The following is a 57494-nucleotide window of genomic DNA, read 5'->3' on the forward strand; positions in this document are numbered from 1 at the left end:
GTGGTGACCGACTATGTGTTTCGCGGCATCAGCCAGACCGATGACAGCGCGGCCGTCCAGGGCGGCATCTCGATGGCCTCCGGAGGCTTCTATGCCGGGGCCTGGGCCTCGACCGTGGACTTCGGTGACGACACCGATGCCGAGGTCGACTTCTATGGCGGCTACACCACCCAGATCGCCGGCTTCGACGTCGATGTCGGTGCAGTGGTCTATCTGTATGTGGGCAAGCCGGCGGGCGCCGACTATGACTTCATCGAGCTGAAGGCCGCCGCTTCCCGCTCCATCGGGCCGGTCAGCCTGGGGGTGGCGACCTTCTATTCGCCCAACTTCTTCGGCGTGGACGACGAGGCGTTCTACTACGAGGCCAACTCGGCCTATGCCTTCAGTCCGTCGCTGACGGCGTCGGGGGCCGTGGGGCACCAGAGCCTGGACGTCAGCGATGACTACACGACCTGGAATGCCGGCCTGACCTACGCCCTCACAAGCCTGGTCTCGATCGATGTGCGGTATCACGACACCGATACGGCGGGTCCGCTGTCCGAGGAGAGAGTTGTCGGCATGCTCTCGCTCGCCTTCTGACGGGACGGGCTATGGCGGAATAATTCTCCGCGAAAGTGACGAATACCGGCAGGAACGCCTGTCATCAAAAGATTGTCAGGCGGCCGCGCGGGAAAAATTCCCCGCGCGGCCTTGCCGTGAGCGCCCCGGCACCGGATGGTAGGCCCATGCTGCATCGCAACCAGAAATTCCCGGACGTCGTCCGGCGTACACCGCCGAAGGTGTCGCCGGCTGAGCGCATCCAGTCCTTTCAGGAGATCTACGCCGACTTCGCAAATGCGACAGGCGTGGATCAGTCGAGCCGTTGTGCCCAGTGCGGCGTGCCCTTCTGTCAGAGCGGCTGTCCGCTGGAGAATGCCATCCCCGACTGGCTGAGGCTGGCGGCCGAGGGGCGGCTGGAAGAGGCCTGGCGCGCCTCGGAGGCAACCAGCGCCCTGCCGGAGATCTGTGGCCGCATCTGTCCGCAGGACCGGTTGTGCGAGGGGGCCTGCACGCTGGAGCGCGCGGGCTGGGAGACCGTCACCATCGGCTCGGTCGAGCGCTGGCTGGGCGATATGGCGTTCGAGCAGGGCTGGATTTCCGAAATCACACCCGTGCGCGAGCGCGCGGAGTCCATCGGCATTGTCGGATCGGGGCCAGCGGGTCTGGCTGCCGCCGACCGGCTGCGCGGGCTGGGCTATGCCGTCACCCTTTACGAGCGGCAGGATCGCGCCGGCGGGCTGCTGATGTACGGCATCCCGGGCTTCAAGCTGGAGAAGCCGGTGGTCCAGCGGCGGATCGACCGGCTGGTGGCCTCCGGTGTCAGGATCGAACTGGGGGTCGAGATTGGGCGCGATGTCTCGTTTGACGACCTGCGCAGCCGGCATCAGGCGGTGCTGCTGGCGACCGGGGTCTATGCTGCGCGTCGCCTGACCCTGCCGGGTTGCGGAGCGGAAGGTGTGGTGCCGGCCCTCGACTATCTGACCGCGTCCAATCGCAAGGGGATGGGGGATAGCGTTCCGGAATTCGAGGGCGGGGCGCTGGATGCGCGCGGCCGCCGGGTGGTGGTGATCGGCGGGGGCGACACGGCCATGGACTGTGTGCGGACCGCCGTGCGTCAGGGCGCGGCGTCGGTGACCTGCCTCTATCGCCGGGACCGGGCCAATATGCCGGGCAGCGCCCGCGAGGTGGCCAATGCCGAGGAGGAGGGCGTCGTCTTCGACTGGCTGGCCTCTCCACGGGCCGTGCGGGACGCGGCCGGCCGGGTCTGCTCTGTGCGGGCCATGCGGACAGCCCTGTCCGAACCGGGACCGGACGGGCGGCGCTCTATCCGCGAACTGGCCGACAGTGCCTATGACTGCGAGACCGACATGGTCATCGAGGCGCTGGGCTTCGAGCCCGAGGATTTGCGCGGTCAGTTCCGCGCGTCCGATCTGGCGGTGCGCGATGACGGCACGGTCTGGTCGGCCGCGGGGACGCGCGCCACCACGCTGGAGGGCGTCTTCGCCGCCGGTGACATCTCGCGGGGGGCCTCGCTGGTCGTCTGGGCGGTGCGCGAGGGGCAGGACGCCGCCGCCGAAATCCACGGCTGGCTGTCGGCCCGCCAGCAGGTGGCAGCATGAGCGTCGATCCCCGCAAATGGCTGACGGATCGGCAGACTCTGATCGAGGCCGGGGCCTATGATCCCGAAAGCGAACGCGACGCGTGCGGGGTCGGGCTGGTGGCGGCCATGGACGGCCAGCCGCGCCGCGATGTCGTCGATCTGGCGATCGCCGCGCTGAAAGCCGTCTGGCATCGGGGCGCGGTCGATGCCGATGGTCGGTCCGGCGACGGGGCAGGCCTGCTGATCGGCCTGCCGCGCGACTTCTTCCTGCGCCAGGTGCGCGAGCAGGGGCGCGAGCCGCGGTCCGGCCCACTGGCGGTCGGCATGGTCTTCCTGCCGCGCCACGATCTGGGCGCGCAGGAGCAGGCGCGGGTGGTGATCGAGCGCGAGTTGCAGGCCGCGGGCTTCTATCTGTACGGCTGGCGCCAGGTGCCGCACCGGCCCGGCATCCTGGGCGAGCGGGCAGCGGCGACCCGGCCGGAGATCGAACAGATCATGCTGGCGGCCCCGGAGGGTCTGGCAGGCGAGGATCTGGAGCGCGCCCTCTACCTCTTGCGGCGCCGGATCGAGGCCCGGGCCCGGGCACGCGGCATCGACGTCTATATCTGTTCCCTGTCGGCGCAGGTGGTCATCTACAAGGGGATGATGCTGGCCCAGGCGCTGGCGGAATTCTATCCGGACCTGACCGATCCGGACGTCATCGCGTCGGTGGCCGTGTTCCACCAGCGCTATTCGACCAATACCTTCCCCGAATGGCGCCTCGCCCAGCCATTCCGGATGCTGGCCCACAACGGCGAGATCAACACCCTGCGCGGCAACGCCAACTGGATGCGCAGCCACGAGATCCGCATGACGGCCACCGCGTTCGGCGCGGACGACGACATCGTCAAGCCGGTCATCCAGCACCGCGGCTCGGACTCCGCGGCGCTGGACAATGTGTTCGAGGTTCTGGTCCGGGCCGGGCGGTCGGCGCCGATGGCCAAGGCGCTGCTGATCCCCGAGGCCTCCATTCCCGGCACGCTCAGCCCGGCCCATCAGGCCTTCTATGCCTATTGCAACGCCGTGATGGAGCCGTGGGATGGGCCGACAGCCCTGTGTGCGACCGACGGCCGATGGGTGGTGGCCGGCAAGGACCGGAACGGCCTGCGCCCCCTGCGGGTGACCGAGACCACGGATGGCCTGCTGATCTGTGGCTCCGAGGTCGGGATGACGGGCATCGCCCCCGAGCGTATCGCCCGCAATCTGCACATCGGGCCGGGTCGCATGATCGCCCTCGATCTGGACGAAGGCCGCCTCTACGACGAGACCGCCATCCTCGACCGCCTCGCCGCCGAGCACCCCTATGACCGGTGGCTGGCCAACATCGTCGATCTGGAGCCCAGGGTCGGCCCGGGGCCCGAGCCGAGGCGGCTGGAGGGCGAAGCCCTGACACGGATGCAGGCTGCGGTGGGCTGGACCCGCGAGGACATCGAGACCCTGCTCGATCCCATGGTCGTCGACGGCAAGGAAGCGGTCGGGTCGATGGGGGACGATGCCGTCCCTCGCGTCCTGTCCGGCCTCGACCGGCCCTTCAGCCACTATTTCCGGCAGGCCTTTGCCCAGGTCACCAACCCGCCGATCGACTCCCTGCGCGAGGGCGCGGCCATGTCGCTACGCACACGGTTCAAGAACCTCGGCAATATCCTCGCCCAGGAAGAGGGCCAGACCCGGGTCCATGTGCTGGACAGCCCTGTCCTGACCACCGGCATGTTCGACCGCATGCTGGATGTGGTGGGCGAGGGCGCGGTGGCCCGGCTGGACACCAGCTTCGACGGAGCGACCGTCGGTGGGCCCGCTGGCACGGCCCTGCGCGATGCCATTGAGCGTCTGCGCTCCGAAGCGGTAGCGCAGGTCCGGGCCGGTTCCGGAATTCTGGTCCTGACCGACGAAGACATGGGGCCGGGCCGACCGGTCATCCCCATGATCATGGCCACCGCCGCCGTGCACACCCGCCTTGTGGAAGAGGGCCTCCGCTCCTTCGTTTCGATCGTGGTGCGCACCGCCGAGGCGCTGGATGCGCATGCCTTTGCCGTCTTGGTCGGGTCGGGTGCGACCGCCGTCAACGCCTGGCTGGCGCAGGAAACCTTCCTGCAGCGGCAGGACGAGGGACGCTACGGGCAGGGCTCTCTCCGGCAGGCCTGCCTGAACTACAAGGCGGCGATCGAGGCGGGCCTGCTCAAGATTCTCGCCAAGAAGGGCATATCCGTCATCTCGGCCTATCGCGGGGCGTTCGAGTTCGAAGCCCTTGGCCTGTCCCGGGCGCTGGTCGCGGACATCTTCCCCGGCATGACGTCGCGGGTCTCGGGGATCGGCCTGCCGGGACTGGAGGCGCGGGCCCTTCGCCTGATCGAGGCCGGCTTTGGCCATGATCGCCCGGACCTGCGGCTAGGCGGGTCGCACCGCATTCGCGCGGGTGAGGAACACCACGGCTGGGACGCCGAGGCCATCCACCGCCTGCAGGACGCGACTACGCGCAACGACTACGGGCGCTACAGGGCCTACAGCCGCCGGGTCCGCGAACAGCCGGCCGGGGCCCTGCGCGACCTGCTGGATTTCCGCGACGCCCGGGCGATCCCGCTCGAGTCGGTCGAGAGCGTGAATGAGATCCGCAAGCGCTTCGTCACGCCCGGCATGTCGCTGGGGGCCCTGAGCCCCGAAGCGCATGAGACGCTCAACATCGCCATGAACCGGATCGGGGCCCGCTCGGTCTCGGGCGAGGGCGGCGAGGATCCCGAGCGCTACAGCACCCGCCCGAACGGCGACAATCCGAACAGCGCGGTCAAGCAGATCGCCTCCGGCCGGTTCGGGGTGACGGCCGAATATCTGACCCGCTGTCGCGAGATCGAGATCAAGGTCGCCCAGGGGGCCAAGCCGGGCGAGGGCGGCCAGCTGCCGGGCTTCAAGGTCACCGAGTTCATCGCCCGCATGCGTCACGCGACGCCCGGCGTGGGCCTGATCAGTCCGCCGCCCCACCATGACATCTATTCGATCGAGGATCTGGCCCAGCTGATCTACGACCTGAAGCAGATCAATCCGGAGGCGCGGGTCACGGTCAAACTGGTCGCCCAGTCCGGCATCGGCGCGGTCGCGGCGGGGGTGGCCAAGGCCAAGGCCGACACCGTCCTGGTGTCAGGGCACAACGGCGGGACGGGGGCCGCTGCCATCAGCTCGATCAAACAGGTCGGCATGCCGTGGGAAATGGGCCTGAGCGAAGCCCATCAGGTGCTGAGCATGAACGGCCTGCGGGGGCGCGTGCGCCTGCGGACGGACGGCGGCATCCGCACGGGGCGGGATGTCGTCATCGCTGCCATGCTGGGCGCCGAGGAGTTCGGCATCGGCACAGCCAGTCTGGTCGCCGTCGGATGCCTGATGGTGCGCCAGTGCCATTCCAACACCTGTCCGGTCGGGGTGTGCGTGCAGGACGAGCGGCTACGAGCCCTTTTCACCGGCACGCCCGACAAGGTCATCAACCTGTTCACCTTCATCGCCGAGGAGACGCGGGAAGTCCTGGCCTCGCTGGGACTGGCGCGGCTCGATGATGCGGTCGGGCGTACCGATCTGCTCTATCAGGTCTCCCGCGGGGGCGACGATCTGGACGATCTGGACCTCAATCCGCTTCTGGTGCGGGTGGGCGACGCGGACCTGCGGGACGGCTCGGTCCTGCCGCGCAATCCGGTCCCCGACAGTCTGGATGCGCAGATTCTGGTGGACGCCGAACCCTGTCTGCAGCGGCGCGAGAAGATGCAGCTCAGCTATGCGGTTCGGAACACACAGCGGGCCATCGGCACCCGCACGTCATCCGAGATCGTGCGTCGCCACGGGCAGGACCTGCCGGATGGTCACCTGACGCTCAAGCTGAAGGGCGCCGCGGGTCAGTCGCTGGCGGCCTGGGGCATGAAGGGCCTGCGGATCGAGCTGGACGGCGAGGCCAATGACTACGTCGGCAAGGGCCTGTCGGGCGCGCATCTGGTGATCCGGCCGGTCCGCTGGCAAGCGGGTCAGGCACTGATCGGCAACACCTGCCTGTACGGGGCCACCTCGGGGCGTTTGTTTGCGGCGGGGATGGCGGGGGAGCGGTTCGCTGTCCGCAACTCCGGCGCCGTGGCGGTGGTCGAGGGCTGCGGGGCGCACGGCGGGGAATATATGACCGGCGGCGTTCTGGTGGTCCTGGGGCCGACGGGCTGGAATTTCGGTGCCGGGATGTCGGGAGGCGAGGCTTTTGTCTGGGACGAGAGCGGCCGGGCAACAGAGACCCTGAATGCCGAGTCGGTCATGGCGGGACCGGTGGTCGGCGCGGCGGCGGAGAGGCTCAGGGGCCTGATCGCGGACCATGCCGCCGAGACCGGTTCGCCGCTGGCCTCGCGTCTCCTCGAAAACTGGGACGCGTCGCGGGGCGCCTTCCTGCATATCCTGTCGAGGGAGGCGGAACAGGTGGCCCAGGCCCGCCGGGCCTGAGCCACCAGGTGTGTCCTAGCCGGCGGCCATGATCCCGCAGGCGACGCGGGCGCCGGCACCGCCGATCGGCTGGGCCATATGATCGTCCGCATTCTCGTGGATCACGAGCGCCGAGCCGTCGGCGTCCCACAGCCACTGGCCGGGACCTTCCGGCGCGATGCGGGCGCGGGTGGTGAAGATTTCGGCGCGCACGCGGCCCTGGGCGTCGGCATAGATGTTGGGCAGGTCGCCGTCGTCCGGGCCTTCGGCGTTCAGAAGGCCGTGGGGACGCTTGTCATCCTCATGATTGATGTGGCTGCCGGCCGAGGTGAAGGGGGCGGAGCATTCCCCGACCGCATGGATGTGAATGCCGTGCCAGCCCGGGGTCAGACCGTCGGCCTCGACGCGGATCAGCAGGCCTGAGGGGCCTTGAGTAAGGGTCGCGCGGCCGATGCGCTGGCCCGATCCGTTGATCAGGGTAGCCTCGCCGAAGTCACCGATGCGGGCCACCGACTGATCGTCGCGGCCATAGTGGTTTTCGGTGATCGCCACGCAGCCCGACATCAGCGCTCCCACGCCGGCGGTGGCAGCCAGTAGCAGGGGCAAACGGTTCAGGGTCATGGTCTCTCTCCTCAGGGCGATTCAGGGCCGGGGATATGTCCGGGGCAAACTTTGCCAGTGCCGGACGCCGATGCTAGTAATCCCCAAGCCCGGAAGTTGTTCTGATTCCGGCCAGATGAAGCCGAAATTCCTTGACCGACGACACAACCGATCACGCCGACCCGTCCGCAATTCCCGGTGGGGCAGGCGGCGAGCACATCGACAACATCACCATCGAGGACGAGCTTCGCCGTTCCTACCTCGACTATGCGATGAGCGTCATCGTCAGCCGTGCGCTGCCGGACGTGCGCGACGGCCTGAAGCCCGTCCATCGCCGCATCATCTACGCGATGCACGAGGAAGGCCGCACGTCTGACCGCAAGTATGTGAAATCGGCCAACATCGTCGGTGACGTGATGGGTCGCTATCACCCGCATGGCGACGGCGCGATCTATGATGCCATGGTGCGGATGGCGCAGCCGTTCTCGATGCGGCTGATGCTGGTGGACGGTCAGGGCAACTTCGGCTCGGTGGACGGCGATCCGCCGGCGGCCATGCGCTACACCGAAAGCCGCATGACCAAGGCCGCCGAGGCCCTGATCGAGGATATCGAGAAGGGGACCGTCGACTTCCAGGACAACTATGACGGCGCCCGCCAGGAACCCGTCGTCCTGCCCAGCCGCATCCCGAACCTGCTGGTCAATGGCGCAGGCGGCATTGCCGTCGGCATGGCGACCAACATCCCGCCCCACAATCTGGGCGAGGTGATCGACGCCTGCGTGGCGCTGGTGGACGATCCCGAGGTCTCGGACGACGCCCTGCTGGATATCGTGCCCGGGCCCGACTTTCCGACCGGTGGCGAGATCATGGGGCGAACCGCGCCCCGCAATGCCCTGCGCGAAGGCCGGGGCTCGGTCATCGTGCGCGGCAAGGCGGTCATCGAGACGATCCGCAAGGATCGCGAGGCCATTGTGGTCACCGAGCTGCCCTTCCAGGTCAACAAGCAGACCTTGATCCAGCGCATCGCCGAAATGGTCCGCGAAAAGCGGATCGAGGGCATTTCCGACGTCCGCGACGAGTCGGATCGTCACGGCATGCGGATCGTCATCGAGCTGAAGCGGGATGCGTCGGGCGACGTCATCCTTAACCAGCTGTGGCGCTTCTCGGCCCTGCAGAGCTCGTTCGGCGTCAACATGCTGGCCCTGAACCACGGCCGCCCCGAGCAGATGGGCCTGCGGCGCATGCTGGAGGCCTTCCTCGAGTTCCGCGAGGAGGTGGTGGTCCGGCGGATCAAGTTCGAACTGGCCAAGGCGCGCGACCGCGGCCACGTGCTGGTCGGTCTGGCCGTCGCGGTCGCCAACATCGACGAGGTGATCCACATCATCCGGTCCTCGGCCGACCCCAGCGAGGCGCGCGAGCGTCTGGTGGGGCGTGTCTGGCCGGTGGGCGACATGATGCCGCTCGTCGAGTTGATTGCTGACCCCCGCACCGTGCTGGTGGAGGGCAATTCGATCCGGCTGACGGACGAACAGGCGCGCGCCATTCTCGCCCTGACCCTGTCCCGCCTGACCGGTCTGGGCCGCGACGACATCTTCGGCGAGGCGCGCAGCCTGGCCGATACGATTCAGGGCCACCTGACCCTGCTCAGCGACCGGGCCAACATCCTGGCCGTGATCCGCGAGGATCTGCTGCTCATCAAGGATCAGTTCGCGACCCCGCGCCTGACGGTGATCGGTGAGGGCGATGCCGAGATGGAGGACGAGGACCTGATCCCGCGCGAGGACATGGTCGTCACCGTCACCCACGGCGGCTATGTGAAGCGCGTGGCGCTGAACGCCTACCGGACCCAGCATCGCGGCGGCAAGGGCCGGTCGGGCGTGGCCATGAAGGACGATGACGCCGTAGTCGGCGTCTTCTCCGCCTCCACCCACACGCCGGTGCTGTTCTTTGCCTCGAACGGCAAGGCCTACAAGCTCAAGACCTGGCGTCTGCCGCTGGGCGGACCGACCTCGCGCGGCAAGGCCTTCGTCAACCTGCTTCCGATCGAGCCGGGCGACAGCATCATGAACGTGCTGCCCCTGCCGGAGGACGAGCGTGAGTGGGAGAACTACGACATCATGTTCGCCACCCGCTCGGGCGACGTGCGTCGGAACAAGCTGTCGGACTTCGCCACCGTCAACCGCGCCGGCAAGATCGCCATGGAGCTGGAAGAGGGCGACCACATGGTCGGCGTCGCCCTGTGCAAGGCCGACGACGACATCATGCTGACGACCGCCATGGGCCGCGCGATCCGCTTCAAGGCGGACGATGTGCGCGTCTTCAAGGGCCGCAAGTCGACCGGGGTGCGGGGTGTGCGCCTGCAGCCGACGGATATCGTGATCTCGATGGCCGTTCTGGGCCGGGTGGATGCGACACCGGAAGAACGCGCCGCCTACGTCAAACATGCCAATGCCATGCGACGGGCCGCGGGTGAGGGCGAGGACGACACGCCGGTCGATGCGGACGAGGAAGCCGTCGCCGAAGCTCCGATCTCGCCCGAGCGGATCGCCGAGCTGGGCGCCGCCGAGCAGTTCATCCTGACCATCACCGAGACCGGCTTCGGCAAGCGCTCGTCCGCCTATGAGTACCGGCGGACCGGCCGGGGCGGGCAGGGGCTGACGGCCCACGGTCTGGGGGGCCGCGCGGGCGACCGTCTGGCCGCCTCCTTCCCGGTCGAGGACACGGACGAGCTGCTGATGGTGACCTCGGGCGGGCAGATGATCCGCACACCGGTCAGCCAGATCCGCGTGGTCGGACGGTCCAGCCAGGGCGTCACGGTGTTCCGTACCGCCGACGGCGAAAAGGTTGTCTCGGTCGAACGTCTGGCCGAGACCTCCGAGGGTGAAGATCCGGCCGACGGCATTCCTCCGGCGGACGAGTCCAGCGAAGGCTGACGGCTGTGGCGGCCGCCGACCTCTGGATCGACGGCGCTCCGGCAACGGCCGAGGGGCTGGCGCGCCAGGCGCTGGTCAACTACGGCGCCTACACATCGTTTGCGGTCGACAACGGGGCGGTGCGGGGGCTTGACCGCCACATGGCCCGGCTGGTCCGCTCGGCGGAGGCGTTGTTCGGGGAAGCCGTGCCGGAAGGCGAAATCCGGCGCCAGCTGCGGCTGGCTCTCGGCGACCGGCCACGCGGCTTTGCGCGCATCAGCCTGTTCTCGCCCGATATCAGCCCGCGCACGCCCGACGTCGAGGGACGGCCCAGTGTGATGGTCGGTGTCTTTCCGCCTGTCGCGCCTCTGTCGGGACAGCCGCTGCGACTTCAGGTGCAGGCCTATGCCCGGGAAGCCGCCGATCTGAAGCATGTGGCGACCTTTGGCCTGATCCGGGCGCGGCGGCTGGCCCGCAGGGACGGATTCGACGATGCCCTGCTCGCGGACGCGGACGGCCGCGTATCGGAAGGCACCTTGTGGAACATCGGCTTTCTGCAAGGCGATACGGTCGTATGGCCGGACGCGCCCATGCTGGCCGGCGTGTCGCAGGCGTTGATCCGGGATCATCTGTCGGAGGTTGGGGTGGGGCAGACGACCCGGGTCATCCGGGTCGAGGACCTGCCCCGCTTTGACGGCGCCTTCATCACCAACAGCGCCACCCCGGCCTGTGCCGTGGGCGCCATCGACGGGCACGCCTATGGCGATGCCGGTGACCGGGTTGCGCGGGTGGCGGCGGCCTGGGCGCTGGCTGCGCCGCAGCCGGTCTAGGAGCCGCGCGCGACCGATGCTAAGCCACTGAGACTGAGGGAGGCCGAGACATGCGCATCGGGCTGTATCCGGGAACCTTCGATCCCGTCACCAATGGCCATATGGACATCATCGGTCGCGCCGTGAAGCTGGTCGACCGGCTGGTCATCGGCGTGGCGCAGAATGACGAGAAGGGGCCACTGTTCACCACGGCCGAGCGGGTCGAGATGCTGAAGGCCGAGGTCCTGACCTTTCAGGCCGACATCGTCGTCCAGCCGTTCGATACCCTGCTGATGCATTTCGCCGAATCGCTGGACGCCAGCGTCATCATCCGGGGTTTGCGCGCCGTGGCCGACTTTGAGTACGAGTTCCAGATGACGGCCATGAACCAGCGTCTGAACAGCGAGATCGAGACGGTGTTCCTCATGGCCGACCCGCGGCATCAGGCGATCGCCTCGCGGCTGGTGAAGGAAATAGCACGGCTGGACGGCAAGATCGAAAGCTTCGTCAGCCCTGCCATCGCGGCGCGCGTCCGGGAGCGGGTCAAGGCCGCACGATAATCAAGGTATGTCCATGCAGATGAAGTTCTCCTCCGCCCTTGTCCTTTCGGCCCTGTTGCTGGGAGCCGGCCTGTCGGCAGCGCCCGCACCGGCTCTGGCCCAGGCGGCATCCAGCTGGCGCACGGTGCCGGCGGACCGGCTGCTGGTGATCGACACCAGCAAGGGACGGGTGCTGGTCGAACTGCTGCCCGACGTGGCGCCGGCTCATGTACAGCGGGTCACCACCCTCGCCAGCGAGGGCTTCTACGACGGGCACGTCTTTCACCGGGTGATCGAGGACTTCATGGCCCAGACCGGGGACCCGACCGGAACGGGCAGCGGCGGCAGTGCGCTGCCGGATGTCGAGGCCGAGCTCAGCTTCCGCCGGGGTCGCGACAGCAGCTTCCTTCTGGTCGAGAACAGCGGGCCCGGCATGCGGGGCCTGATCCACGGCCTGCCCGTAGTCACCCAGCCGGACAGCCAGATGATGGTCACGGCCGACTTCAAGGTGGGCGCCCAGACGCTGTTCTGCCCCGGCGTGGTGGGCATGGCCCGCGCTGGCAACCTGAACAGCGCCAACAGCCAGTTCTTCCTGATGTCGGGCCGCGAGGACAATCTGAACGCCATGTACACGGCCTTTGGTCGCGTGGTCGGCGGCATGGATGTCGTCCGCGCGATCAAGACGGGGCCGGAGGCCGAGGACGGCCGGGTCGGCGAGAATCCCGACTCCATGGTGCGGGTCAGGCTGGCCTCGGCGATACCCGAGGGCGAGCGACCGGTGGTGGAGGTGCTGCGCGACACCAGCCCCGAGGCGGCGCAGGTCGTGGCCGAGGCACGGGCGGCGAAGGGCGCCGACTTCAATATCTGCGATGTGCAGTTGCCGTCGCGGGTGACGGGGGGAGTGACCCAATGACGGCGGGCAAGATGAGTGCGCTTGTGGCGGCCATGGTTCTGGCCGGAGCCCTTCCGGCCCAGGCGCAGGAGCCCGCGCCGGCCCCTGCCGCCACGACACTCGCACCTGCGCCCTCGACTGACTGGCGGCTGGTCGCGCCCGAGAACCTTCTGATCATCGATACCAGCAAGGGCCGCATTCTGGTGGAGCTGGCGCCGGAGGTGGCGCCTCTGCACGTCGAACGTATCCGCCTGCTGTCGGGTCTGGGCTTCTACGACGGCCTGCCCTGGCACCGGGTGATCGACTGGTTCATGGCCCAGACGGGCGATCCGCTGGGGACCGGCGATGGCCAGAGCCCCTATCCCGACCTGCCCGGCGAATTCACCTTCCGCCGCGGCCCCGACATGGATTTCACACCGGTCGCGGCGCCGATGGGGGCCCTGCTGGGCTTTGTCGGATCTTTGCCGGTCCAGACCCAGCCGGCCGAGCTGATGCCGCTGACCAGCGACGGCAAGGTTCATGGCTGGGGCGTCTACTGCCCCGGCGTGGCGGGTATGGCGCGCGACGAGGATCCGGACACGGCCAACAGCCAGTTCTTCCTGATGCGGCAGGCCTATCCCTCGCTCGACAAGCGCTACACGGTCTGGGGACGCGTGATTTCGGGTCTGGACGTTGTGCGGACCCTGAAGACCGGCGACGAACCCAGTGGCATCGTGCCCGGCGAGCCGGACCGCATGCTGCGGGTGCGCGTGGCCTCGGACCTGCCGGTCGAGACCCGGCCGACGGTGCGCGTTCTGAATGCCGGTTCGCCCGTGTTTGCGACCACGCTCGAGACCGTGCGGCTGCAGAGGGGGGCAGATTTTTCGATCTGTGACCTCGACTTGCCGGTGCAGGTCGTCGACCCGACCATCGGCTGATCAGTCGCGCGGCCGGCGGCGGCCTCGTCTGCGGCGACGGCGGCTCGAGCGCATACGCTCCAGCAGCAGACCCTCGCGCAGACCCCGGTCGGCGACCCGTACACGGGCGCAGGGCCAGGACCGCTGGACGGCTTCGAGGATGGCCGCCCCCGCCATGACCAGATCCGCGCGATCCGGACCGATACAGGCGTTCTTCGCCCGTCCGTCGGGGCCGAGGTCGAGAAGCAGGCGGGCCGCATCCTCGCAGTCGGTGCGGGACATCCAGAGGCCGTCGACCCGGTCACGCTGGTAGCGCGGCAGCTTCAGGTGGATACCGGCCAGACTGGTGATGGCGCCGGAGGTGCCGACCAGATGGGCATGGCCTTCGTCGAACAGCGCCTTGACCTCGCCATTGACCGGGGCGGACTGGATGGCGGTCGCCATGGCGCCGATCATGGCCTCGTACCATGAGGCGGGGTCATCCAGGGATTCCGGGTGTCCTTCCGCCAGCGTCACGACCCCGACGGGCGCCGACATCCAGCCGACGGTCTCGAAGCCGCGGTCCTTGCGCACCAGCCAGGACAGCTCTGTCGATCCACCGCCCACATCCACCACCAGCACCGCCCGGGCGCGCTGATCCAGAAGGTTGCGGCAGCCCTCCACCGACAGGCGGGCCTCCTCGTCCGGAGTGATGATGCGCAGCTTCAGACCCGTGCCGCGCCGGACCCGCTCGATGAATTCCTCGCCGTTTTCGGCCGCCCGGCAGGCCTGGGTGGCGACGGCGGCGATCCGTTCGGAGGGGAGGTTCTTCTTGGCGACCCGCTCGGCGCAGATGGCGAGCGCATCATAGGCCCGGTCCATCGCATCGTCGGTCAATCGGCCGGTGCGGCTGACTCCCTCGCCGAGACGCACGATCCGGCTGAACGAATCGACGACCCGAAAGCCGTCGCGCGCAGGTCGCGCGATCAGCAGGCGACAATTGTTGGTCCCCAGATCCAGGGCGCCGTACAGCAACGACCCGGATGGCGCCTCGCCAAGGCTGGGGGACCGGGCGTCGCGCCCCGCAGGCGCGCCGTCGATCTCCGGCATGGCCGAACTTTCTGTTTGGGAGCCCGTCTGGCCCCCGTCGCGCACAGACTAGTCCGATGAGATCGTCCGCGCCAAGCCAGTCTGTCGCGAAAATGAACAGATCGGTCGGAGAGGGCTCAGGGGCGGTCCGCTAGGGTCGGCCCATGACCAAGACAAAGGCTGCCAAATTCGGGCTGGGCCAGAGCGTGCGCCAGCTGGACGATGCATTCAGTGGAATCATTCTGGATGTCGATGCCCGCTATGACGGGCCCGACGGGGACATGGGCGCCATCCCGACCGACCAGCCCTTTTACAAGGTTCTGGTGCTGGAGGAGGAGTCGGGCGTGCTGGTCTATGCCGCCGAACAGAGCCTTGAGGCCGACCGCATGCCGGGCAGTGCAGCGCTTCCGCACCTGAAGCGTTGGTTCCGCCATGACGATCAGGGGCGCCTGCAGCCGCGATTTGTCCACCTGCACTGAGGCGGCGCGAGCGGCGGGTGTATGGCCCTTGATCCTGCGAACGCCTAGGGTGGGCGCAGCCGAACAACCCGCAAGAAGAGGGCCTCATGTCCGATTTCGAGCACGTCTTTGAAGCCCCGCCCGAAGGGGCGGCCGAGGACTGGACCATTCCGCAGGACTGGTCCGCCTACACCCGGGTCGAACACGATACCTGGAATACGCTGTACGCCCGCCAGATGAAGATCCTGCCCGGCCGGGCCAGCGAGGTCTTCCTCAAGGGACTGGAGGCGCTGGACCTCAACACCGGGGGCATCCCCGACTTCGAGGTCATGAACCCCAAGCTGCAGGCCCTGACCGGCTGGACCGTCGTGTGTGTGCCGGGCCTAGTGCCGGATGAGGTGTTTTTCGACCATCTGGCCAACCGGCGCTTCCCGTCCGGCCAGTTCATCCGCAAGCCCGATCAGCTGGACTATCTGCAGGAGCCGGACATCTTCCACGATGTGTTCGGCCACGTGCCCATGCTGACCGACCCGGATTTCGCCGCCTATATGGAAGCCTATGGCAAGGGCGGGCAGCGGGCCGCACGGCGCGGCATGCTGGCCAATCTGGCGCGGCTGTACTGGTACACGGTCGAGTTCGGCCTGATGAAGGAGGCCGACGGCCTGCGGATCTATGGCGCCGGCATTGTGTCGTCGGCCACAGAGAGCGTGTTCGCCGTCGAGGATCCGTCGCCCAACCGGATCGGCTTCGACCTCGAACGGGTGATGCGGACCCTGTACCGGATCGACGATTTCCAGCAGGTCTACTTCGTGATCGACAGTCTCGAGGGGCTGAAGGACGAGACCCTGCGCGACTTCGGACCGATCTACGATCGCCTGGAGGGCAAGGACGACATCGCCATCGACGCGATCCTGCCGTCCGACACCGTCTTCACCCGCGGCACCCAGGCCTATGCGACCAAGGGCGGGCGCTTCGCCGCCTAGGTGCGCTGGAACGGGTAGAAGTCGCTGCCCAGGCCCAGGAGCACGGTGAGCGCATCGAGGGCGGTCCGGCTCTCGACCAGCAGGTCGGGATCGGACAGGTCGCGTGGCGTCAGCTCGTCCCTGTAGTGGCGACCGGCCCACTCATTGAGCTTCGCATGCAGCGCGGGGGTGAACCGCATGGCGTCGCTGGTGGCGGCCAGTTCCGCCTCGTTCAGCACCACCCGGAGGCGCAGGCAGGCGGGACCCCCGCCGTTCCGCATCGACTGGCGCACGTCCACATAGCGGACCTGACCAATGGGGCCGTTCGAGCCTGCGATCCGTTCGGCGACGGCCCGACTGCGCGGATTCTCCTCGGTCTCGGTCGGGCAGATCAGGGTCAGGCGATCCTCACCGGGGATCCGGATCAGCATGGAGTTGAACAGATAGCTGCTGATCGCATCCGCCAGGGGCAGGTCGGTCGCGGAGACTTCGACGAACCTGGGCTCGAAACCGTCGGCCGCGCGTCGGATCGCCTCCAGAGTGGCGGCCGCGTCCTCAAACGCCAGCTCGTGGAAGAACAGGGTGTCCAGGGCGCCCACGCAGACCACATCGTTGTGGAAGGTGCCTCCGGCAATCGCGGCCTTGCCCTGGCGGGCCAGCACAACGCCTGAGGCGCCGTGCCGACGGGCGAGCGCCTCTGACGCCTCGCGCGTCTGGCGTGCCGGGTAGGGGCCGTCCCAGCCCTCCCAGGCTTCGCGTCCCCAGACCAGCAGGTTGACGCCGGCCGATCCATGGTCGGCGCACAGGCGGACGTGATTGGCCGCGCCTTCATCCGCCAGATGACCCACCGACGGCAGGGCGTTGTGGACCGCGAAGCGCGCCGGGTCGGGGAAGAGGGCGTCGAGGGCCCGCTTCGTCTGGGCGTGCTCCAGCGAGCGATGCAGATTGGTGACCAGATTGGCGGGCGTGAAATGAACGCGCCCATCCGCGCTGTCGGCCGAGGGGGTCACGGTCGCGGCGTTGGCGGCCCACATCGGCGAGGCCGAACAGGCCGCGGCGGCGAGGGAGGGCGCCTGTTTCCAGGCGGTCTCCAGCACCTGGCTATCCGATCCCGCAAAGCCGAGGCTTTTAAGGAAGCCGATGTCCGGGCGTTCGTGAGGAGGCAGGACAAATTGCGGCAGGCCGAGGTCCGCCAGCAGCTTCATCTTTTCCAGCCCCTGAAGGACAGCGGCCCGGGGATTGGAGGCCTCACCCTTGTTCAGACTGGAGGCCAGATTACCCGGCGACAGTCCCGCATAGGAGTGCGTCGGCCCGATCAGTCCGTCGGCATTGGCTTCGACAGCAGATGAGTTCACGCCTTCAGGCCCTTGATCTCGCTCTCGATATTCTTGACGCCGTCGGCCTCGAAACTGGCCACCGGATAGGCGCAGTAGTCGGCCGCATAATAGGCGCTGGGCCGGTGGTTGCCGCTGGCGCCCAGACCGCCGAACGGCATGTCACCGGCGGCGCCGGTGGTCGGCCGGTTGAAGTTCACGACGCCCGCCCGGATGCGATGGATGAAGTGGTTCCAGTTGGCAGGATTGTCCGAGACAAGCCCGGCCGACAGGCCATAGCGGGTCTCATTGGCCATCTCTATCGCGTCATCGAAGGTCGCCACGCGGGTCACCTGCAGGAAGGGCGCGAAAATCTCCTCATCCGGTACGTCGACGCCGGTGATGTCGATCAGCGCTGGCTTCACGAAGGCGCCGGACAGGCCGTCGATCGGTCCGCTGTCCCGGATCACCCTTGCGCCCATATCGATCCGGGCACGCAGGGCCTCGCGGGCCTGGCTGGCGGCATGGGCCGAGATGAGGGGGCCGCCGAACGGCTCGGGGCTGCTGTTCCAGGGCGCATAGATCAGCCGGTCCATGAAGGCGACCACGGCCTCGATCACCGCATTGCCGCGCGGACCTTCCTCAATGATCAGGCGCCCGGCGCAGGAGCATCGCTGGCCGGTGGTGACAAAGGCGCTCATGGCCACAATGCCGGCAACAGCCTCGGCATCGGCCGCGTCCCAGACGACCAGCGGATTGTTGCCGCCCAGTTCCAGAGCCAGGATCACATGCGGATTGTCGGCGAACAGCTTTTTGAAATGGGCCCCGGCCGCACCCGAGCCGGTGAACATCAGGGCGTCGATGTCGCGCTCCAGCAGTGCGGCGCCGGTCTGGGCGCCGCCCTGAACCAGATTGACCACGCCTTCGGGCAGGTCCGCCGCCTTGAAGCACTCGACCATTTCCTGACCGATCAGGGGAGTGTGCTCGGAGGGCTTGAAGACCACGGTGTCGCCGGCCAGCAGGGCCGGGATGATGTGACCGTTTGGAAGGTGGCCGGGGAAGTTGAACGGCCCCAGCACCGCCGCCACTCCGTGCGGACGGTGGCGCAGGGTGGCGCGGCCGAAGCCGGTCTCCTTGCTGCGCTCGCCGGTGCGCTCCTCATAGGCGCGGATCGAGATGTCGACCTTGCCCTGCATGGCCCCCAGTTCGGCACGGGTTTCCCAGAGTGCCTTGCCGGTCTCCATGGAGATGATCTGCGCCAGTTCGTCGGCGCGTGACGCCAGTACGGCCTGATAGCGCTTTGCGGCATCGATGCGCGCCTGCCGGGGCCGGGCGGCCCAGTCAGGGAAGGCCTCGCGGGCGCGGGTGACGGCCTCGGCGACATCCCGTTGGCTGGAGGACGGGCCGCCCCAGACCTCTTCGCCCGTGGTGGGGTCGATCGAGGCAAAGCGGGGGCCGGAAAGCGGGGCTGCAGTCATGATTTCACTCGTATGGTTTCGCCGTCGCGCACCTTGAGGGCGGCGGCCGTCTCGCGATCGATATAGGCTTGGTCGCCGTCGATCGCCGCCTTCTGACGCACCGCCCGGAAGCCCGAGACGCTGGTGGTCGAGATCAGGGCGGGAAGCTCGGCGTCGGGCTGGTCGACAATGCGGACGGTCAGAACCCGCGCGTCACGCACGGTGCGGATGTCGTCGCGTCGGCAGGTGACGGTCGGGCCTGCGTCGAAAATGTCGATAAGGCCGTTGGGCCGGAAGCCCTCGGATTCCAGCAGGGCCATGGCGGGGATGCCCTGGGGATGGACCTTGCCGATCACCGCCCGGGCCGGTTCGGGCAAAAGCTCGACATAGACCGGATGCCGGGGCGCCAGATCGAGGATGAACTGCTTGTCGGTCGAGCCGGTCATCCGGTCGGCTTCCTCGAAATCCATCGGGAAGAATTTGTGCGCCACATGATCCCAGAAGGGGCAGGCCCCATCTGGAGTAAACACGCCGCGCAGTTCGGCCAGCACGGTATCGGCGAACAGGTCCGGCTCGGCCCCGATCAGCATGTAGCGCGACTGGCTGAGCAGGCGTCCGGCACCGCCCTTGCGACGGTCGGCCTTCAGGAAAAGCGAGCCGACCTCGGACCAGCCCGTGCATTCATTCACCAGCACCAGCGTCTTCTGGTCCAGCCGGATTCCAAGGGAGGGCGAGGACTGGGTGTTGTTCACCACCCGGAAGCTGAAGAAGGGCCGGTTGAGGCCCACGGCCGCCTTGACTGATCCCACGCCGTCCACATCGCCCGTGTCGCTCTCCTCGAGCATCAGGGTGTACCAGCGCTCCTGGGGCTCATTCCGGCCGCCGAAGCTGTCGCGGCTGAGGTCCAGCCGCTCGCTGAGCTGATCAGGGTCTTCCGGCAGGCTGGTGAAACCGGGGCCGGACAAAATGGCCAGCTCCAGCAGGGAATCCAGATCGCCGGGACCGGCGGGGCGAACAACCAGCATGAAACCTACCTGGACTGAAGACGGAGCTGTTTGAGGTGCGGGGCGTCGATTTCGCCCGAGGCGACCTTGCACAGGATAAGGGCGGACAGCTGGGCGCGCTCGACGAAGCTGTCGGGCCAGGCGAACTCCTGATCCGAATGGATCGCGCCGCCGATGACGCCCAGGGTATCGATATTGGGCAGGCCCGCGGCATGCAGATTATTGCCTTCGCAGACCCCGCCCGAGGACTGCCAGCGCATGGTCTGGTTCAGCAAGGCCCCGGTCTGGCGCACCGCCTCGAACAGGGCGGTCTGGGCAGCGTCCATCGGTTTGGGCGGGCGCGTGAACCCCCCGTGCAGTTCAACGGTCGCGCCCTCGATCGGCGGGCGCGAAGCGAGGTCGCGGATGCGGCCCTCAATCCAGTCGGCATCCTCCGGGGCCGGTACCCGCACATTGAAGCGGACCACGGCCGTGTCGGCCACGACGTTCAGCGCGCCTCCGCCCGAGATCCTGGCCACATTGACGGTCACGCCCTCGCGCTGGCCGTTCAGGTCGTCGAGCGCGGTCGCCAGGCGAGCGGCGCCCGCCGTCGCGTTGACGCCTTCGTGGTAGGCGCGGCCGGCGTGGGCCGACTTGCCCCGCACCACGATGTGGAAGTTTCCGCTGCCCTTCCGGGCGCCTGCCAGACTGCCGTCGGGCAGCGACGGTTCATACGTCAGGCCCAGATGCCCGCGGGCGCCCAGCTCGGCCAGCAGGGGGGCGGAGCCGGGGGACCCGATCTCCTCGTCCGGAGACAGCAGTACGGTCCAGCCGACCTTGTCCCTGTCGGGGTGGCGTTCGAATGCCTCGAGGGCGCCCAGCAGGACGGAGATGCCGCCCTTCATGTCGGCGATGCCGGGGCCGTTCAGAGCGCCGTCGGCCCGGGTGCCGACCGTCTGGAACGGACTGTCGGCGTCGAACACCGTGTCATAGTGGCCGGTCAGGACCACCTGTATCGGGGCGTCCGGTCGCTGGGTCAGCTTGAGCGCGGGGGCAAAGGTCAGCGGCACCTCGCGGCCATCATCCTCGATGCGGCTTGAGGCGGATGTCTCGACCCGTTCGGTCCGGCAGGGCAGGGCGCCGAGTGATTCCTCGATGGCGACGAGGACGCGGTCCAAACCCCGGGTGTTACGGCTGCCGGAGTTGATGTTGGCCCAGTCGATGGCGCGCCCGATCAAGGCCTCACGGCGCGCTGCGACGTGGTCGAGCACGATCTGGTCTTCAGGACGTATCTGCATGCGGGCGGACCCTAACGACCCTTCCGTCAAAGGTGAAGGGCGGGGATTTACGACGTCGTCCGCTACCCTCTAGGGTAGTCCTTTCACTTGGGGGGACAATCTGATGACTGACTGGGTCAAGGCGAGCAATCCGACGGCGCCGATCAACACGCGGCCGGAAGCCGTCGCCGCGGCGCGCGCCAGTGCGCTGGCGATATTCCTGGGCGTCGCCTTCGGAATCTTCGGCGTGGTGAAAACCATGACGGGCGGCACCGAAGCCATGGAAGCCGCAATGGTGGAGAACGCCCAGGGCGACGCCGCTGTCGTGGGCATGGCCAGCGCCATGGCGGGCGCTGTGGTGGTCATGTCGATCGCCATGGTGGTCGTGCAGGCGATATTTGGCCTGGTTCAGTGGGCGAAACCCAACCGGTTTATCCCGATCCTGTTCATCATTCTGGTGGCCTTCGGTCTGCTCTCCAGCCTCTCGGGCCTGGCCATGGAAAGCCAGATGGACCTCCCTGCGGCTGCGCAGACCCCTCTCTGGTTGACTGTGCTGACCCTTGTCGTGCTCCTGGTCGAACTGGTGATGCACATCGCTGGCTATCGCGGTGCGGCGAAGCTGAACCAGCTCAACAAGGCTGAATTCCCGAACAGCTAGTCGCGTGTATTGGGCCTGCGGTCCCGGCGCTCGCCGGGCCTGCGGCTCTCGCGCCGCCAACGGACGGACAGGCTGGCTTCGCCTTGTCCGCCGAAGCGCGAGGTCACGGCCAGATTGCGCCGGACCTGCCATTCCACGCTGACGGCAGCGCCGCCCTCTCCGCCGCCGATCACCTCGAGATAGACGTCATCCGAGATGTAGCGGCCCCCGGCGACGGTGAGGGCCGAAGCCTCGCCGCCGAAGGACAGGCGGTCGAGGCCGGCCAGCTCGCGCAAGCCCCCGATCACATCGAATCCTCCGCCGCCCGCCAGCGAGGCGACACCGGAGGCCAGCTGGGCCGCCTCGACCGGGGACAGTTGCGACGCCGAACGCCCGAACAGGACCTGGGACAGGATTTCGTCCTGCGGCAGGGCCGGGGTCGAGGTCAGGGCAATGACGGGCTTGGCCGCCGTTCCGGTCACCCGGATGCTGGCGGTGAGGACCGGGTCCTCGCGGACCGCTTCGAGGTTGAGGCGGATCAAGGCGGGATCGGTCGACAGTTCAACATAGCCGTCTTCGTCGAAGACGAAGCGCTTGCCCGCGAACTCGTAATCGCCGCGTGCTACCCGGGCCATGCCCGACAGGGTGGGGCGGGTCAGGGTGCCGCCCACGCGGGCGTCGATGTTCATCAGAACGTTCAGGCCCCGGCCCGAGACCTCGACATTGCCACCCCGCGACCGAATGCGGATGTTCAGGCCGATCTGGGGTCCGGCGGCCTGCTGTTCGACCGAATCGTCGGGGTCACCGCCGGGCCGGTTGATCTCGACGACGTCCATGGTCACGACGCCGTTGTTGCCCGGCAGCTCCGGTTCGATCCGGGCCTCGTCGACCGTCAGATCGCCTTCCAGCGTGATGTTGCCGTCCGTTGCCCGCGTGACGGTCAGCTCCCCCGACCCGCGCGCCGAGGCGATCTCGTTATCGATCACACGGAAGCGGCGGAAGTCGAGCTTGAGCGACGAGCCGCTGCCCTCGCGCAGGCCGATACGGCCGCTGCCGCTGACCTCGCCGCCCGCACCGTCTTTGGCCGTAAAAGTCTGTATCAGGGCGGTGGTGTCGTCGAAGCGGGTGTCCAGCCGCAGGTCGCTGAGGCGCAGACCCGAGGCCGCATCACGGAAGTCGCCCTCCGAGACATTCAGGGTTCCCGTCAGGCGGGGCGCGTTCAGGGTGCCGCCCAGGGTGGCCTGCGCCTGGACCTGACCCGCCAGACTGCGCTCGCCGCCGGCGAAGACATCCCAGAGCGGTTTGATCTGGCCGCGAATGTCGACCTCGCCCGACATGGGCTCGGTACGAGCGATGGCGAGACGCAGCGGGGCGGCCGAGGCCACGACCGGCAGGGTCACGTCGATCCGCGCGTCGACCGACCCTTCGCCGCTGGCGACGAAATCGAGGTTCAGCCGGTTGTCGACCAGGGTGGCATCAAGCGTGCCGCCAATGGTCATGTTCGAGGGCGCGTCGATGCTGCGCACATTGGCGAGGGACACATTGGCCGATCCGGACAGGTCCTCTCCGGCGCCGCGCAGCGAGACGCGGCCGGTCACCTGACCGCGCAGGTCCTCAAGGATGGACCCCAGCTCGACGCGGGTCAGGTCGGCCTGGACGACAACGGAGTCCTCGCCCTGCCGCATTTCACCCATCAGGATCCCGCCCCCGACGGACAGGTCGACGCGGGCCACGCGGCCATCCTCGGCGAAGGCCAGCACCATCGGATTGCGCGTCGAGAATTCGACATCGCGCACCTGTCCGCCGCCGGTCAGGGTCAGGGTCTGGGCGGCGTCCGTGCGGGCATAGACGGCATCCCCCTCGAACTGGGCCGGAGTCGGGCCGCCCATGTCGAGAACAACATGGAAGGGCAGGCGTTCCAGCGAACCGCGACCGCCCAGCTGTAAGGTACGGATCACATAGGGCGAACCGGCAAAGCGCACACCACGCCCGGTGATCGCGATCAGCGCCGCATCCTGTCCCGGGGCATCGGTCAGGCGCAGGCGACCGTCGACCTCGCCGGCACTGAGGAAGGCCCCGGGCCGGGCCTGGAACACGAGATCGGCCTGTGAGGGGAAGCTGTTCGACAGGCCGATGTAGCCCCGTGCGATCACACCGCCCGCGTCGATGTCCACATCGCTGAGCTGGATGACCTCATCGCCGAGATAGAAGTTTGCGACAGCCTTCGCCGGGCCGAAGGCAGAGTCGCCGGTGATGGCCACGCGACCATCCGAAGCGTCGTCGCCCTTGCGGAAGCTGAGCACCAGTCGGGTATCGCGCAGATCCATGGGACCCACGGCGACCCATTCGAACCCGGCAGTCAGATCAAGGCGCGGCTGGGCCATGGTGCCGGTCAGGGCGCCGTCGCCCTGCATGGCACCGTCGATCTCGACGGGTCCGACACCAAATGGCCCGGTGGCCGACCAGTCGACCGCCAGCTTCAGCGCGCCGTCCAGGCCGATCAGACCCTTGGCCGTGGCCTCGCCCTTTTCGCCGTCCAGCTGCGCCTGGGTGACCTCAAGCTGTCCGTTCCGCAGGGTGCCGCCCAGATCGAGGCTGGGCGAAGGCCCCAGCAGGCGGTCCAGTTCATCCATACCGGTGGCCAGATTGCGTGCCCGGCCGTCGAAGCTGAACGTCCAGGCCCCGGTGGACGGAGTGCTTGTGGCCCGGATCGGACCGCTGAAGGAGCCTGAAGCCCGGTCGGACAGGGCCGAGACATCGGTGATGTCGGCATTGCCGGAGAACCGCAGGGCGCCGTTCAGGGCGCGTCCGCCCGAGCCGTTCAGCTGGATGGCGGCCCCATCCAGATCAACCTTGCGCAGGAGCACGGAGCCATCGGTCCCATAGACCAGATCGGCTTGCAGGCGCGGCGTGGCGCCCAGCAGTCCACCGATCACGCCGGCGCGCGAACCGCCGGACGCGGCAAGAGTGGTAGCAAGGGCATAGCCCCGGTCACCGCCGGTCAGCGACAGCGGGCCCTGAAGCTGCAGGGCGCGATAGCTGGCCAACTCGGTGTTCCGCAGGTCGACCTGGCCCTTGAGCGACCAGTCGGAGGCCTTGCCCGTGAACGTCCCCGAATAGGTCGAGGCTCCGGCGATCGGCACGCCCGCCAGTCGGGACAGGGAGGGCGTTGCGATGTCGACCGACAGGCCGTCGGGGCTGCTCAGGTCGTCGACATGGACCTGGCCGTCCACCCTGGTGGTGATGTTGTCGGCGTAGAGGCGCCAGGCGACGGCCTGCACGCCCTCTTGGTTCTCCAGAGGGATGCCCGCGAGCCCGAACCGTGCCGTCCGGCCGATCCGGTCGATGAAGGGCGCGAACAGGTCCGACCCGCTGAAATTGACGTAGCCCGCAGCGCGGGCACCCGTGTCGCTGAAGCGCCCCTTCACGCGCAGCGGCACGAAGTCGCCGGTCTGTGCCGTCGCATCGATCACGCGGCCGTTGGCGACGGCAGTAATCTCGAACGGCCGGTCGGGCGAATAACCGAGAGCCCCGGCCAGCGGCCCGCCGCGGGCCTCTCGCGCTTCCAGATTGACCTGCATGGTGTCGAGCGAGTCGCCCAGCGTCGCGTCCAGCTTCAGGAAGTCGCCGGGACGGTCGAGGCTGTAGGCGTCGACCACCGCCGTGGTTCGGCCCTTGCGCAGGACTTCGGCCTCGCCCTCCAGGCGCCAGTGACCATAGGTCTTGCTGAAGTCCTCGTGCAGTTCGACCTCGGCCGCGAAATGGTCGATGTCGATGTCCAGTGGCATGGCCGAGGGCGGGTCATTCGACACCTCGACGATCGGCCGCCGCAACAGCTGAATGCGTTCGGCAGTGATCTCGTCGGCATGGAAGCGCTTGCCCAGCAGGGGCAGGTAGCTCCAGTCCACGCGAAGGTCTGTGACCTCAAGCCAGACGCCTTCTTCGTCGGTGACCGTGACGCGGGCGATGGTGAAGTCGTTGAACAGATCGCCTGACAGGCCTTCGACATTGATGCGACCGTACCGGCCGACCTTCTTGCCGTTGGCGAAGGTGCTGACCAGTTCGCGGCCCGCGTCGCTGAGCAGATAGGCCCGTCCGCCCAGCAGGGCGATGCCCAGCAGGACCACGAGAACGCCCATGCCAATGCCGACGCCGATCGCGATGCGGCGCGCCAGCGATCGCTTCTTCCGGGTCTCGGCCGGGGTATCAGGCTCGGAGGAGGGCGGGGCGGGGTCGGTCAAAACGCCTGGCCGATACTGATGTAGATCTGGAAGTCGGCATCCGCCGGGCGGCGCTCGAGCGGGAAGGCGATGTCGGCGCGGATCGGACCGAAGGGCAGGTTGTAGCGCACACCGGCGCCGACCCCGTACCTCAGATTATTGAAGTTCGGCGTCTCCTGGAATCCGATGGCGCCCGCGTCGACGAACACCACGGCGCCGAAATTGCGGCCCAGATCGCGGCGCACTTCCAGGGAGGTTTCGAACAGCGACAGGCCGCCGCGCGGGGTGTCGTCGGGCAGGCGGGGGGCTACCCCCTGATAGGCAAAGCCGCGAACCGAGCCACCTCCGCCCGAGTAGAACAGGCGGTCCGACGGGATGCTCAACTCATCGCCGCCCAGGATGCTGCCGAGGCGCAGGCGGCCGGCGATGATGGTGCGGCCTTCGGAGTCGATCGGCACATAGGTCGTGGCCTGGGCTTCGGCGCGCAGGAAGGCGAGGCTGTCCTCGCCCGCCACCACGGTCGGCTGGGCCGATACGGTCAGGCGCCACCCGCTGGTCGGATTCAACGGATCGTTCGACCGGTCCATATAGCTGCTGCCGCGCAGGGTCAGCAGCGCGAGGTCGCGGTCGGATTTGACCGGAAGCTGGGTGATCGGATCGAACCGGCTTTCGGAATACTGCCCCGCGTCCAGCCCGATCCCGTAGCTGAAGTAGGAGGTCCGCCCGAGGCGCTGGTTCAGGTCGGCCGCAAGGCTGATGCCGGTCCGGCGATAGGCGTCAGTATCTTCATTGACGATGGCTGCCGACAGTTTGGCGGTGCGTCCGGGACGGCGCCAGTGCGGCAGGCTGAGGTCCACACCCAGACGGCTGTCGATGCCGGCCAGCCGCGCTTGATAGCGCAGGGTGTCGGCCCGTCCGAAGCGGTTGTAGTGGGTCCAGATGAAGTCGACGCCGGCGCCTTCGGCCGTGGACAGGGTGGCGCCGGCTTCGAGAACACGGGCCGGGCGGTCGGTCAGGCTGACGATGACGGGGCGGTTGCCGTCCGGTGTCGTCTGGCCCGGCGGCGAGAGGGCCACCCCCACGCCGTCATAGACGCCTGTTTCTAGCAGGCGCCGTTCCAGCTCGGCGACGTTCTCGGGGTCATACACATCCCCTTCATCCCAGGGCGCCAGGCCGGCGACCCAGCGCGGATTGGTGACGCCCCGGGTCTGCAGCACCACGCCGTCAAGGGTGACCAGTGAGCCGGAATCGATCCGATACTCCGGCTCGACCGTATGGGTCGCATGGTCGACCACGACACGACGTGTCTCGGCCTTGGCATCGGCATAGCCGCGACGCGTCAGACCGGCGACGATGCGGCCTTCTGCGGCGATCACATCGATGGCACGGCCGGGCGCGCCGGGCTCCAGGTCGATCTCCGAGCGGACCTCGGCCTCGATCCCGGGCAAGGGAGTCTCGTCGGTCCAGGTCACCGTCGGCTCGGTCAGAACGAAACGCTGACCGGTGTCGATCAGGATGACGGCGACCGGCGTCTCCTCGCCCTCGACCAGATCCTCGATCTGGGCCTGGTAATAGCCCTCCGACCGCAACAGCGCCTCTGCGGCTTCAGCGGCGGCACGGGCATGACGGCGCGCCTCGAACCGGCTGGCGGGCGGACCGTCGACCTCGCCGATGACCTCGATGATCCGGTCGCGCAGCTCGTCATCCATATTGCCGCGAACGCGCGCCTTCGGGTCCGCCAGCGCCGGGCTGGCGGACAGGCTGAAGACCGCGAGGGCGGTCAGCAGGAAGGTTCGGTTCTTCAGCAAGGGTGACCCGGACGGCAGGAGCGGCGGACGATCATCGCCGGCAGGGCCGGGACGACGGCCTTATCAATAGAACATCGTGTCAGAGTCAGGGCGAACCGATTCTTCCGACGTACGATCGTCGGTCGGCAGGGTGGGCGGAGGCTGGACCGGCATCTCCGCTTCGGCGGGCGGTTCGACCGGCTCGGGCTGCATCGGAACCTCGGGCTCGGCGACTTCCGGACCAATGGGCTCCAGCCCTTCATCCGCCGGCGGATTGTCGCAGGCCGACAGGGCGAGCATCGCCGCTGCAATACCGGCGAGGCCGGTCAGTGTGAGTGCCTTGGTCATGAAGATTCCCCTCGATCGACGAACAGCCGTGGTCAGCATGAAATGCCCGGCTTCGCAAGGTGTTCCCCGCGCCATGCAACCTGCCGGGACACGGGCGACAACCCTGACGGGCATGTGGCAACCATTCCTTTTACATCTTGTGCGACGGTGCCGGCCTTCGGGAGGCTTCGAATGCCGGATTCAGGTTATGCGATCGTTGCGGAGGTCCGCCACAGGGAGCTGAAAACGCGACTGGGGCTGGGGGCGTTCATCGGCGTCACCGCGTTTGTCGTGGCGCCGTCAATCTGGCCCATTGTCTGGTACAGCGCCGTCCTGCTGGGACAGGTTCTGGACGAGATCGTTTTTTCGCCGCTGCGTCGAAACCCTCGTGTGCCTCCTTCTGCGGCGCGAAAGATCATGTGCTGCCTCTCGGCGGCGCTCAATGTGGCCATTTATTCCTCCATCTCGGCCTATTGCTGGCTCTATGGCGGAGAGGTCGGGCGTGTCTTCGCGACCGTCCAGGTGGCCGGCGGCCTGCTACACGTCAGCCTGCATATGCATCACCAGCGCGCCTTGCTGCTGTCGGCGGCCATCCCTCATGGGCTCTACTTCCTCGGCTTGCCGATCCTGTGGGCGGCGTGGAACGGCGTCTGGTATGAAATGCTGGTGGCGGTGGGATGCGCGCTCTATCTCGGCCACCTTGTCGTGGCCGTCCGTCAGAACTCCGCCACGACCATGGCGCTCAGGGAAGCCAATCGAAAGGCCGACGAGGAACGGGCCCGGGCCCAGGTAGCCAATGCGGCCAAGTCGGACTTCCTGGCGACCATCAGCCACGAGATTCGCACCCCGATGAATGCGGTCATCTCTGCGGCCAATCTGCTCAAGGCCAGCGAGCTTCAACCCGCCCAACGTGACCATGTGGCCATGCTGGTGGACGCGGGCGATGTGCTGATGGGTCTGCTCAACGATGTGCTCGACTTCTCCAAGATTGAGGCCGGAAAGATGGAGCTGGAGCACGCCGAGATGGACGTGCGCGAGCGCATGGTCGCCCTGTCGCGCCTGTGGGAAGCGCGGGCCAGTGCCTCTGGTCTGAAGCTGGTCATGGCCGTCGACGATGCGGTGCCCGAGCGGGTCTGGACCGATCCCCTGCGGGTTCAGCAGATCCTGTTCAACCTCATTTCAAATGCCGTGAAGTTCACCGAGGCCGGACAGGTCACGGTTCATGCCGGATGGTGTGAGCGACTTGGGGGCCTGCGCATCGAGGTCACGGACACCGGCTGCGGCATCCCCGAGGACCGCCTGCCCCACATTTTCGAGAGCTTCGAACAGGTCGAGGCCGGCACGACCCGTCGCTACGGCGGCACGGGGCTGGGCCTGGCGATCAGCCGCCGGCTGGCGCGCCTGATGGGCGGGGACCTGACGGTCGTGAGCACGCCCGGCGAAGGGTCCTGCTTCGTGCTGGAGGTCCCGGTCGCCCTTGAGGGGCAGGCAGCCGCCGACCCCGATGTTGTCGAGCCCGAAGCCATCACGCTGGCGGGCATGTCGATTCTCGTGGTCGATGATCACGAGGTGAACCGCCGCATCCTGTCCCTCCTGCTCGAGCCGCATGGCTGCGACCTGACCCTGGCCGAGAACGGGGCAGAGGCCGTGGAGCTGGGTGCGACGCGCCGGTTCGACGCCATTCTGATGGATATGCAGATGCCGGTGATGGATGGGCTGGAGGCCTCGCGTCGCCTGCGGGAGCAAGGCGCCAACCGCGATACGCCGGTTATCGCCCTGACGGCCAATGCCATGGATACACACCGCGCGGCATGGGACGGGATCGGCGTCGCCGACTTCCTGACGAAGCCGATCGATCCGGTGCGGCTGTTCAACAGCCTCGCCCAGGCCTGCGCGTCGCGGTCGACCGCCCCGACGCTGGCCGAGGTTGCCTAGGACCAGCGGGCCAGGGCGTCGGCGATATCTGCGGGACCAGCTGATGCCTCCGCCGCCGGGCGCGTGCCGTTGAACACCGGCGCCGGGGCAGGGCCCCCTTCGGCTGTGAAGGTGCCGCGGGCCCGGTTGTGGGCATTGCTCACGGCTTCTCCCAGGCTGAGCACGGGGGTGACACAGGCCTCGGTCCCGGCGAACCGGGCAGTCCAGTCGTCCCGGTCCCGCTTCGCGAAAATTGCGGCGAACCGGTCGGTAATCTCGCCCCACCGGCTGCGGTCGTATTGCGGCGCGTCCTCGGGCGTCAGGTCCAGTCCGGCCAGCAGGGCGGCATAGAATCGGGGCTCCAGAGCCCCCACTGCGACCTCGCCCCCGTCGCGACAGCGATAGCAGCGATAGAAGGGTGTCGATCCGTCCAGCAGGTTTGCGTCGCGCGCGTCGGTCCACAGCCCCTGCGCTTTCAGCGCATGGAACAGGGCGGTCATCAGGGCCACGCCATCGGTCATGGCGACGTCGATTACCGCTCCCCGCCCGGTCGTTCGGGCCTGCAAAAGCCCGGCCAGCAGGCCGATCGCCCCCATCATCGCGCCGCCGGCATAGTCACCGACCAGATTGAGCGGCGGTCGCGCCGGTCGATCCGCTTCGCCAAAGGTGCTCAACGCGCCACTCAGGGCCAGATAGTTGATGTCGTGCCCGACGGCATCCGCCAGCGGCCCGGTCTGGCCCCAGCCGGTGACCCTTGCGAACACCAGACCCGGATTGCGCGCCATGCAGGGCTCGGGCCCCAGACCCAGCCGCTCCATCACGCCGGGACGAAACCCTTCGATCAGCCCGTGGCTTTGCGCAACCAGATCCAGCACCCGGGCATGGTCCTGCGGGTCTTTCAGATTGACCGGCACGGCCGTCCGCCCCCGGTGCAGGATGGCACCGCCCACCTCGGTGAACACTGCGGCCGCCGCGCTCTCTGACCGGGTCAGCCGCACAACGTCCGCGCCCAGATCGGCCAGCATCATGCCCAGAAAGGTGACGGGGCCCAGTCCGTCGAACTCAACAATGCGCAGGCCGGTCAGCGGAGACATGAAATTGACCTAGCGCCTGTCATTGAAAACAGCCACGGATTTCGGCTTGCCCCCACATGCGACCGCACCTATGTTCCGCGCCGTCCGAAATGACGGATGCGCCCCTAGCTCAGTTGGTTAGAGCATCTGACTTTTAATCAGAGGGTCCTCGGTTCGAGCCCGAGGGGGCGTACCATCCCCTGTCACACCGTGATCTGGCTGCGCCCCGCGATGCGTTCGGGGTCTGCATGCACGCGGATCAGGGCACAGGAAATCCGATAGGGGCGGAGCAGGTAGGGCAGGGCGCTGGCACGCGCACGGGCTGCGAGGGGGCGTCTGGGCCAGTTCGCGATGCGCCAGACGGATTGGGCCAGGTAGCGCGGCAGGGACGAAACGTCATCGCGCAGGGCACCACCGTCGATGATGTCTCCCCGGACCAACTCTCCCTCGAAAAGCTCGGCGAACTCCTGCGGCGTGGGCCGGTACATCGTGTCGATCGGATCGGCATGATAAGGATAGTCATACGGACCCGTGACACACACCGTCCCGCCGTGCGGCAGGATCAAACGGCAGGCCTGCGCGACGGCCTGCGGATCGCTCACATGTTCCAGAAGGTTGGATACGAGAAGGGACCGGACGCCCAGGGTGGTCAGATGTCGCTGGAAGGCCGGGTCGAGGACATCGCCGACGATGTCCACACCGGGAGCATCCTTCATATCGGCGTGAATTATCTGGATGTTCCGGGCCCTCAGGGGGGCGAACACGTGCTGATCGATATGCGGTTTCGCCTGTGTCCGGAAAGCTCCGGTCGATGATCCGAGGTTGAGAAGCGGCCCTTCAATCCTGGCCAGAGCCTGCCCAATCCATTGCGCTTCGCTTGTTCGCATAACTTTGCGTTATCACGTCGGCGTACGCGCCGCCACTTCCTGTTGAAGAGGCCACGGGCGTCAATGAAAATCCCGCGAGCCGGGCAGCAGGCGGACGTTCCTGGGGTGGGAGCGGGGAGGCGGCAACTGCGGGCGGCTGACGACGTCGGCCCGGGCCAGTTCGACGGTGGGGGTGTGATCCTCGGCCAGCGTCAACAGCGCGTCTGACCGGTCGAACACGCGACGGGCCACGATGTGCACCACCCCCTCGGGGCTTTTCTCGACATCCCCCTCGACGATCATCAGACGGGCGGACATGACCTCGCGCCGGAACTGTTCGAACAGGCGGGCCCACAGGACAATATTGGTCACCCCGGTTTCGTCTTCCAGGGTCACGAATATGGCATTGCCGTTGCCGGGGCGCTGGCGGATCAGCACGACGCCGGCCACCCGCACGCGCGACCCACTGCGCCGCCCCTCGGCGGCCTTGCAACTGATCACCCTGTCCGGGGCAAGGGCCGGGCGGAGCAACTGCATGGGATGCGCCTTCAGTGACAGGCGCGTGGTCTGGTAATCGGCGGCCACATGCTCGCCCAGCGGCATGAGTGGCAGGCGGGCGTCGGGCTCCTCTGCCAGTTCGCTGGCGCCCCGGCGCCGGGCTTCGGCCGCAGCGAACAGGGGGAGGGGAGAGGCGTCGGGCAGACGCCGTATGGCCCACAGGGCCTCGCGCCGGTCCAGCCCCAAGGAGCGGAAGGCATCGGCATTGGCCAGCTTCTGAAGGGCCGCGCCCGGCAACCCGGCCCGCACCGCCAGATCCTCGATGTCCTTGAAAGGGGCTTCCTGACGTGCGGCGGTCAGGTCGTGGCCCCAACCCTCCTTGAAGCCGGTGATCTGGCGCAGGCCCAGCCGCAGGGCGGGGTCTGATCCGGTGGGCTCCAGGGTGTTGTCCCAATGGCTGTGCCCGATATCGATCGGCCGCACCTCCACCCCGCCGATCTCGTTGGCCTCGCGGACAATCTGGGCTGGGGCATAGAAGCCCATGGGCTGGCTGTTGAGCAGGGCGCAGGCGAAGGCGGCCGGATAGCGGCACTTCAGAAAGGCGGACACATAGACCAGCCGGGCAAAGGACACGGCATGGCTTTCCGGAAAACCGTACGAGCCGAACCCCTTGATCTGGTTGAAGCAGCGTGTCGCAAACTCGGGATCATAGCCCCGGGCAATCATGTTCGAGACCATCAGCTCCTCGTACTGTTCCAGGTCCCCGTCGCCCCGGAAGGTGCCCATGGCCTTGCGCAGGCCATTGGCCTGGTCGGGCGTGAACCGCGCGGCCACCATGGCGATCTTCATCGCCTGCTCCTGAAACAGCGGCACGCCCAGGGTCTTGCCGACGATCTGTTTCAGCTCGTCCTGCGGATGCCCCGGACCCGGGCGGGGATATTCGACCGCTTCCAGCCCGGACCGCCGGCGCAGATAGGGGTGCACCATGTCCCCCTGGATCGGACCGGGACGAACGATGGCGACCTGGATGGCCAGATCATAGAAGGTGCGCGGCTTCAGCCGGGGCAGCATGTTGATCTGGGCGCGGCTCTCGACCTGGAAGACCCCGATCGAATGGCCCCGCTGCAGCATGGCATAGACGTCGGCCTGTTCATTCTCGATCGTGTGCAGGGCGTAGGAAACGCCGTGGTGGGCATGGATCAGGTCGAAGGCCTTGCGGATGCAGGTCAACATGCCGAGCGCAAGGATGTCGACCTTCATCAGGCCCAGTTCATCGACGTCGTCCTTGTCCCACTCGATAAAGGTCCGATCCGGCATGGCGGCGTTGTGCACCGGCACGATCTCGTCCAGTCGCCCGCGCGTCAGGATGAACCCGCCGACGTGCTGGCTGAGATGCCGGGGAAAGTTCAGCAGGCGCGACGCCAGGCCCACGGCCTGGGCGATCACCGGGTTGGAGGCCTCCAGTCCCGCCTGTTCGATGTGGGCCGGGGTGATGTCCCGGCCCCAGCTGCCCCAGTGGGTTCCGGCCAGCCGTGCGGTCACATCCTCGGTCAGGCCCAGCACCTTGCCCACCTCGCGGATCGCGCTGCGGGGACGGAAATGGATGACCGTCGCCACAATCCCCGCGCGATGACGTCCATAGTCCTCATAGAGGTACTGGATGATCTCCTCACGCCGCTCATGTTCGAAATCGACGTCGATATCGGGCGGCTCGCCCCGGCTGGAGGACAGGAACCGCTCGAACAGCAGGTCGTGCTGGGCCGGGTCGACGCTGGTGATGCCCAGCACATAGCAGACGGCGGAGTTGGCGGCCGATCCGCGTCCCTGACACAGGATCCCCTTGTCCTCCGCGCGCTGGACGATGCGATGAATGGTCAGGAAGTAGGGGGCGTATCCGGCCGTCTCGATGAAGGCCAATTCCTTGGAGAGGGTCTCGCGGACCTTGTCCGGTATGCCGTCCGGATAGCGCATGTCGGCGCTGCGCCAGGTCAGCTGTTCCAGCCACGCCTGCGGGGTCTTGCCCGGCGGCGTCGTCTCATGGGGGTATTCGTAGCGCAGGTCGCGTTTTAGGTCGAAATCCACCCGCGACAGGACCTCAAGGGACTCGGCCACGGCGTCCGGCGCGTCCTGGAACAGTCGGCGCATCTCGACCGTCGGCTTGGGATAGCGTTCGGCATTGGCCAGCAGGCGACGCCCGGCCTTTTCCAGGGTGGTGCCTTCGCGGATACAGCTCAGCACATCCTGAAGGTCCCGCTGCAACGGGTGGTGATAGAGCACGTCGTTGACGGCCAGCAGGGGAGCCTGCGCCTGTTGTGCGAGGGTCTTGAGCCGCGCCAGCCGGCGCCGGTCATCGCCCCGTCGCAGCATGGAGGCGGCCAGCCAAACGGCTCCGGGCGCGGCCTCCGTCAGCCGGACCAGCGTCTCTGCCAGACCGGTCAGACGCTCCGGGGGCATGACGATCAGAAGCAGGTCCGCCGGGTCGGCCAGAAGATCGGGGAGTCCGATCTCGCAGTCGCCCTTCTTCGCCCGTCGATTACCGAGGGTCAGCAGGCGGGTCAGCCGGCCCCAACCGGTCCGGTTCTCGGGATAGACCACGATGTCCGGTGTGCCGTCGTTGAAGACCAGTCGCGCCCCCACCACCAGTTTGAAGTCCCGGGCCCTGTTCCGGACCTCTTCCGAGAGAGACGGGTCGATGGTGTCGTCCTGCTCCGTCAGCACCTCTCCGGGGCCGGAGCCTTCGCGCCGCATGTCCGGAGGCAGCAGGCCGTGCTCCCGCAGCGAGCGGAGGGCGCTCCAGGCCCGGACCACGCCCGCCACCGTATTGCGGTCGGCCAGTCCCATGCCGGCGTGGCCCTGCAGAACCCCCGCCGCCACCAGATGCTTGGGCGAGGAGGCACCGTGCAGAAACGAGAAATTGCTGGTGACGGCCAGCTCGGCATAGCCTCCGGCTTCCGGCATCGCATTTGGATCGACGGTCATGCGAAAAGCCCGTGGATGAACCAGCGCGGCGGGCTGTCCTCACCGTACGCTCCTTGCCGGAACAGCCAGAAGCGGTGCCCCTGGGTGTCCTCCACCCGGTAATAGTCCCGCGTCTTCTGCCCCGGGGCCCGCCACCATTCTCCGGCGATCCGCTCGGGGCCCTCGGCGCGCGCCACATTGTGAACCTGTCGCCGCCAGCGAAAGCGGAACGGGTGGCCATCCGGGGCCTCGGCCATGGTTTCGACCGGCTGCGGGGGATTGAACAGGTGCAGGGGGCGAAGGGGTGGGTCTTCCGGGTCGCGATCGCTCGGGGGCTCGACCGGTGTCGGGGTGCCCCGTCCGCTGATCCAGCCGGCCGAGCGCTCGGGAATGTGCGAGCCGTGCGGCTGGAAACGCAGCACGGCCTCGGGTCCCAGGCGGGCCACCAGTTGATCGACCAGTTCATCCAGCCGGACCGAGGCGTCGGGCGCGTCCTCCAGGCTCGACTGGAGGGGCAGCAGGGCCTCGACCTGCCGGACGACCATGCGGATCTGGTCGAAGCCGAACCCGGGGTCCAGCGGATGGTCCAGATGGGCCAGGCGTTCCCGGTACAGGCGCGCGACCGAGGACACATTGCGCGTGGCCCGGGCGACGCTCAGGCCGATGCGCCGGATCTTTCCGTCCGTGCGATAGAAGATGGCCTCGAAGACCCGCCCGCCCAGCCGGGCTTCTTCCAGCCGCGCCGTGGTTTCCTGCAACAGGTCCGCCAGAACGGCCTGGACGTCTGCATCCAAACTGATCGGGTCGAAGAACAGGCGGTCCGCATAAACCGGGGGCGGGGGCCGGTGCGGCGTGATGCGGATGTCCTCATCGCCCAGAATCCGCGCCAGCCGCGCCGGAAAATCGGCTCCGAACCGCGCCGCCAGACTGGCCCGGGGGCGATCATCAAGATCGGCCAGACGCTTCAGCCCCGCCCGCCGGAGGGCCAGATCGTCCCGCTCCTCCAGTTCCAGCGCCCGCACCGGCAGGCGCCGCAGGACAGGGCGTTCTGCTCCGCACGGGAGGATCCCGCCGAGGCCAAAGCGGGCCAGGGCCCGGGCGGCCTGCGGGGTGGAGGTCAGGGCGCAGCGATGGTGAAGGCCCGCCCGGGCCAGCCGGTCCTGCACGGCCTGCATCAAGCCGACCTCGCCCCCGAACAGATGGGCGCATCCCGTCACATCCAGGATCAACCCGTGGGGGAGATCGAGGGCAATCATGGGCGAGAACCGGTCAAAGTCGGTCAGCAGTTCGCCCAGCAAGCGGTCGTCCGCGTCGGGTAGGGCTGGAACCGCCCGGACCGCAGGGACGCGGGCGCGCGCATCGGCCAGGGTCAGGCCGGGCTCCAGCCCCTGACGGGCCGCGTCGGGCGATACGGCGCTCAGGCGCAAGGCTCCCTTGATCTTTTCCACCAGCACAAGCGGCGGTTCAGGGCCTTCCGGGGCGGTGTCAGCCTGTTCGGCGCAGGCCGGTCGGGCCTGCAGCCGGTCGCTGGGTAGCCAGGGCAGCCAGACGGCCAGATACCGGCGCCGGTTCAACAAATGACCGGGCTTCACGGTCCCACTCCATGGTCCAGGTTCGAAGGGGTGCCCCCCGGCGATGGCGCAGAAGGGTGGCGGAAAAGGCGGGTCGGCCGGGGGCTCCGGCCATGAGGGGGGTTGAGGCGGCGGATTGTATCGACCACCGGCTTTCGGCCGGGCTGGCCCGCGGCGCGGCCGCTGCCCGCGACAGAAAAAGCCGCTTGTTTCCGCTGCGGGCCAAGAGGCCCAGCCGCCGCCCGGCCGTGAGGTTCAGCGCCCGGTCCTCGCCCCAGGCGCTCAGCAGGACGGCCTCGACCCCCGGTGTGCGCAGGGCATCCTCGCCGACCCCCAGCAGGGTCGCGATATTCCGGGCCCGGACCAGCAACAGGTCCTGGGGCTGGATGCCCATCTCCTGCAATCCGGCGCCGTGCGGACGCCCGGTCTCCATCCCCGTCAAATCATGGACCACCCAGACCAGACCCGCGCCGGGCCGTCCGGACAGCATGACGCCCAGGCCGAAACCATGGGTGCTGACGGCATCGGCCCCGCTGAGGGCGTAAAACTCATGCACACCCGGGGTGCTGAGCGCGCCCAGAGGGGTTCCGGCCCGGGAACAGGCGGAATCTCCGGATATCTGGGCGGACAGGGGAAGAGGCATGGAGCTTTATGTTCGTGTTTTGTTCTCCTAAATTCCCCGGCGCTTCCAAGGAGTCAAGCGGACTCACGATCAGGCTGTGTACAGCCGCAGGGAAGAGGGTGTCAGCCTTGGGCGGCGGCGTGCAGGCGCGCATAGACCTCGGCGGCCGTGATGCCCACGATCTGGGGATCGGAGGACTGGCCGTCCTCGATCAGGTCCAGCAGCAGCCGCAGAACACCGGCCCGATCCAGATCCTGACCCCCGGCGAACTGTTCGATGCGGGTCTTCAGGTCCGGGGTCGGCTCGATCGAGGCTGCATTGGCGCCCGAGGCATCCGGGAAGGCCATGACCTCGGCCGCCGGTCGGGGCTCGGGCGGGTCGAACCGCAGCGGTTCGGCATGGAGAATTTTCTGGGGAGTCTCGCGCAGTTTGGCGCAGCGACGGCAGCGTTCGGCCCCGTGGCGCTCCGACCAGTAAAAGTCGTGACGGCACAGAATAGAATTAAGCGGTGCCAACATCTGCCTTCCCCCGATTCGTCAAGTCGAGAAGCGCCAAAATTAGGATTTTGTCAACAATTTTATCCACCAGGGCAGCGACTGGCGCCCGCCAAGGCAAGTGTGCTTAGGCTGTCGAATGATCCGTCGTCTCGTCCCTTGCCTGATCCTGACCGTGACCCTGACCGTTGCCGGGTGCAGTGGCGTGCGGACCGTGGCCGACGGCCTGGGGGATGCGGTGACGGCGCCGCTGGAGGATGTGGGCGTCAAGCGCGAGCGCATTCCCACGGTGCTGCTGCAGGCCCAGGCCAATCCCTATGACATGCGTAATCTGGACCGCTGCTCGACCATCGGAGCCGAGATCGCCCGTCTGGATGAAGCGCTGGGTCCGGACCTCGATGAACCGCCCGCACCCGACGGGCGGACCCTGGGTGATCAGGCCGTCGATGCGGCCGCCGAGGCCGCCCTCGACGTCATCCGCGATACGGCGACTGATTTCATCCCGGCCCGGGGCTGGGTCCGGGCCCTGTCCGGTGCCGATCGGCACAGTCGCGAGGTCCAGGCCGCCATCGAGGCGGGACGGCTGAGGCGGGCCTTCCTGAAAGGGCAGGGGATGCGGTTCAACTGCGCCCCGCCGGCGGCCCCGCGCTGGTTCCAGCCGCGTCGCCGCTGATTTCGGAACTCCCCGCTCTCCGCCCGGTTGTCTTCATGACACCCAACAAGGAGAGCCCCATGCCCCATCAGAATGTTCAATCAGGAACGGCCACCGCCCAGACCGCCGCCACCGACCCCCGTCAGCCCAATGACCGGGCGGTCGAGGAGAATGCTGCGGTTCATCCTGAACCGTCACGCTATGCCGCGCCCGATGTGAAGGACGCGACGGTCGCGCCCCCCGCCGCCGGCGAAATGGCCGACTATATGGACGAGGGTGACGATCTGTCCGGCGAGGAGGTCCATATGGGCCGGACCCGTAATAATGTCGCCGCCCACAGCCGTTCCGACGACCACGGGCCCAAGACCCAAGCCGCCATCGACCGCCAGCACAACGGCGGCTGACCTCAGGCTTTCGTGTGGCGGGCGTGGAAATCGCGGCGGAAGGTCTCGAAGCGGCCTGCCGCGATCGCCTCGCGCATCGCCGCCGTGAGGGCCTGATAAAAGGCCATGTTGTGCCAGGTCAGCAGCACCTTGCCCAAAATCTCGTCTGTCCGGATCAAGTGATGCAGGTAAGCCTTTGAATAGATGGATGAGGCGGGGCAATCCAGCGTCGCGTCCAGCGGGTCCTGATCCTCGGCGAAGCGGGCGTTTTTGAGGTTCAGCGGCCCGTCCCAGGTCCAGGCCTGACCGTGGCGCCCTGCGCGGGTCGGCAGGACGCAATCGAACATATCGACCCCACGCGCGACCGCCTCGACCAGATCGACGGGCTTGCCCACCCCCATCAGATACCGCGGACGGTCGGCGGGCAGCATGTCGGGTGCATAGTCCAGCACCTCGCACATGGCCTCGTGCCCCTCGCCGACGGCCAGACCGCCGATGGCATAGCCATCAAAGCCGATCTCCTGCAGCTGTTCGGAGGACTGGCGGCGCAGGTCCTCAAAGGTCGAGCCCTGCTGGATGCCGAACAGGGCCTGGGTTTCGCGCGAACCAAAGGCGGCCCTGGACCTCGCGCCCCAGCGGATCGACAGCTCCATGGCGGCCTGGGCGGCAGGCCGTTCCGCCGGCCAGCTGACGCACTGGTCCAGCTGCATCGAGATGTCGGCGCCCAGCCGGTCGGCCTGGATCTGGATCGACCGCTCGGGGGTCAGCACATGCTTCGAGCCATCAATATGACTGGAGAAGGTCACCGCCTCCTCCGTCAATTTCGAAATGCCCGACAGGGACATGACCTGGAACCCGCCGGAGTCGGTCAGGATCGGCTTTTCCCAATTCATGAACCGGTGCAGCCCGCCCAGTCGCTCCATGCGCTCGGGCCCGGGGCGCAGCATCAGGTGATAGGTGTTGCCCAGCAGGATGTCGGCGCCGGTCTGGGCCACCTGATCGACCGTCAGGGCCTTGACTGTCGCGGCCGTGCCGACCGGCATGAAGGCCGGGGTCCGGATGTCTCCCCGGGGCGTGCGCAGGACCCCGGTCCGGGCGCGGCCGTCGGTGGCGGAAATGTCGAAGGGGAAGGGCAAGGCGGCGGCCACTCGGTCTGGCGAAACGGGAGGGGCATTTAGGGGCAAAGTGGCCTGATGGCCATATCAGCGGGCCTGTGTCGTGCCCTCTGTCCGGCCTCGCCATCATCCCGTCCCATTGCGGCGGTGCAATATGGGCGAACCCGTCAGTTGCCGCAGTGGATTGCCGATGAAGTTCCCGACCCTTGCCGTTTCCGCTCTCGCCCTGGCCCTCACGGCCTGCGGAGCGCCGGACGATACCCGCGCCCAGGACAGTGTGTTCGAGCCCCCGGCCGAACGGGCGGTGCCGCGCGATGCGGCCGAGGTGAAGGCCAGTTTCGCCCCGGTCGTGCGGGCGACGGCCCCGGCGGTGGTCAATATTTCCGCACGCGGCGTCCAGACCTATCGCGATCCCTTCTGGGGCCAGTTCCGTCAACAGCCCACCGGTTCGGTCGGGTCGGGCGTCATCGTGCGCGCCGACGGCATTGTGGTGACCAACAACCACGTCATCCAGGGCATGGACGAGATCACGGTCGGCCTGAATGACCGCCGCCAGTTCGCGGCCAAGGTGCTGCTGGCGGACGAGCGCTCGGACATCGCCGTCCTGCAGCTCCAGAATGTCGAGGAGCCGCTGCCGGTCCTGCGGATCGACACGGGCGAGGATCAGCAGATCGGCGATCTGGTGCTGGCGATCGGCAATCCGTTCGGGGTCGGCCAGACGGTGACCAACGGCATCATCTCGGCCCTCAACCGCACCGAGACCGGCATTTCGGATTCGGGCTCCTTCATCCAGACCGATGCGGCGATCAATCCGGGCAATTCCGGCGGGGCCTTGGTCGACATGGACGGTGACCTGATCGGCATCAACACCGCCATCTTCTCGCGCTCGGGCTCCTCGTCGGGCGTCGGCTTCGCCGTGCCCGCGACCATGGTCCAGCGCGTCGTCGATGCCGCGCTGGATGGTGAGACCAGTGTCGTCCGTCCCTGGCTGGGCGTGAAGGGCGAACCGCTCACGGCCGAAGAGGCCACGCGCATGGGGCTGGATCGTCCGCGCGGGCTCAAGGTCACCGACCTGTTCGCCAATGGCCCGGCCGCGCGGGCGGGCATTCGGGCCGGGGATGTGATCCTGTCGGTTGGCGGCAATGAGATCAACGACCAGGGCGGTCTGAACTTCCGCGTGGGCACCCGCGCCCCGGGCGATACGGTGGCCATTACCCTGCTGCGGGACGGGCGCGAGCAGCGCATGAATGCCAGGGTTCAGCCGCTGCCGGGTGAGGTCAATCTTGAGGCGGCCGTCGTGATCCGGGAGGGCGCACTGGCGGGTGCCCAGGTGCTGGCTCTCAATCCCGCCATCGCCGACCGCCTGCTGGGCGATCCGTTTGCCGAGGGGGTGATCGTCGGGGGGCTGACCCGCAACTCGATTGCAGCCCGGCAGGGCTTCCGGCGCGGGGACATTATCGTCTCCGTCAACGGCCAGGCGGTGGATACGGCCGAAGATCTGGCTCAGCTACGCCGGGGCGCACAGGTGGTCATCCAGCGTGGCGGTCAGAGTCTGAACGGGACCATGCGCTGACGGGGGCATCAGTCCCTGATCGGCGCCCCGATCGACCAGGTGTGGCCGAACGGGTCCGTCAGCCGGCCGTAACGATCGCCCCAGAACTGGTCGGCCAGCGGCATCACCGGAATGCCACCGGCGACGATGGCGCGGTTCCACCATTCGTCGGCGTCATCGACCTGGAGGTGTAGGGCCACGCCCACCGGCTTGATGTCGGCCTCGCCGCCGTACTCCGGGAATTCGTCGGACAGGAAGATCAGGCCGCCGTTGATCTTCAGCCGGCTGTGCAGCAGCCGCTCGCCGTCGTCGGCCAGGTTGCGGAACAGCTCTTCGGCCCCGAAGGCGGCGCGATAGAATTCCACGGCCGCCTGTCCGCCCCGCGACGGGATGGTCAGATAGGGGATCAGTCCGATCGGAGTGGGCGGGGCGGTCTCGGCCATGAGATGTCCTTTGTCGCGGCGGTGTCCGGCCCCTACATAGGCCCATGAGCGATCTTTTCGAAGCCTCGGGTATCCATCCCCCTGATGCGCCCCTGGCCGACCGCCTGCGTCCGACCACCCTCGACCAGGTGGTGGGGCAGGATCATTTGCTGGGCGAGGGCGGTCCGATCCGCCGCATGGTCGACAGCGGGCGCCTCGGCTCCATGATCCTGTGGGGCCCACCCGGCACCGGCAAGACCACCATCGCCCGCCTTCTGGCGGCTGCGGCGGGCTATCAGTACCAGCAGATCAGTGCCGTCTTTTCCGGGGTCGCCGACCTGAAGAAGGCCTTCGAGGCGGCGCGGGCGCGCCGGGCTGCGGGCCAGTCGACCCTCTTGTTCGTCGACGAGATTCACCGCTTCAACCGCGCCCAGCAGGACGGATTCCTGCCGTTCGTGGAAGAGGGGATCGTCACCCTGGTGGGGGCAACGACCGAGAACCCGTCCTTCGAGCTGAACGGCGCCCTGCTGTCCCGCTCTCAGGTGTTCGTGCTGAAGCGGCTGGATGATGACGCGCTTGATCAACTGTTGACGCGTGCCGAGCGCGAGGAGGGCAAGCCCCTGCCGCTTACGCCGGAAGCGCGGCAGGCCCTGCTCGCGTTGGCCGACGGGGACGGGCGCTATCTGCTGACCATGTCCGAGGTGTTGTTCGGTCTGCCCGGTGAGGCCCCGCTGGATGTTCAGACCCTGGCCGGCACGCTTCAGAAGCGCGCGCCGGCTTACGATAAGAGCAGAGAAGAACACTATAACCTCATATCCGCGCTGCATAAATCGGTACGCGGATCAGACCCGGATGCGGCCCTCTACTGGCTGGCGCGGATGCTGAACGGCGGTGAGGATCCGCTCTATCTGGCCCGCCGGATCGTGCGCATGGCGGTCGAGGACATCGGCGAGGCGGACCCCCTGTCGCTGCTGGTCGCCAATGCGGCCAAAGACACCTACGACTTCCTGGGCAGTCCCGAGGGCGAGCTGGCCCTGGCGCAGGCGGTTGTACATCTGGCCACGGCGCCCAAGTCCGTTGGCGTCTACGAGGCCTTCAAGGCGGCGAAGCGCGCGGCGGCCGAGACCGGCAGCCTGATGCCGCCCGCCCACATCCGGAATGCCCCGACCAAGCTCATGAAGTCGCTCGGCTACGGCAAGGGCTATCAGTACGACCCCGATACGCCCGAGGGGTTCTCCGGCGCCAACTACTTCCCCGACGAGATGGAGCGCCGCGTCTTCTACAAGCCGAAAGGCGAGGGTCACGAGGCCAAGGTCAAGGACCGCCTCGAACGCTGGGCGGCCCTCCGGGATCAGATGAAGGACGCGACCTGAGCCCGGCTCCGGATTTCGTGACTTCCTCAGGCTTCGCTCATGTCGCTCATCGTCCATCGCTCCATAAGGCGCTCTTCCAGAGGGAGGGCGCCAAATGACGGACACCATTCATTCGACAGGGGCAGTGTCGGAGGGCCGGGCCCTCTGCCAGAGCTGGCTGGTCGGTCTCAGCGTCGTTCTCGCCATACTCGCGGTCGGGCTTCTGGGAGCGGCGCAACTGACCCCGTGGCACTCCGACCCTGACGCCTATTTTGCCGAGCTCAACACCATAAGGTCGGAGCTTTACGGTCGAACGGACGACGCCAACGCCGACGGCACCGCGACGGGGAAAAGGGGAGATTTCCGCTACGCCTCGGCAGCCTTCCACGCCAATCAGGACAGGTACCGGACGAACAAGTGGCTTTACGCGGATCTTGGCTATTCCTCGGCGGCGTGGGCCTGTCTTCTTTCGCTGGTCTCCGTATTCAATCCCGGACTGCAGTCCAGTCGCAGTCTCGTCGCTCTGGTCCCGGCGTCTCTCGCCGTGGTCGGGCTGACGGTACTCGGAAGTGTTGCGTCCGCCCTTCAATCATCGGGGCGCTATCAGGTGCCCGAATGGGCCGACTCCCTCGCTATTCCCTTGTTTGGCAGCATCATCATCGGCGCATTTGTTATGCCGATTGTGCTCGCTTTTGCCCTGGCGCCGCTCCTGACCCGGCGCAGTCCGACGAGTCTGTTGGCAATTCGGGGGCGTGGCTGGTGGACCGCGATCCCTGTGACCACGATCTATGCGGGCCCTGTCGTCGTGGGCATTCTGGTCCAGGTCACGGTAGTCGAAGCAGGCGGTTGGGCGATCTCGCTGGCAGGTGCGATCCTGGTCTGGCTCATGCTCAACGCGCGGGCCATCTGGCTGGGGCGTCGGACATGACGTTCGAGAAGCGTTGCCGTTTTCAGAGATCGGCGTAACCTCACCTGCGTCAACCTTGGGAGGGGAGAGACATGAACGCGATGACGGTAAGGACGCCTTGGCACCTGTGGGCCGTGGGCGCGGTAGCGTTACTCTGGAATGGCTACGGCGGCTTCGACTACATAATGACCCAGACGCAGAACGCGGGCTATCTGGCCCAGTTCACGGAAGAGCAGCGGGCCTATTTCGAAAGCTTCCCGATGTGGATGGAGGCTGTCTGGGCCATCGGCGTCTGGGGCGGCGTGTTGGCCTCGATCCTGCTTTTGCTTCGCAGCAAATGGGCCTTCCCCGCCTTTCTGGCTTCGCTGATCGCCTTCGTCATCAGCGTCGTCTACGGCCAGATGTCAGGCGCGGGCGACATCATGGGCCCGACGGGCATGATCTTCAGCGCCGTCATCTTCCTGCTGGGCCTCGGCTTCGTGATGTACAGCCGGATGATGGCCCGCAAGGGCGTCCTGCGCTGACCTGACGGCTGACGGGCGCGCCGGAATGGCCTAAGCGAGTGCGGTGAGTTTCCAGCCGCCCGTCACCCTGTCCGCTGAGGAGATCGCCGCCGTCCGGGCGTCGGTGGTGTTCGAGGACGCCCATGTTCTGGTGCTGAACAAGCCGGCGGGCCTGTCCAGCCAGGGCGGGCGCATCAAGACCAATACGCTGGACGACCTGTTGTGGGCCTTTGCCCGCTCGAACGGCAAGCGGCCGCATCTGGTGCATCGGCTGGATCGCGATACCTCGGGCGTCATTCTGGCGGCGAAGACCAAGCCGGCGGCGGGCTTTCTGGGCAAGGCCATCCAGAACCGCAAACTCACCAAGACCTATCTGGCGCTGGTCGAAACGCCGCCGCCGCAGGACCGGGGCGTGATCCGACGGGCCCTGTTGCGCCAGGAAATCGGCCGCGAGAGCTATATGCGGGCCGTGCCTGATGACACGCCGGGTGCCCAGCCGTCCGAGAGCCGCTACCGCGTGCTGGCGCGGAACGATCAGGCGGCGCTGGTCGAGCTGGAGCCGTATACCGGGCGGATGCACCAGCTGCGGGTGCACATGGCCGATCTGGGCAGTCCGCTGGTCGGCGACGTCCGCTATGGCGGGGCGTTGACGCTGGGCGGAGCTAAGGCCGAACGGCTCATGCTGCATGCCGCCCGCCTGCGCTTCCCGCACCCCGAGGGGGGGCTGGGGGATGTCACGGCGCCCCTGCCGGAAGATTTCCGCCGGGCCATGGCTGCGGCCGACCTGTCGCTGCCGGAACGAAGCGCGGAAACAGGCGCTGTTTCGGAACAGAATGGAGGAGACATCCGATGACGTTCACCCGTTTTATCCGGCCGGCGGCTGTGGCGATGGTCGGCGCGTCCGTGCTGGCGCTGGGCGCCTGCGCCAGCCTCGCCCCTTATGGCCCCCAGGGCGGGCCGGGCAGGCAGGGTTATGCCGAAACCGCGATCGAGACCAACCGCTACCGCGTAACCTACAACGGCGTGGGCGACCCCGCACCCGTGGCGGACTATGCCCTGCTGCGCGCCGCCGAGCTGACGCTTGAGCGCGGCTTTGACTGGTTCGAGGTCACCCAGCGCTGGACGGATGGTCGGCTGGATCCGCGCGGTGGGGTGCGCCCGACCGTGTCGATCGGCGCCGGCTCAAGCCGCTATGGTGGCTATTCCAGCTCGGGCGTCGGTGTCGGCGTGGGCCTGAACCTGACCGGACCGGGCGCCACCTCGACCACGCTCGAGGTCGTGATGGGGCAGGGGCAAAAGCCGGATCGGCCGAGCGCCTATGACGCGCGCGAAGTGACCCGCGCCCTGGGCCGCTACTAGAGCCTAGCGACCGCGCGTCAGGGCCCGGTATTCGACCAGGCGCTCCTTGTCGCGCCGCACCTGGTCGGCAACGGCATTGTCGACGTCGAGCGAGGCGTAGCGCACCCAGCTCTCGGCGCCCAGCTTGTCCTGGATGGCGCCGACCGGGGTCTGCCAGCGGAAGTAGGACAGGACGCTGATCGCCACGCCGACGATCACCGCCAGGGCCTGCAGGCCGCGGAAGGCAGTCGCATCGATGGGCGGGGGCTGCTGGGCGAAGATGATCAGCCAGACGATCAGGATCAGCGGGGTCACGATGCGCGACACCCAGCGCGTCCAGTAGCGCTCGCGACGAACCCGCCACAGCTCCATCTGCACGTATTTTTCGAGGTACTCCATCCGCGCACCGATCCACATGGTGAGGCGGGTCAGGTAGAGCGCGCGCTGCCCCCAGCCCTTGCCGTCCATCTGGTACTGGGTCTCGGCCTGGTCGGCCATGGCCCGGGCCGAGGTGAACAGGTTCTGCAGCTCGCGGGTCTGCTGCACGATCTCGCGAGACAGCTGATAGGAGTCATTTTCCAGGCGGAAGCGGTACTGGATGAACAGGATGGCCTGCAGCACCCAGTAGACACCGAGCGTCAGCACCATGCCGCCGGCCGCCAACCCCAGGCCGATCGGGCGCGATCCCGTCCACTCCGCGAACCAGGTCGGTCCCAGTGTCGCCATCAGGGTCAGGGCCACAAGCGCCAGCGCCTGGGTGATCCGCTTGACGCCGACGTGCACCATCAGGGCTGCAAAGACGCCCCGGCCATAGTCGTGGATATGGCTGCGCAGCGGCATGTCGACCGGGAAACGCTCGTTGATCTGACGCGTGAAGAGCACGTGGAAGCGATCGGGCTTTCCGTCCTTTTCCCAGAACGGAAAGATATCCAGCGCCTGGTTGTAGTACTCGTCGATGTGAGCCGACACCATGGCCAGCTCTTCGGGGTCATGGGAGAAATAGCTGCTGTCCTGGATCGGCTTCAGTATGCCGTCGGCGGTGCGCATGTGCGCGTCGCGGCGCGGCGGCCGGGCCGAGGGAGCTTCCCGATTTTCGACGTCAGCGGCCCCGGGCGGGGGCGCATTGGGGGCCGGATGCGGCGCATGAGCCGGGGTCTCGGCGACCGGACCGGTCATCGGCGCAGGCTCGGAGCCCAGAGGCGGTGGCGGCGGCGTATGGTCGGTCATGGTCGAAACAGCCCAGCTTTACTGACCGGTCAGTATCGCAGATCACGCCCTCCGGCCACCGGCGTTCTCCCGACGCACGAAACCGGTGCGCCTGAATTAACCATCGTCGGGGAGGGGCCGTTCCGGCAAGTGAAGTTTTGGACAGTCAAACCAGCGGCCAGCGCGCCATGGCTGCGGCGGCGACCACCAGCAGGATCAGGAGCCCCGTTTCCAGACGCAGACAGCGCAGCACGCCGGCCCTTTGCGCGGCGGTCGGCTGGAACTCGGGATTGGCACGTGCCGCCTTCGCCCAGCGCATGAAGGCGACGGTCGGGAGTATGGAAATCAGGCCGATCGCCGCGAACAGGCCCATCTTGGTCCAGAAGGCCGGGTTGTCGCGATAGAAGGCCCAGCCCTTCGCGCCCCACAGCACACGGGTCACGCCGACGACGATGACCAGCACGGCCGTGATCCCGTAGCCTGCGTCCAGCCGCACCAGCCGTCGGACATCGATCACCGGCGCCCGCATGAGTGCCAGCTCCATGGCCAGCATGATGGCCAGGCCGAACACCAGCACATGGTGCAGTGCTGCCATTCCAAAATCGTGCATGAGCCCCCGCCCTTCGCTTCCCCGTTCCAAGGCTATATAGCCCACCCCATGATTCGTTTCATGCTCGTCGCGGCCGGAGGATTCCTCGGGGCCATGGCCCGGTACGGGGTCGGAACCGTGTTGCAGCGCTGGATGCCGACGGCTGCATGGCCCTGGCCGACCTTTGGCGTGAATGTCGCCGGGGGCCTGCTGATGGGGCTGCTGGCGGGATGGCTGGCGCAGCGGGGCGGGTCGCACTCCGACACCTGGCGTCTGCTGGTCGGTGTAGGCGTTCTGGGCGGGTTCACCACCTTCTCCGCCTTTTCGCTGGAGGTGGCCCTGATGATGGAGCGGCGCCAGCTGGCCCTCGCAGCCCTCTACGCGGTGGGCTCGGTCGTTCTGTCTGTCGTGGCCCTGTTCGTAGGGCTCTGGATCATGCGCCGTATGGCGGGAGGCGTGCTGTGAGCCGCGAAGTGAAGACCCTGCCTGTCGCCGCTGAGGAAGACGGCATACGCCTGGACCGCTGGATCCGCCGACGCTGGCCGCATGTCTCGCACATCCAGGTCCAGAAGCTGGCCCGGTCGGGGCAGATCCGCGTCGACGGCTCGCGCGCCCGCCCGGAGGATCGGCTGGCTGCCGGGTCGATGATCCGCGTGCCGCCGATCCCCGAGCAGAAGGAAAAGGTGCCGGGCGAGCGCAAGGCGCTGAACCCGCGCGATGCGGCCTATGCCCGCTCGCTGGTCATCTTTGAGGACGAGCTGGTCATCGTGCTGAACAAGCCGCACGGTCTGGCGGTGCAAGGCGGTACCAAGACCTCGCGCCACGTCGATGGCTTGCTGTCGGCCTGGGGCGAGGGGATGGAGCGCCCCCGTCTGGTTCACCGGCTGGACCGCGACACGACGGGCGTCCTGCTGCTCGGCAAGGGACCCGAGGCGGCCAAGCGGCTGGCCGGCGCCTTTGCCCGGCGCCAGGCCAAGAAGACCTACTGGGCCCTGGTCGCGGGAACGCCCAAGCCAGCCGCCGGGCGGATCGAGCTGCCGCTGAAGAAGACCGGCATCAACGACTTCGAGATGATGCGGCCGGCCGATATCAAGGAGCATGGGGCGGAAACGGCAGAGACAGCCTTTGCCACGGTCTCGCGCGCGGGACAGAAGGTGGCGTGGATGGCCCTGCGCCCGTTCACGGGGCGGACGCACCAGCTGCGGGCGCACATGAAGGCGATCGGCCACCCGATCCTGGGCGACCCCAAATACGGCGACGAGACTTCGGCGGCCCTGTCGGGCGGGCTGAAGCTGCAACTGCATGCCCGCAGGATCGAGCTGGATCACCCGGGCGGGGGCAAGCTGATCGTCGAGGCGCCCCTGAGCCCCGAGATGAAGGTCGGCTTCGAGAATTTCGGCTTCGTGGAGGATGAGTCCGATCACGACCCGTTCGCGGGTGTGCGGCGCTAGATGCTGGCGGTCTTCGACATCGACGGCACCCTGGTCGACAGTCGGGCGACGATCCTGAGCGCGACCCGGACCGCGGCGCGGGCCATGGGCCTGCCCGAGCCGGACTATGAGGTCGTGCGCGGCGGGGTCGGCCTGTCCCTGACCGAGGCCATGGCCCGGCTGGCGCCCGATCTGGGGCCGGAGGAGGTCGATCGCTATACCGACCACTACAAGGCCGCCTTTGTCGCCATGCACGCCGAGCCGGGGTTCGAGGAGCCGCTCTATGCGGGGGCCATGGACCTGCTGGCAGACCTGAAGCGGCGGGGCTGGCGCCTGTCGCTGGCGACCGGTCAGTCGCGGCGTGGCGTCGCGCGCAACCTGGCGCGGGCGGGGTGGGCCGACCTGTTCCTGTCCAGCCACTGCGCCGAGGACGGTCCCGGCAAGCCCGATCCCGCCATGCTGCACGCCGCCATTGCCGCCTGCAGTGCGCGCGGCGAGCAAACCATCATGATCGGCGACACGGGCCATGATATGCGCATGGCCCGCAACGCCGGGGTCCAGGCCCAGGGCGTGGCCTGGGGCTTCCACACCGAGGCCGAACAGGTCGAGGCGGGTGCCCATCACGTGGCCGGGACGTTCGACGACCTAGCTCGCCAGCTGGACGCCTTTGCCGCCCGACAGAGGGAGACGACATGAGCCATATCCCGCCACTGGACCCCAATGTCGCCGCCGCGAAGGGCTTTCGCGAGCCCGGTGACCGGCCGAAACGCTTCTGGAAGGCCGCCGGTGTGGCTGCCGTCGAGGGCGGCCATGCCGTGCAACTGGACGGTCGCACGCCGAAGACGCCGGCGGGCCGCCCGCTGGTCCTGCCGACCGCCGAGGCCGCAGCACGGGTTGCCGCAGAGTGGGATCGCCAGACCGAGGTGATCGAGCCCGCTACCATGCCCGCCACCCGTCTGGCCTCGACGGCGCTGGATGCCGTCTGCCTGGCGCGCGAGGCCGTAGCGGACGAGATCGCCGCCTATGCCGGCTCGGACCTGATCTGCTACCCGGCCGAGGCGCCCACCAGCCTGCGCACCCGACAGGATGCCGAATGGGGCCGCTGGCGCGAATGGGCCGCTGAACACGGCATCCGGCTGGAACCCGGATCGGGCATCGTCCATCGTCCCCAGTCGCCCGAGGCCTTGGCCCGGGTGAAGGCGCTGGCGCTGGAGCTCGACGACTTTGCCCTCACCGGTCTGGCCTCGCTGGTGCCCATGTACGGCTCGGCGGTGCTGGCGCTGGCGGTGCTGAAGGGCGCCCTGACCGGAGATCAGGCCCACGACCTCAGCCGGCTGGACGAGGCGTTTCAGGAAAGCCAGTGGGGCGTCGATGCGGAGGCCGCCGAGCGCACCGCCGCCATGCGCGCAGAGGCCCTCGAGATCGACGCCTGGTTCCGGGCGCTGGGTCTGTAGGGAGCGGGGCCCTAGAAGGCCATCGCGGCCATCCAGACGGCCATGCCGACCATCATGACGTTCTCGGTCAACGAGACGAAGCCCAGCGGCACGTTCGACCCGCCGCCGACGCAGGCGCATTTCAGCTCGCGCTTGTCGATATAGACTGCCTTGAAGACGGAGGCCGCGCCAATGCCGCCGATGAACAGGGCGACCGGCACCGACAGCCACGTCAGCACGCCGGCCAGCATCAGCACGCCGGCCAGCAGCTCGGCGAAGGGATAGACGTAGCCGTACGGGACCCAGCGACGCGCCAGCAGGTCGTAGTTGAGGAACATCGACGAAAAGCTCTCCACGTCCTGCAGCTTGAGCATGGCCAGCAGACACATGGCGGTGGCGATGAAGTTCGGCAGCACATGCCAGGTGATCCCGCCGGTGGTCAGGGCATCAATGGCCAAGGCGATCAGGGCGGCCACGGCGAAGACGGCGAGGACAGGGATGTAGCTGGTGCTGCCGGGCTCGGCGACCGGCCAGCCGGAATGGCGGCGCAGATCGTCCCAGCCGCCGATCCTCTGGCCGTCAATGAAGGTCTGGGGCGTGGTCTTCACGCCGTGCTCGGCCTTGAAGGCGTCGGTCTGCTCCCGCGTGGTAAGGTGGCGGTCATCGACCGTGTAGCCCTTCTGTTTGAGCAGCCAGAGCGACTTGAGGCCATACGGGCAGACATGGCCGGGCATGACCATGCGATAGAGGGTGGCGGTGCGGGGGGATTGGGTCATGACAGGGAAGCGGAGCAGTGGGGCGCGGGTTCCATCTGCGGAGCGGCCGGTTTGGTCGCGAAAACACCGTCTGAACCGTCTGAATAGTCTGAAACGCGGGACGGTCTGGAACTCAGACGGTCGAAAACACCGTCTGAACCGTCTGAATGGTCTGAAGTCACGCTCGCGTCCTCCGGTGGCTTGGGCAACCGGGCAGTATGGATGAGGCGCTGACCCGGTCGGGAAGACCGGTGTGGGAGAGGGCAGGGGTGTTGAAAGGGCGGACGAATTCGGGCGCGGTCGTGATGGTGGAGGCGTTCGACCTGACACGAGGTCCTTCTCCCCTTGCGGGAGAAGGTGGGCCGCGAGAGCGGCTCGGATGAGGGGTCTCTCAGCCGGATGACGAGAAGTCCACATCGCCCGGCCAATTCCGATCAAACCGCAGCGCGACCCCTCATCCGCCCCCTTCTCAGGGGGCACCCGTCGGGCGTCGCCCCCCACCCGCAAGGGGAGAAGGGTCAGGTGGGCGGGGGTATCAACCCCGGAACAGCAGGCTGCCGTCACCGTAGGAGTAGAACCGGTAGCCGGTCGCGATGGCGTGGGCGTAGGCGGCCTTCATCGTGTCGGTGCCGGCAAAGGCCGAAACCAGCATGAACAGGGTCGACTTTGGCAGGTGGAAATTGGTCATCAGCACGTCGACCGCGCGGAAGCGGTAGCCCGGCGTGATGAAGATGGCGGTATCGCCGTGGAAGGCCCGGACGGTGCCGTCCGCGTCCGTGGCCGATTCCAGCAGGCGCAGGCTGGTGGTGCCGACGCAGACGATGCGACCGCCTGCAGCGCGCACGCGGTTCAGCGCCTCGGCCGTGTCGGCTGAGACCTCTCCCCATTCGCTGTGCATGCGGTGCTCGGCGATGTCATCGACCTTGACCGGCAGGAAGGTCCCGGCGCCCACGTGCAGGGTGACGGCATGGGTCGAGGCGCCCTTCGCCCGGATTGCATCCAGCAGGGCCTGGGTGAAATGCAGGCCGGCGGTGGGCGCCGCGACCGAGCCGTCATGCTCCGCATAGACGGTCTGGTAGTCCGAGCGGTCGCGGTCGTCCTCGGCGCGCTTTGCGGCGATATAGGGGGGCAGGGGCATGACCCCCACCGCGCGGATGGCGTCATCGAGTGCGGGACCGGCCCGGTCGAAGCGCAGAGTGATCAGGCCGTTGTCGCCCTTTGAGACCACGGCCGCCTCGAGATGCTCGAAGGCGATGCGGTCGCCGGGCTTGATGCGCTTGCCGGGCTTCATGAAGGCGGACCAGACATCGGGCGCATCGCGATGATGAAGCGTGGCCTCGACCGCGACGCTGAGGGTCTCCCCCTCCGGCCCGACGCGGTGGCGGCTCCCGGCCAGACGGGCCGGTATGACCCGGGTGTCGTTGAAAACGAGGGCGTCGCCGGGCCGAAGGAAGTCCGGCAGGTCGCGCACGATCCGGTCCTCGATCCCTCCCTCGCGCACCACCAGCAGCCGGGCGGAATCGCGCGGTTCGACCGGTCGCAGGGCGATACGGTCCTCGGGCAGGTCGAAGTCGAAATCGGCGGTCTTCATGCGGCGGCGGTTTTGGTCACGCCGGCACCCTCGGGTCAAGCCGGGGCCGTGGAGGGCTTAAGGGTTGCTTCAGGGCTTTTCGCCCATAAGTCCCTATGACTGTTACACTTCCCAGACTGGCGGACGGCGCGGAACTGACGGCCTGGGACAGCCTCAGGCGGGCGGTGTGGCTGTTCGATCCGGAGACCTGCTTTGGCGTCTATGCCAACAGCGCGGCGCTGGCCCTGTGGGGTGCGGCCGATCTGGAAGAGCTTCTGGCCCGGGATTTTTCCGCGCTTTCGCCGGCGGTGAGGGCGCGGACGGACCGTCTGAGGTCGGTCACGGCGGGCGGTGACAGTGTGCAGGAACGCTGGACCTTCTATCCCAAGGGCCAGCCGTTGACGGTCAAGGCGATGATCTCGACGGTCACCCTGGATGACGGCCGCCGTGTCCTGCTGTTCGAGGCTACCGAGACCGAGGTCGGCGAAGAGGAACGCCGCGCGGTCGAGGCGCTGCGCCATTCGGCCGGACCGGTCGCCCTGTTCGACGCCGGGGACGCGGTTCTCTTCGCCAATCCGGGAGCCTTTGCGACCTATGGCGAGGGCGTCGGTCTGGTCGCGCGGTTTGCGGAGGCCGAAGACGGCCGTGCCGTGCTGCAGACCGCAATCGACGGGCAGGCAACCGACGCGGTTCATCGCATGATCACGCGCGAGGGCCCCCGCTGGCATCACATCGACTGTCGACCTGTGCTGGATCCCGTGACGGGGGCCGTCAGCGTGCTGCTGAACGAACGGGACGTGACCGACCGGGTCGAGGCCGAGGCCGCCCGCGCCGCCGCCGAGCAGAAGGTGGCCATGGCCGAGGCGCGACAGGCCTTCCTCAGCCAGATGTCGCACGAGCTGCGTACGCCGCTGAACGCCGTGATGGGTTTTGCCGATGTACTGGCTGGGGCGGGTCTGCAGCCCGAGCAGGCGGGCCATGTGGGGCGCATCCGCGCGGCGGGCCAGACGCTGCATGTCGTGCTGGAACAGATGATCGACCTGTCGCACCGCGACGACTGGGGTACTCCGCTTGATATGGAGGCCCCGACAACGCCGGAATCGGCTGCGACCCCCGATACGACGTCCTCGCCCGAAGCGTTCGTCGCGGACGAGGATGAGGGGCGCGCCATGGTTGTCCTCTATGTCGATGACAATGAGAGCAACCGGGTGCTGGTCTCGACCCTGCTGGCCGCGCAGGGCGTGATCTGCGAGACCGCCGACGACGGAGCGCAGGGGGTCGAGGCGGCCCGGCGCGGCGGGTGGGATGTGATCCTCATGGACATCCAGATGCCGGTGATGGACGGGGTCGAGGCCGCGCGCCGCATTCGCGCGCTGGACAGCGAGGTCGCGGCGACGCCGATCATTGCCCTGACGGCCAATACCCTGCCCGAACAGGTGCAGCAGTATTTCGCCGTCGGCATGGACGACTGTATCGCCAAGCCCCTGGACGCCGCCGGGATGTTTGAAAAGCTGTTCACCCAGGCCAGCCGCCCCTGGCGCGAAGACTGGCAGGCGCACCGTGCCGTGGCGGCCTAGTCCCCCGTCGGCGGATTGCGCTCCAGATCGGCGATCAGGGTCTCCATCTCGTCAATCTCGCGGCGCTGCGCCTCGATGATGCCGTCGGCCAGTTCGCGGACGCGCGGGTCACGGATGTTGGCCCGCTCGCTGGTCAGGATGGCGATCGAATGGTGGGGGATCATGGCGCGCATGTAGGAGACGTCGCCCACGGTGGCCTGGCTGCGGACCAGCCAGAGGCTGCCGGCGAAGACGATCACCGCGCCGCCGACGATGGCCAGATTGACGGCGCGCTCCTTGTACATCGACCACATGAAGCCGAGCATCACCACGGCCATGGTCGCGCCCATCAGCAGCGCCATGTAGAGGCGGGTCTCGCTGAAGTGGACGTGGCTCCACTGGTATGTGTTCAGATACATCAGGCCGTACATGATCACGGTCGAGGCGGCGATCATGCCGGCGAAGCGCCGGTAGGTCATTGGACGGTCCTCCATTCCTCTCGTGCAGGAACAATGACCGCAGGCCGGGTTCGATCCGGCTGAACCGTCGCTCGTCCGGCGTGTTCACTTGCCATGCGACATCTGAACCTGCTCCCCTCGCTCGTGATCGGCGCCGTTGCCGGCTCGCGGTCCATGACTCCCGGTGCCCTGATCGCGGGGGCGGGCCTGATGGGTCTGAGAACCCCCGGCCGCCCGGCGGGGCTGGGCAGTCGCGTCGGCAAGGTCGCCGCGCTGGTACTGGGACTGGGCGAACTGCTGGGCGACAAGCAAACGTCCGCGCCGGATCGCACCGAGCCCGGCGCGCTGATGGCACGGGCCCTGAGCGCCTGTATGGCCGGCATGGCGCTGGCGCCCCGCGGACGGGCCCGGCTGGGCGGCCTGCTGGCTGTAGCGGCCGCTGTGCCAGCGGCGTTCGTTGGCCTCAAGGCCCGGGCCCGCTGCACTGAGGCGGTGGGTCCGAAAAAGAGCGCCGTGATCGAGGATGTCGTGGTGGTACTGGGCGGCCTCGCCTGCGTGGTCATCGCCGCCCGGATCAACCGCTGAACCGGTCTGGCGTTGACCGGAGCGGCGTTGCGGGTCAAACGCTCGGGCATGCTGCAGAACCTCGAAACCCTCGCCCGTGAGGCCCGCTCGTGGCCGTTCGAACAAGCCCGCAATCTTCTGGCCCATGTGCTGAAGAAACGGCTGTCGGACGCCGAGCTGAATTCGGCCCGGATGCTGATCGATGCGGGCAAGGCGGACGAGGCGCTGGCGACCTTCGAGGCCCTGCAACGGCCGGTGATCCTGGAGACCGGCTATGGCCCCTCGGGCCTGCCGCACATGGGCACCTTCGGCGAGGTGGCGCGCACGACCATGGTGCGCAACGCCTTTCGCGCGCTGACGGGTGACCATTGGCCCACGCGGCTGATTGCCTTCTCGGACGACATGGACGGCTTGCGCAAGGTGCCGGACGGCGTACCGAACCCGGAGATGCTGAAGGAAGACCTGCACCTGCCGCTGACGAAGGTGCGCGATCCGTTCGGCACGCACGACAGTTTCGGCGCCCACAACAATGCGCGTCTGCGGGCCTTCCTCGACAGCTTCGGCTTCGACTATGAGTTCATGAGCTCAAGCGAGCAGTATCGCTCGGGCCGGTTCGACGCGACCCTGCTGCGCATGCTGGAGCGCTATGACGCGGTCATGGCCATCATGCTGCCGACGCTGGGCGAGGAGCGGCGCGCCACCTATTCGCCCTTCCTGCCGATCAGCCCCGTCACCGGCCATGTGCTGCAGGTGCCGACGCTGGAGCGCAATGTCGAGGCGGGGACCATCGTCTTCGACGACCCGGCCGGCGGGCGCACCGAGGTTCCGGTCACCGGCGGCCATGTGAAGCTGCAGTGGAAGCCTGACTGGGCCATGCGTTGGACCGCGCTGGACGTCGACTATGAGATGTCGGGCAAGGACCTGATCGAGAGCGTGCGCGAGGCGTCCAAGATCTGCCGGGCGCTGGGCGGCACCCCGCCGGAGGGCTTCAACTACGAGCTCTTCCTCGACATCGAGGGCAAGAAGATCTCCAAGTCCAAGGGCAACGGCCTGACGATGGACGAGTGGCTGCGCTACGGCACGCCCGAGAGCCTCAGCTGGTACATGTTCCAGTCGCCGAAGTCGGCCAAGAGCCTGCACTTCAACGTCATTCCGCGCGCGATCGACGACTATCTCAGCTTCATCGACCAGTTCCGCACCCAGGAGCCGGCCAAGCGCATGGACAATGCCGTCTGGTCGATCCACGCGGGCGATCCGCCCGAGGTGGCCAGCCCGGTCTCGTTCAGCCTGCTGCTGAACCTGGTCGGCGTAGCGAATGCCTCGTCGAAGGCGCAGCTGTGGGCCTATTTCGCCAGGTATCTGCCGGACGCGACCCCGGAGAGCGAGCCGACGCTCGACCGGCTGATGGGGCATGCGCTGAACTACTACGAGGACTTCGTGAAGCCCGCGAAGACCTATCGCGCGCCGACCGAACAGGAGCGGGCGGCGTTCGAGGACTTGGCGCAGCGGCTGAAGGCCCTGCCGGCCGACACGACCGACGGCGAGGTGATCCAGAACAAGGTCTATGCGGTCGGCAAGGAACACGACTTCCAGCCGCTCCGGGCCTGGTTCGCGGCGCTGTATGAAGTGCTGCTGGGCGCCTCGCAGGGCCCGCGCTTCGGCTCGTTCGCCGCGATCTACGGCCTGCCCCAGACGATCGAACTGATCGAGAAGGGCGCCCGCGGCGAACTGGCGGGCTAGCGCTCAAGCAGCGAGCGACCGCGTCGCGAGCGGTAGCGCACTCATAAAGATGAACCGAAAACAACAACCGGTTCATGGGAGCCTTTGTGTCCGGCTGCGCATTTTTACGGCATCGACCCCAGTAGAGGAGTGAGTCATGTCGAAGATGATCAAACAGGCCCTGATGGCCGGTGCGGCCGTGATGGCGGTCTCGGCCCTGCCCGGCGTGGCCAGTGCCCAGTCG

At 67.7% G+C, this 57494-nt stretch carries 50 protein-coding genes and 1 tRNA gene (2 of these 51 only partly in view); 29 read left to right on the top strand and 22 right to left on the bottom strand.

Going from position 1 to position 57494, the window contains the following annotated elements:
* The 3 genes from LC068_RS11520 to gltB form a co-directional block, all read left to right on the top strand.
* Positions 1–579, top strand: partial view of a TorF family putative porin gene (locus LC068_RS11520; protein ID WP_226637364.1) — the 3' portion only. It extends 99 nt beyond the left edge of the window; 579 of the gene's 678 nt are visible here — the last part of the coding sequence; the start codon falls outside the window, past its left edge; its stop codon occupies positions 577–579.
* 146 nt (positions 580–725) lie between these two features.
* Complete coding sequence (locus LC068_RS11525; protein ID WP_226637365.1) at positions 726–2159, top strand: NAD(P)-dependent oxidoreductase; 1434 nt, start codon at positions 726–728, stop codon at positions 2157–2159.
* The gene (gltB, locus tag LC068_RS11530; RefSeq protein WP_226637368.1) at positions 2156–6634 is read left to right on the top strand and encodes a glutamate synthase large subunit; all 4479 of its coding nucleotides are present in this window, start codon (positions 2156–2158) and stop codon (positions 6632–6634) included. Before LC068_RS11525 ends, gltB begins: the two co-directional genes overlap by 4 nt.
* A 15-nt stretch (positions 6635–6649) precedes the next feature.
* On the opposite strand, the gene LC068_RS11535 is transcribed toward gltB, so the two are convergent.
* Complete coding sequence (locus tag LC068_RS11535; protein WP_226637370.1) at positions 6650–7234, bottom strand: superoxide dismutase family protein; 585 nt, start codon at positions 7232–7234, stop codon at positions 6650–6652.
* 131 nt (positions 7235–7365) lie between these two features.
* Between LC068_RS11535 and gyrA the strand changes: the two genes are divergently transcribed.
* From gyrA to LC068_RS11560, 5 genes are read left to right on the top strand one after another with little or no spacing between them, the layout of a single operon-like run.
* Positions 7366–10146 carry a DNA gyrase subunit A gene (gyrA, locus tag LC068_RS11540; protein ID WP_264182382.1) on the top strand — a complete coding sequence of 927 codons (2781 nt, stop codon included), beginning with the start codon at positions 7366–7368 and terminating at the stop codon, positions 10144–10146.
* A gap of 5 nt (positions 10147–10151) precedes the next feature.
* On the top strand, positions 10152–10955 hold the full coding sequence (locus tag LC068_RS11545; RefSeq protein WP_226637372.1) for an aminotransferase class IV: 804 nt from the start codon (positions 10152–10154) through the stop codon (positions 10953–10955).
* A 50-nt stretch (positions 10956–11005) separates the two neighbouring features.
* Positions 11006–11494, top strand: coding sequence for a pantetheine-phosphate adenylyltransferase (gene coaD, locus LC068_RS11550; protein ID WP_226637374.1), 489 nt, complete (start codon positions 11006–11008; stop codon positions 11492–11494).
* Between the two features lie 19 nt (positions 11495–11513).
* Entirely contained in the window at positions 11514–12386 is an 873-nt protein-coding gene (locus LC068_RS11555) for a peptidylprolyl isomerase (protein WP_226637376.1), read from the top strand.
* Entirely contained in the window at positions 12383–13282 is a 900-nt protein-coding gene (locus LC068_RS11560; protein ID WP_226637378.1) for a peptidylprolyl isomerase, read from the top strand. Before LC068_RS11555 ends, LC068_RS11560 begins: the two co-directional genes overlap by 4 nt.
* Here the strand turns inward: LC068_RS11560 and LC068_RS11565 are convergent, their stop codons facing one another.
* Positions 13283–14350 (bottom strand): Ppx/GppA phosphatase family protein, encoded by a 1068-nt coding sequence (locus LC068_RS11565; protein ID WP_226637381.1) that lies wholly within the window; start codon positions 14348–14350, stop codon positions 13283–13285. It abuts the gene before it with no gap.
* A 143-nt stretch (positions 14351–14493) separates the two neighbouring features.
* Here LC068_RS11565 and hspQ point away from each other — a divergent pair, with 143 nt between their 5' ends.
* The gene (hspQ, locus tag LC068_RS11570; protein WP_226637383.1) at positions 14494–14808 is read left to right on the top strand and encodes a heat shock protein HspQ; all 315 of its coding nucleotides are present in this window, start codon (positions 14494–14496) and stop codon (positions 14806–14808) included.
* An 86-nt stretch (positions 14809–14894) separates the two neighbouring features.
* On the top strand, positions 14895–15770 hold the full coding sequence (phhA, locus tag LC068_RS11575; RefSeq protein ID WP_209119520.1) for a phenylalanine 4-monooxygenase: 876 nt from the start codon (positions 14895–14897) through the stop codon (positions 15768–15770).
* Here phhA and astB read toward each other — a convergent pair.
* The 4 genes from astB to LC068_RS11595 are packed head-to-tail and all read right to left on the bottom strand — an operon-like array spanning position 15767 to position 20800.
* Positions 15767–17104 carry an N-succinylarginine dihydrolase gene (astB, locus tag LC068_RS11580; RefSeq protein WP_226637385.1) on the bottom strand — a complete coding sequence of 446 codons (1338 nt, stop codon included), beginning with the start codon at positions 17102–17104 and terminating at the stop codon, positions 15767–15769. The two genes, phhA and astB, sit on opposite strands and share 4 nt — an antisense overlap.
* Complete coding sequence (gene astD, locus LC068_RS11585) at positions 17101–18540, bottom strand: succinylglutamate-semialdehyde dehydrogenase (protein ID WP_226637387.1); 1440 nt, start codon at positions 18538–18540, stop codon at positions 17101–17103. The genes astB and astD overlap by 4 nt, the downstream gene beginning before the upstream one ends.
* Complete coding sequence (locus tag LC068_RS11590; RefSeq protein ID WP_226637389.1) at positions 18537–19544, bottom strand: arginine N-succinyltransferase; 1008 nt, start codon at positions 19542–19544, stop codon at positions 18537–18539. The genes astD and LC068_RS11590 overlap by 4 nt, the downstream gene beginning before the upstream one ends.
* Before the next feature lie 5 nt (positions 19545–19549).
* Positions 19550–20800, bottom strand: coding sequence for a hydrolase (locus tag LC068_RS11595; RefSeq protein WP_226637391.1), 1251 nt, complete (start codon positions 20798–20800; stop codon positions 19550–19552).
* 103 nt (positions 20801–20903) lie between these two features.
* Between LC068_RS11595 and LC068_RS11600 the strand changes: the two genes are divergently transcribed.
* A complete protein-coding gene (locus tag LC068_RS11600; RefSeq protein WP_226637393.1) occupies positions 20904–21437 on the top strand; it encodes a hypothetical protein in 534 nt (177 codons plus the stop codon).
* On the opposite strand, the gene LC068_RS11605 is transcribed toward LC068_RS11600, so the two are convergent.
* From LC068_RS11605 to LC068_RS11615, 3 genes are all read right to left on the bottom strand, one after another.
* Complete coding sequence (locus tag LC068_RS11605; protein ID WP_226637395.1) at positions 21434–25657, bottom strand: translocation/assembly module TamB domain-containing protein; 4224 nt, start codon at positions 25655–25657, stop codon at positions 21434–21436. The two genes, LC068_RS11600 and LC068_RS11605, sit on opposite strands and share 4 nt — an antisense overlap.
* Positions 25654–27444: an autotransporter assembly complex protein TamA gene (locus LC068_RS11610; protein WP_319002505.1), complete on the bottom strand. Its 1791-nt coding sequence runs from the start codon at positions 27442–27444 to the stop codon at positions 25654–25656. The genes LC068_RS11605 and LC068_RS11610 overlap by 4 nt, the downstream gene beginning before the upstream one ends.
* A 63-nt stretch (positions 27445–27507) precedes the next feature.
* Entirely contained in the window at positions 27508–27771 is a 264-nt protein-coding gene (locus tag LC068_RS11615) for a hypothetical protein (RefSeq protein WP_226637397.1), read from the bottom strand.
* Between the two features lie 171 nt (positions 27772–27942).
* On the opposite strand from LC068_RS11615, the gene LC068_RS11620 reads away from it, so the two are divergent.
* A complete protein-coding gene (locus LC068_RS11620; RefSeq protein ID WP_226637399.1) occupies positions 27943–29685 on the top strand; it encodes an ATP-binding protein in 1743 nt (580 codons plus the stop codon).
* On the opposite strand, the gene LC068_RS11625 is transcribed toward LC068_RS11620, so the two are convergent.
* The gene (locus LC068_RS11625; protein ID WP_226637402.1) at positions 29682–30758 is read right to left on the bottom strand and encodes a CaiB/BaiF CoA transferase family protein; all 1077 of its coding nucleotides are present in this window, start codon (positions 30756–30758) and stop codon (positions 29682–29684) included. The two genes, LC068_RS11620 and LC068_RS11625, sit on opposite strands and share 4 nt — an antisense overlap.
* A 98-nt stretch (positions 30759–30856) precedes the next feature.
* Between LC068_RS11625 and LC068_RS11630 the strand changes: the two genes are divergently transcribed.
* Positions 30857–30933: transfer RNA gene (locus tag LC068_RS11630), tRNA-Lys, on the top strand.
* Positions 30934–30940: 7 nt separating this feature from the next.
* On the opposite strand, the gene LC068_RS11635 is transcribed toward LC068_RS11630, so the two are convergent.
* From LC068_RS11635 to LC068_RS11655, 5 genes are all read right to left on the bottom strand, one after another.
* The gene (locus LC068_RS11635) at positions 30941–31624 is read right to left on the bottom strand and encodes a hypothetical protein (protein WP_226637403.1); all 684 of its coding nucleotides are present in this window, start codon (positions 31622–31624) and stop codon (positions 30941–30943) included.
* 60 nt (positions 31625–31684) lie between these two features.
* Positions 31685–35080, bottom strand: coding sequence for an error-prone DNA polymerase (locus tag LC068_RS11640; protein ID WP_226637404.1), 3396 nt, complete (start codon positions 35078–35080; stop codon positions 31685–31687).
* Positions 35077–36633 carry a Y-family DNA polymerase gene (locus LC068_RS11645; RefSeq protein WP_226637405.1) on the bottom strand — a complete coding sequence of 519 codons (1557 nt, stop codon included), beginning with the start codon at positions 36631–36633 and terminating at the stop codon, positions 35077–35079. The genes LC068_RS11640 and LC068_RS11645 overlap by 4 nt, the downstream gene beginning before the upstream one ends.
* Positions 36545–37273, bottom strand: coding sequence for a hypothetical protein (locus tag LC068_RS11650; RefSeq protein WP_226637406.1), 729 nt, complete (start codon positions 37271–37273; stop codon positions 36545–36547). The genes LC068_RS11645 and LC068_RS11650 overlap by 89 nt, the downstream gene beginning before the upstream one ends.
* A 101-nt stretch (positions 37274–37374) precedes the next feature.
* Positions 37375–37770, bottom strand: a complete 396-nt coding sequence (locus LC068_RS11655) for a hypothetical protein (protein ID WP_226637407.1) — start codon at positions 37768–37770, stop codon at positions 37375–37377.
* Positions 37771–37885: 115 nt separating this feature from the next.
* Between LC068_RS11655 and LC068_RS11660 the strand changes: the two genes are divergently transcribed.
* Together LC068_RS11660 and LC068_RS11665 are read left to right on the top strand one after the other, a co-directional pair.
* Positions 37886–38419 carry a hypothetical protein gene (locus tag LC068_RS11660; protein WP_226637408.1) on the top strand — a complete coding sequence of 178 codons (534 nt, stop codon included), beginning with the start codon at positions 37886–37888 and terminating at the stop codon, positions 38417–38419.
* Positions 38420–38478: 59 nt separating this feature from the next.
* Positions 38479–38802 carry a hypothetical protein gene (locus tag LC068_RS11665; RefSeq protein WP_226637409.1) on the top strand — a complete coding sequence of 108 codons (324 nt, stop codon included), beginning with the start codon at positions 38479–38481 and terminating at the stop codon, positions 38800–38802.
* A gap of 2 nt (positions 38803–38804) precedes the next feature.
* Here LC068_RS11665 and tgt read toward each other — a convergent pair whose 3' ends face one another.
* Complete coding sequence (gene tgt, locus LC068_RS11670; RefSeq protein ID WP_226637493.1) at positions 38805–39917, bottom strand: tRNA guanosine(34) transglycosylase Tgt; 1113 nt, start codon at positions 39915–39917, stop codon at positions 38805–38807.
* Between the two features lie 169 nt (positions 39918–40086).
* Between tgt and LC068_RS11675 the strand changes: the two genes are divergently transcribed.
* Positions 40087–41469 (top strand): trypsin-like peptidase domain-containing protein, encoded by a 1383-nt coding sequence (locus LC068_RS11675; RefSeq protein ID WP_226637410.1) that lies wholly within the window; start codon positions 40087–40089, stop codon positions 41467–41469.
* A gap of 8 nt (positions 41470–41477) precedes the next feature.
* Here the strand turns inward: LC068_RS11675 and LC068_RS11680 are convergent, their stop codons facing one another.
* Positions 41478–41891: a VOC family protein gene (locus LC068_RS11680; RefSeq protein ID WP_226637412.1), complete on the bottom strand. Its 414-nt coding sequence runs from the start codon at positions 41889–41891 to the stop codon at positions 41478–41480.
* A gap of 44 nt (positions 41892–41935) precedes the next feature.
* Between LC068_RS11680 and LC068_RS11685 the strand changes: the two genes are divergently transcribed.
* From LC068_RS11685 to LC068_RS11705, 5 genes are all read left to right on the top strand, one after another.
* Entirely contained in the window at positions 41936–43243 is a 1308-nt protein-coding gene (locus LC068_RS11685; protein ID WP_226637415.1) for a replication-associated recombination protein A, read from the top strand.
* A gap of 94 nt (positions 43244–43337) precedes the next feature.
* Positions 43338–44150: a hypothetical protein gene (locus LC068_RS11690; protein WP_226637417.1), complete on the top strand. Its 813-nt coding sequence runs from the start codon at positions 43338–43340 to the stop codon at positions 44148–44150.
* 71 nt (positions 44151–44221) lie between these two features.
* Entirely contained in the window at positions 44222–44653 is a 432-nt protein-coding gene (locus LC068_RS11695; RefSeq protein WP_226637419.1) for a hypothetical protein, read from the top strand.
* Positions 44654–44696: 43 nt separating this feature from the next.
* On the top strand, positions 44697–45485 hold the full coding sequence (locus LC068_RS11700) for an RluA family pseudouridine synthase (RefSeq protein ID WP_226637420.1): 789 nt from the start codon (positions 44697–44699) through the stop codon (positions 45483–45485).
* Complete coding sequence (locus LC068_RS11705) at positions 45482–45991, top strand: CC0125/CC1285 family lipoprotein (protein WP_226637422.1); 510 nt, start codon at positions 45482–45484, stop codon at positions 45989–45991. The genes LC068_RS11700 and LC068_RS11705 overlap by 4 nt, the downstream gene beginning before the upstream one ends.
* Positions 45992–45994: 3 nt before the next feature.
* On the opposite strand, the gene LC068_RS11710 is transcribed toward LC068_RS11705, so the two are convergent.
* On the bottom strand, positions 45995–47197 hold the full coding sequence (locus LC068_RS11710) for a hypothetical protein (RefSeq protein WP_226637423.1): 1203 nt from the start codon (positions 47195–47197) through the stop codon (positions 45995–45997).
* A gap of 145 nt (positions 47198–47342) precedes the next feature.
* Positions 47343–47786 (bottom strand): DUF2214 family protein, encoded by a 444-nt coding sequence (locus tag LC068_RS11715; protein WP_226637424.1) that lies wholly within the window; start codon positions 47784–47786, stop codon positions 47343–47345.
* Between the two features lie 48 nt (positions 47787–47834).
* Between LC068_RS11715 and crcB the strand changes: the two genes are divergently transcribed.
* The 4 genes from crcB to LC068_RS11735 are packed head-to-tail and all read left to right on the top strand — an operon-like array spanning position 47835 to position 50649.
* Complete coding sequence (crcB, locus tag LC068_RS11720) at positions 47835–48230, top strand: fluoride efflux transporter CrcB (RefSeq protein ID WP_226637425.1); 396 nt, start codon at positions 47835–47837, stop codon at positions 48228–48230.
* Positions 48227–49216: an RluA family pseudouridine synthase gene (locus LC068_RS11725; protein ID WP_226637426.1), complete on the top strand. Its 990-nt coding sequence runs from the start codon at positions 48227–48229 to the stop codon at positions 49214–49216. Before crcB ends, LC068_RS11725 begins: the two co-directional genes overlap by 4 nt.
* A complete protein-coding gene (locus LC068_RS11730; RefSeq protein WP_226637427.1) occupies positions 49217–49891 on the top strand; it encodes an HAD-IA family hydrolase in 675 nt (224 codons plus the stop codon). It begins immediately after the preceding gene.
* A complete protein-coding gene (locus LC068_RS11735) occupies positions 49888–50649 on the top strand; it encodes an ATP12 family chaperone protein (RefSeq protein WP_226637428.1) in 762 nt (253 codons plus the stop codon). Before LC068_RS11730 ends, LC068_RS11735 begins: the two co-directional genes overlap by 4 nt.
* Positions 50650–50660: 11 nt before the next feature.
* On the opposite strand, the gene LC068_RS11740 is transcribed toward LC068_RS11735, so the two are convergent.
* Positions 50661–51404 carry a glutaredoxin gene (locus tag LC068_RS11740; protein ID WP_226637429.1) on the bottom strand — a complete coding sequence of 248 codons (744 nt, stop codon included), beginning with the start codon at positions 51402–51404 and terminating at the stop codon, positions 50661–50663.
* 514 nt (positions 51405–51918) lie between these two features.
* Entirely contained in the window at positions 51919–52974 is a 1056-nt protein-coding gene (queA, locus tag LC068_RS11745; RefSeq protein WP_226637431.1) for a tRNA preQ1(34) S-adenosylmethionine ribosyltransferase-isomerase QueA, read from the bottom strand.
* A gap of 95 nt (positions 52975–53069) precedes the next feature.
* Between queA and LC068_RS13885 the strand changes: the two genes are divergently transcribed.
* Positions 53070–54530, top strand: coding sequence for a response regulator (locus LC068_RS13885; protein ID WP_319002507.1), 1461 nt, complete (start codon positions 53070–53072; stop codon positions 54528–54530).
* On the opposite strand, the gene LC068_RS11760 is transcribed toward LC068_RS13885, so the two are convergent.
* On the bottom strand, positions 54527–54988 hold the full coding sequence (locus LC068_RS11760; RefSeq protein WP_226637432.1) for a DUF305 domain-containing protein: 462 nt from the start codon (positions 54986–54988) through the stop codon (positions 54527–54529). The genes LC068_RS13885 and LC068_RS11760 overlap by 4 nt on opposite strands.
* Positions 54989–55081: 93 nt before the next feature.
* Here LC068_RS11760 and LC068_RS11765 point away from each other — a divergent pair, with 93 nt between their 5' ends.
* From LC068_RS11765 to LC068_RS11775, 3 genes are all read left to right on the top strand, one after another.
* On the top strand, positions 55082–55552 hold the full coding sequence (locus LC068_RS11765; protein WP_226637434.1) for a hypothetical protein: 471 nt from the start codon (positions 55082–55084) through the stop codon (positions 55550–55552).
* A gap of 48 nt (positions 55553–55600) precedes the next feature.
* Entirely contained in the window at positions 55601–57271 is a 1671-nt protein-coding gene (locus LC068_RS11770) for a lysine--tRNA ligase (RefSeq protein WP_226637496.1), read from the top strand.
* A gap of 136 nt (positions 57272–57407) precedes the next feature.
* On the top strand, positions 57408–57494 hold the start of the coding sequence (locus LC068_RS11775; RefSeq protein ID WP_226637436.1) for an SH3 domain-containing protein. Its footprint extends 384 nt past the window's final position; 87 of the gene's 471 nt are visible here — the first part of the coding sequence; its start codon is at positions 57408–57410; its stop codon lies beyond the right edge, outside the window.

Origin of the sequence: Brevundimonas poindexterae, assembly GCF_020524625.1 — a bacterium.
Lineage (GTDB): Bacteria > Pseudomonadota > Alphaproteobacteria > Caulobacterales > Caulobacteraceae > Brevundimonas > Brevundimonas poindexterae_A.

Coding starts and splice junctions, on each gene's coding strand:
- LC068_RS11595 (WP_226637391.1), bottom strand. CDS start 20,800: ATGCAGATACGTCCTGAAGACCAGATCGTGCTCGACCACGTCGCAGCG.
- LC068_RS11535 (WP_226637370.1), bottom strand. CDS start 7,234: ATGACCCTGAACCGTTTGCCCCTGCTACTGGCTGCCACCGCCGGCGTG.
- LC068_RS13885 (WP_319002507.1), top strand. CDS start 53,070: ATGACTGTTACACTTCCCAGACTGGCGGACGGCGCGGAACTGACGGCC.
- LC068_RS11625 (WP_226637402.1), bottom strand. CDS start 30,758: ATGTCTCCGCTGACCGGCCTGCGCATTGTTGAGTTCGACGGACTGGGC.
- LC068_RS11735 (WP_226637428.1), top strand. CDS start 49,888: ATGAGCCATATCCCGCCACTGGACCCCAATGTCGCCGCCGCGAAGGGC.
- LC068_RS11730 (WP_226637427.1), top strand. CDS start 49,217: ATGCTGGCGGTCTTCGACATCGACGGCACCCTGGTCGACAGTCGGGCG.
- LC068_RS11640 (WP_226637404.1), bottom strand. CDS start 35,080: ATGACCGTCGATCCAAATGCGATGCCGGAAGCCGGAGGCTATGCCGAG.
- LC068_RS11655 (WP_226637407.1), bottom strand. CDS start 37,770: ATGTTGGCACCGCTTAATTCTATTCTGTGCCGTCACGACTTTTACTGG.
- LC068_RS11565 (WP_226637381.1), bottom strand. CDS start 14,350: ATGCCGGAGATCGACGGCGCGCCTGCGGGGCGCGACGCCCGGTCCCCC.
- gltB (WP_226637368.1), top strand. CDS start 2,156: ATGAGCGTCGATCCCCGCAAATGGCTGACGGATCGGCAGACTCTGATC.
- queA (WP_226637431.1), bottom strand. CDS start 52,974: ATGAAGACCGCCGATTTCGACTTCGACCTGCCCGAGGACCGTATCGCC.
- phhA (WP_209119520.1), top strand. CDS start 14,895: ATGTCCGATTTCGAGCACGTCTTTGAAGCCCCGCCCGAAGGGGCGGCC.
- LC068_RS11740 (WP_226637429.1), bottom strand. CDS start 51,404: ATGACCCAATCCCCCCGCACCGCCACCCTCTATCGCATGGTCATGCCC.
- LC068_RS11650 (WP_226637406.1), bottom strand. CDS start 37,273: ATGCCTCTTCCCCTGTCCGCCCAGATATCCGGAGATTCCGCCTGTTCC.
- LC068_RS11765 (WP_226637434.1), top strand. CDS start 55,082: ATGCGACATCTGAACCTGCTCCCCTCGCTCGTGATCGGCGCCGTTGCC.
- LC068_RS11675 (WP_226637410.1), top strand. CDS start 40,087: ATGAAGTTCCCGACCCTTGCCGTTTCCGCTCTCGCCCTGGCCCTCACG.
- LC068_RS11525 (WP_226637365.1), top strand. CDS start 726: ATGCTGCATCGCAACCAGAAATTCCCGGACGTCGTCCGGCGTACACCG.
- LC068_RS11635 (WP_226637403.1), bottom strand. CDS start 31,624: ATGCGAACAAGCGAAGCGCAATGGATTGGGCAGGCTCTGGCCAGGATT.
- astD (WP_226637387.1), bottom strand. CDS start 18,540: ATGACTGCAGCCCCGCTTTCCGGCCCCCGCTTTGCCTCGATCGACCCC.
- LC068_RS11665 (WP_226637409.1), top strand. CDS start 38,479: ATGCCCCATCAGAATGTTCAATCAGGAACGGCCACCGCCCAGACCGCC.
- LC068_RS11690 (WP_226637417.1), top strand. CDS start 43,338: ATGACGGACACCATTCATTCGACAGGGGCAGTGTCGGAGGGCCGGGCC.
- LC068_RS11660 (WP_226637408.1), top strand. CDS start 37,886: ATGATCCGTCGTCTCGTCCCTTGCCTGATCCTGACCGTGACCCTGACC.
- LC068_RS11560 (WP_226637378.1), top strand. CDS start 12,383: ATGACGGCGGGCAAGATGAGTGCGCTTGTGGCGGCCATGGTTCTGGCC.
- LC068_RS11555 (WP_226637376.1), top strand. CDS start 11,514: ATGAAGTTCTCCTCCGCCCTTGTCCTTTCGGCCCTGTTGCTGGGAGCC.
- LC068_RS11615 (WP_226637397.1), bottom strand. CDS start 27,771: ATGACCAAGGCACTCACACTGACCGGCCTCGCCGGTATTGCAGCGGCG.
- coaD (WP_226637374.1), top strand. CDS start 11,006: ATGCGCATCGGGCTGTATCCGGGAACCTTCGATCCCGTCACCAATGGC.
- LC068_RS11600 (WP_226637393.1), top strand. CDS start 20,904: ATGACTGACTGGGTCAAGGCGAGCAATCCGACGGCGCCGATCAACACG.
- LC068_RS11770 (WP_226637496.1), top strand. CDS start 55,601: ATGCTGCAGAACCTCGAAACCCTCGCCCGTGAGGCCCGCTCGTGGCCG.
- LC068_RS11705 (WP_226637422.1), top strand. CDS start 45,482: ATGACGTTCACCCGTTTTATCCGGCCGGCGGCTGTGGCGATGGTCGGC.
- LC068_RS11590 (WP_226637389.1), bottom strand. CDS start 19,544: ATGCTGGTTGTTCGCCCCGCCGGTCCCGGCGATCTGGATTCCCTGCTG.
- crcB (WP_226637425.1), top strand. CDS start 47,835: ATGATTCGTTTCATGCTCGTCGCGGCCGGAGGATTCCTCGGGGCCATG.
- LC068_RS11710 (WP_226637423.1), bottom strand. CDS start 47,197: ATGACCGACCATACGCCGCCGCCACCGCCTCTGGGCTCCGAGCCTGCG.
- LC068_RS11695 (WP_226637419.1), top strand. CDS start 44,222: ATGAACGCGATGACGGTAAGGACGCCTTGGCACCTGTGGGCCGTGGGC.
- LC068_RS11685 (WP_226637415.1), top strand. CDS start 41,936: ATGAGCGATCTTTTCGAAGCCTCGGGTATCCATCCCCCTGATGCGCCC.
- LC068_RS11760 (WP_226637432.1), bottom strand. CDS start 54,988: ATGACCTACCGGCGCTTCGCCGGCATGATCGCCGCCTCGACCGTGATC.
- LC068_RS11715 (WP_226637424.1), bottom strand. CDS start 47,786: ATGCACGATTTTGGAATGGCAGCACTGCACCATGTGCTGGTGTTCGGC.
- hspQ (WP_226637383.1), top strand. CDS start 14,494: ATGACCAAGACAAAGGCTGCCAAATTCGGGCTGGGCCAGAGCGTGCGC.
- LC068_RS11680 (WP_226637412.1), bottom strand. CDS start 41,891: ATGGCCGAGACCGCCCCGCCCACTCCGATCGGACTGATCCCCTATCTG.
- LC068_RS11620 (WP_226637399.1), top strand. CDS start 27,943: ATGCCGGATTCAGGTTATGCGATCGTTGCGGAGGTCCGCCACAGGGAG.